The sequence below is a fragment of the Terribacillus sp. FSL K6-0262 genome, from assembly GCF_037977385.1.
In the GTDB taxonomy this organism is placed as follows: Bacteria; Bacillota; Bacilli; order Bacillales; family Amphibacillaceae; genus Terribacillus.
On record NZ_CP150277.1, the window covers coordinates 2,076,184 to 2,133,854 of the forward strand.

The window sequence follows — 57,671 nt, forward strand, 5'->3', positions numbered from 1 at the left end:
GCGCGGCCAAATGGGAAACAAGCTCTTCTTGGATGCCATTCCGTTTCCCTTCGACATCGACAGCATGGATGAGGAATTCATCACAGGATGCTGCCAGTTTCTCCAGATTCCTTGCATTGACCTCGTAGCTGCTGCGCTTGGTCCAGCGATCGGTGGCTACAAACCATTTACCGTCATGATGCGTACAGCTTAGATCGATGACGAGGCGTTCCTTGCCGACAGCTGCAGTGATTTTACGCAGCCGTTCTTCATCGAGCATGCCATCATGGAAGATATAAGAGGTGACGATGACATGGCTGGCGCCGGCATCAAGAAAGTCTGCTGCATTATCAGCATGGATGCCTCCGCCGATTTGCAAGCCTCCGGGATAGGCCTGCAGTGCTTCCTTGGCAGCCTGCTCATTGCCCGGACCGAGCATGATGACATGTCCGCCTGCAATTTGTTTCTGCTTGAAGAGATCAGCATAGTAGGCAGAATCATATGCGGATACGAAATTCTCGATGACATGATCGTTCTCGGCTGTAATCGAAGAGCCGACAATTTGTTTTACCTGACCATTATGTAAATCGATACATGGGCGGAACAGCAAATGAATCCCTTCTTTCTATCTATTGCTCCAAGTATAAAGCAAACGGACTGACGAAGGAAGGGCATAGGTCAAGTTGATGGTACCCGCTCGTTTAGATCTTTTCGGGCACTCGCAAAATTGATATCTGATAATCTGACAAGTGTGAACCGATTTCCTGTAAGCCTGCTCATTCTAAAAAGCAGGGTGACTCTCCCCCAGCCTGGAAAGTCCTGTATCTCAAATGGAACCTGGATGGATGAGTGAATCATCAGCCGGATAAAGGGAATATTCGCATTAGGTACATCTGCTTCTGCGGATGATTACTGAAAGGGTGGATTGGTAAATGGATGTAAAAATACAAGAAATCGAACAGCGTATGTTAGAAAATAAGCAGACGGATACACTTGTTTTCGGAATGGGATGTTTCTGGAGCCCGGAGGCAAATTTTGGTCAGCTGCCAGGTGTCATACGGACCAGGGTAGGCTTTGCGGGCGGGACAAAGACCAATCCGACATATCGGCAGATGGGAGATCATACAGAAACGGTTGAAGTCACCTTTGATCCGGAAGCAATCTCCCTCGAGCAGCTGCTACGCAAATTCTGGAGTGATCATAATCCGAACCGTCCCGTCTACAAGGAAAGGCAGTATATCAGTCTCCTGCTATATCGGAATGCTGAACAGAAAATAATGATGGAAACCGTGAAACGCCAGCTCGAAGGTGAACAAGGTGAGGTGATTCATACCGAAATCTCTCCCTTGCATGATTTCACCGAGGCCGAGCCGCATCATCAGAAGTATTACTTAAAACGTTTCAAAAGGACGACAGAGCAGCTGATGCATCATTTTTCGGATGAAACAGCATTTCACTCCTCCATACTCACAGCACGGCTGAATGGATTCGTCAGGGAATATGGCACATTGGCTTCCATCAAGCAGGAAATAGCTCAATGGAATATTTCTGCAGAAGAGATAACCCGACTGCAGCAGCTGTTGGATGGATTGAAATGGTAGAGGCGCTTACAGGTTTTCGGCGTACGCTGTTTCCGGACCAAGTTCATATCGAGCAAATCGGTGAAGCCTCCGCAAAAGGACTGCGCTGCCTGCTGGAGGATGCGGAACGTGTCATGGGAAATACCTCTTCCGTTCATACTCGAGTGACTCTGTGTCTGGAAGACGAAGGTCATGGCACCCTGCATTGCCTTTTACTCGATTATGAATATGAGTTATTTTCCAGGAAGCATCTCTATGGCAAACAGCTGACAGATGAATAGCAGCTTCCCGAGTGTTATCGTTGGGAAGCTATCGGAATGGGGGAAACAAATGAAGAAAGATTCCTAAAGATCTGGAAATCCTGTATGGCACAGTCGGCAAATCGATCCTCTGCTCGTTCGATAGAGGAACAGCTGCATGATGTGAGAACACTTCTGGGCGAAAGCTGGCGTTTGAACTGCCGAATCGTCTATCAGGGAGAGATGCCGGTTGCCATGACGATCCCTCATCTGGAGCCGGGAAGAGACAAGGAAGGCCGCATCTATTATATCGGCATCCTCCCTTCAGCACAGGGGAAGGGACTGGGGCAAATCGTGCATGCTACCAGTCTTAGGATGCTCAAGGATATGGGCGCAGCTGTATATGAAGGCAGTACCCACGACGATAATGTACCGATGCAGCGCGTATTTACGAAGAATGGCTGTACTTTCCTCGGCAAAATCGCAGCTTATTATAAAGGTTTATAGCACCTAAGCGTGTCTACTTTCGATATACTAAATAGGGGAGAATACATAGCAGCCAACAAATAAAGGGGGATATAGTATGTATAAGCTTGTAGCAATAGATATGGATGGAACATTATTGAATGATCAGCATGAAGTGACGAGGGAGGTGCATGAGGCGCTCCAGGAAGCTAAAAAGCTGGGTGTGAAAATCGTTTTATGTACCGGGAGGCCGATTCATGGCGTATACCGCTATTTAGAAGAATTGATTCTGAATGAAGATGGGGATTTTGTCATTGCCTTCAATGGTGCGCTTGTCCAGGATGCCCATACAAATGAGGTCGTCTCCCAGCTGTCCTTATCTTACGATGATTTCATCGATTTACATCAGCTCAGTCTGAAGCTCGGTACGCCGATGCATTATTTCGACTCTGAAAACCTGTACACTTCGAACCGTGATATCAGCAACTATACAATACTGGAATCATTCATGACGAAGATGCCGCTCCACTACCGGGCTGTCGATGAGATTCCCCGGGATGTACTCGTACCGAAAGTGATGTTCATCGACGAGCCGGAGCGCTTAAGCGAGACGATAGCCAATGTACCGGATGACTGGAAAGCACGTTATACGATGGTCCAAAGCGCGCCGTATTTCTATGAAATTCTACATCCTGAGGCCAGTAAAGGGCGTGCAGTGAAGCAGCTTGCCGAACAGCTCGGGATCAAGCGGGAAGAGGTAATGGCAATCGGGGATAATGGTAACGATTTGTCCATGATTCAATATGCCGGCTGCGGTGTGGCCATGGAAAATGCCATTCCTGCTGTGAAGGAAGCCGCCGATTTCATTACGACATCCAATAATGCACATGGCGTTGCAGAAGCGATTCGGAAGAAGATCCTGAAGGCGGGACAAGCATGATCCGTATCGAAAATGAATCGTTGAGCGTCGAGATTGCGGAAATGGGAGCAGAAGTGAGAAGTGTGCTGCATAAGGGTACCCGGCTCTCCTATATGTGGAGCGGAGATCCTGCTTACTGGGGTCGGGTCTCTCCTGTCCTGTTCCCCATTGTCGGACGTTTGAAGGACGGACGCTATACTGCCGAAGATAAGATATATGAGCTTTCGCAGCATGGGTTCCTGCGGGATGCCGTCTTTGGAGTGAAGGAGGCACAGGATGGTTCTGCAGCATTCTTCTTGGAATCCAACGGCAAGTACCAGGACGTATACCCATATGAATTCCGCGTGGAGATAGGCTACCGTCTGGAAGAGGATCGGCTGTATGTGGATTGGAAGGTGGATAATCTGGAAAAGGACAAGACAATGTACTTCTCCATAGGAGCTCATCCTGCCTTTCGCGTCCCGCTTAAACCAGATGAAGATGCTGCTGATTATAAGCTTCATTTGAAGCCTGTAAAGGATGGGCAAGTCACGTCTTATGAGCTTGTCGATGGATTGATCCGCAAGAAGGGACAGCCTGCTGTACTGCCAGCTGTGCCGATTCAGGCAGCGCTATTCGGGAATGATGCGCTGGTGTACGATGACATAGAGGAGGTACGCCTCCAATCCAGCAAGGGGAATGGTGTGGCGGTTGCATTGCCAGGTTTTCCGTACGTCGGAATCTGGTCCAAGTATGATGCACAGGAGGGGACGATGGCTCCTTTCGTTTGTATCGAACCTTGGTTTGGAATCGCCGATACGACGGATACCACGGGAGTTTTATCCCAAAAGACAGGAATACAGCAGCTTGCGCCGGAAACAGCTTTCAGGGCTTCCTATCAAATGACCTTCTTCTAAAAATAGCAGGGCCGCTCCTTCCAAAGGCAGCGGTCTTTTTAGGTTTGAAAAGGATCGAATCATGGTAAACTAGCTAATATTATAGAAGTTAGGCAGGGCAGGGAACATGAGTTTTTTCACAGTATTGTTCGTTTTATTGTTGGCGGTCATCCTTTCGACCGCAGTAAGTAAGATATTGCCTCTGCCGCTGGCTCTGATTCAGATTGTTCTGGGTTTGGCGGCGTCTTTACTTCCGCTTCACTTGTCCCTTGAATTCGAGCCGGAGTTATTCATGATCTGTGTTATCGCGCCGCTTCTGTTCAGTGAAGGGCAAAAAGCCTCGCGGAAAGAATTGTGGCAGCTGCGGACACCGATTATATTGCTGGCATTTGGACTTGTATTCCTTACAGTCGGAATCGGTGGTTATTTGATCCATTGGCTGATTCCATCCATGCCGCTTGCAGTGGCTTTTGCTCTGGCTGCAACGATTTCACCGACCGATAATGTAGCCGTAAAATCAATAACGCGTGGGTTGAAGCTGCCATCGAATGTAATGCCGATACTGGAAGGGGAGTCACTGCTGAATGATGCAGCTGGTATCGTATCGTTCAAGGTGGCACTTGCCGCTGCGCTGACCGGTGTCTTTTCAATCGGGGGAGCGACTGGTGAATTTCTGTTCGTCTCCATAGGCGGACTGGTCATTGGGGCGGTGGCTGGATATCTGATTGTCACCATCAGGCTGCAATTGATGAAATATGGATTCCAGGACGACTCCATGCTCATTGTCCTCCAGGTGATGACACCATTCTTCCTTTATGTCATTGCAGAAGAAGTGCATGTGTCGGGCATTCTGGCAGTGGTAGCCGCCAGTATCATTCATGGCATCGAGCGTGATCGTCTGCAGCAGACGACGACCAAGCTGCAAATCCTGTCCAATAATACATGGACAATCGTTGAATATGTATTGAATGGACTCGTTTTTGTCCTGTTAGGATTCTTGCTGCCTGAAGTATATCAGGGAATTCAGGATACGGATGAAATTGCCATGAGCCGTTTGCTTGGTGTCATCCTCATCGTTTTCCTTGCTTTATTCTGCATCCGTTTCCTATGGGTGTATAGTTTGTATAAACCTTTTACGACACCTCCGAAGAGCCGGATGGAGCGCTTTGCAATCGGGAACCAAGTTGTACCAAGGGAAGAGGAAAACGAAAATGCAGGACGCGGCTTTTATGCCCTCATCATGGCTACAAGCGGGATTCATGGCACGATAACATTGGCAACGGCTTTGTCCATACCTTTTTATCTCGATGATGGGTCGCTGTTCCCGATGCGGAATACTGTCTTGTTCGTGGCAACAGGAGTTATCCTGCTCAGTTTGATATTCGCAGCTGTTGCGCTGCCGATCATGATTCCGAAACCGGTGAAGGATGATGATGGACTGCTGCCTTTTAAGGAAGCATACCGTCTGATCCTGCAGCAGACGATCAACCAGCTGCAGGCGGAGGCAGTCAGGGAGACACAGCTATCTGTCAACTTGGTCATCCGGGACTTGGAAGAACAGCTTGTGGATTTGGAAAAAGGGATATTGCAGGATCCGAATAAGCAGACGATCGAATCCTTGATCACAGTCGGAAGGGAAGCAGAGCAGGGACGCATGGAGGACATGGCAGCGAAAAATGCCATTTCTGAAGAAGCTTATCAATTGTATCAGGTACTGATCACCCAGCCGGAGCAATACATTGTCAATACTACCTTCAGCAGGATGAAACGAGCATTTCAAATAGCCCGGATCCGCCGTAAGTTCCGTAAGCAATGGAAAGAGAACTGGGATCTGCATGCTGAGCAGCTTCTCAGGGGAAATCCGGATATCAGGAATGAATTGAAATATATGCGGATTTCCGGTGCCCAGGCAGCGATTGATGCTATCCGGGAGAAGACCGATTCCTCAAATCGGCATGAATCCTTGATTGTGACGCAGTTATACAATAAAAAGATCATTGGGCGATATCGTTCTTTCGAATTCGATGAAGCATTCCAGGAGCAGCTATATAAGTTCCGGATGCGTGCAATCCGGATGGAGCGGGATGCCATTCATGAATATGTGCAAGAAGAACGTATATCCATGGCGACAGCTGCTAAACTAAGAGAAGCTGTCACCTATGATGAAATGGTCGTTTTAAGCATGGATTCCTCGCACTGACAGGCAGTCTTGTCCATCCTGGACAAGACTGTAAAATTGGGCATGGTAGTTAGAATATTGCGAATAGATTTATTTTTTATATGGTTCTACGTATTGTTTAATTAATGTGGCATAATAGGACTCGTTGTGAAAAATATGTTTTACTTTGATGACTAACATCGTCGCAGTTTTGGCTATATATGCGAAAGGGGAACAACATGAGTTATATTATCGGCATCATTGGTTTATTCGTATTTCTGGGATTGGCTTGGATTGCCAGCTCCGATAGAAAAAAGATCAAGATTCGTCCGATCATCATCATGATCGTCTTGCAGCTCGTGCTTGGGTACATTTTATTGAGCACCGAAGTGGGTAATATTTTGGTGAAAGGAATTTCAGACGGTTTCAATCTTTTACTTAAATATGCCGCTGAGGGGATCACTTTCGTCTTTGGCGGGTTGGTGAATTTCGAAGGCTCTGTATTCTTCATGAATGTACTGCTGCCGATTGTATTCATTTCAGCTTTGATCGGTATCCTTCAATACTGGAAAATACTCCCGTTCATCATTAAATATATCGGTCTGGCACTGAGCAAGGTGAACGGTTTGGGTAAACTGGAATCCTATAATGCGGTTGCATCTGCGATTCTGGGCCAATCAGAAGTATTCATTTCCTTGAAGAAACAACTGGCATTGCTGCCGCGTCATCGTCTGTATACGCTATGCGCATCTGCAATGTCCACGGTTTCCATGTCCATTGTCGGATCGTATATGACAATGCTCGATCCGCGTTATGTAGTGACAGCACTTGTACTGAATTTGTTTGGCGGATTCATCATTGCTTCCATCATCAATCCTTACGATGTAGATCCGAAAGAAGATATGATCGAGGAAGAAAAAGGCGAGAAGCAGTCCTTCTTCGAAATGCTCGGGGAATATATCTTGGACGGTTTCAAAGTAGCCATTGTCGTTGCTGCGATGCTGATTGGTTTTGTTGCGCTGATTGCTATGATCAACGGTATCTTCTCCGGAATCTTTGGCATCAGCTTCCAAGACCTGCTTGGCTATATATTCTCTCCATTCGCATTCCTGATGGGTGTGCCTTGGACGGAAGCTGTTGATGCAGGAAGCATCATGGCTACAAAGATGGTATCCAATGAGTTCGTTGCGATGCAGACTCTATCTAGCGGAGATTTTGCTTTCAGTGAACGCGTTATTGCCATCGTATCTGTATTCCTTGTATCCTTTGCGAATTTCTCTTCCATCGGGATCATTGCCGGTGCGGTGAAAGGGTTGAACGAAAAACAAGGGAATGTTGTAGCGAAATTCGGTTTGAAGCTGCTTTATGGTGCTACGCTTGTCAGCTTCCTATCTGCAACGATTGTTGGTCTATTGATGCCATAAAACGAAAAGGACATCACGCATTGCGTGGTGTCCTTTTTTGTTACTTGACGTAAATAAATATCTTAAATATACTTGCTTACATAAAGTAAGTGTAGGGGGATCCTGTATGCATTATCAACAACCACCGCTGACTTATATTGGTCAAGTGAAACTCCGTGTAGCAGATCTAGCACAATCTGTTGCGTATTATACAAAAGTTATTGGTTTGAGAATCATAGAAGAGTGGCAAGGGAATGTATCGCTGGGAACGGAAGGCCGAGTCCTGCTTTATCTTGAGGAGGGAAAAGGGCTTAAAAGAAAACCGGATCGTCATGCTGGCTTATATCATTTTGCGCTGCTGCTGCCATCCAGGGCGGATTTAGCTGATCTTGTGAAATATTACGTGCTGAATCGAGTGCCATTCGGCGCATCCGATCATGGCGTCAGTGAAGCGATTTACCTGAATGATCCCGATGGCAATGGTATTGAAATATATGCAGACAAGCCGGACACGAGCTGGAAATGGCATGATGGAGAGATACAGATGACAACTGATCCGCTTGATGGAGATAGTTTATTGAAAGAAGCATCCGAGGAAGAATGGCATGGTCTTCCGGATGGTACCATCATAGGGCATATCCATTTATACATGCGCCATTTAGGTGAAGCAGCTGCTTTTTATAATAATGTACTCGGTTTCGAGACAGTCGTATCCGGATATCCTGGTGCCTTATTTGTATCTACGGGAAACTACCATCATCATATTGGGCTGAATACATGGCATGGATCCAATGCTCCTTCCATCAATCCGGATGAAGCTGGTATGGATTGGTTCAGTATCGTCTTTCCGGATGAAAAGAAACTCCTGGCAGCAGCAGCGAGGGCAGAGGCGGCCGGATTATCGGTTAAAAAAGATAAGAATCTATATACATTGATGGATCCGGTAGGGTCGACTGTGAGATTGGTCCTGCATGGACAGTGACAAAGAGGCATGACAGCAGCAGCTGTTGTGTCTCTTTTCATTTATATGACATAATGATAGAACTCAAGTGAAAAGGGGTTTATGGATGAAGGAATTGATACAGAAACTAAAGGGATTCATTCCTGCTGACGTGCAGTTTTCGGCAGAGGGCAGTTCTCTCCGTCTATTGACAGCCGAAGGGGAGCCTTGCGGAGTGGTGGATATAGATGGCAATGGCGGCCTTATCGGATTTGATTTACAGATGATGCTGCCAGCAGCAGCCGGGATCGATGCACGGAAGATTGCCGAACGATTTGCTGGTGTTTTTTATCCGGAAGCAGCTGATGCAATCCAAGAGGAACAAGCTGAAAATAGCGTAGTGATCCGACTTGCAGAAACGGATCCGATTCACCGCTTGCCGATACCCGGGGCGGGATTATCGGTAGAGGTGCACGATTCGGGATTCGTAACGGCAGCACAGCTTTATCGTATGCCGTATGAGTTGATCGGCGGTGAGGCAGTGATGGATGTTGAGGAAGCGAAAGGGAAATTGCTTGCTGAAGCACCGATCATGCTTGCGGCCGAAGGTGACGAGGCAGTTTATAAGCTGTCGGATCAGGTTATTGGTGTGCATGCAGACGGTACGATACTATATGCTGAATTTCCGCCGATGCTTTCGGATATCGAGATGGAAGCTGAACCGGGGGATTGGGCAAGTTTGATGGGTGTGACGGATGACTTCATCAATTATCATAACGGACATGGTGTACAGCTTTGGGCGGAGAAATCCATTGTGGATCAGCATCCAATCGAGGAAATACCAGACCAGGTTGCCGTCCGGAAGAATCAGGATATATTGTTTTACTCTGGGGCCACACCATGGAGCAGAGACAGGAAATGGACGGAGGAGGAGCTAAGGCAGCAGGCCGTCCGCTTTCTTGCAGCAGTCGCAGACCAGCCTTTGGAAGAGTGGAAACACGCAGGTGCACAGCTGGCCGCGGATACGGCAATCGAGGATGAGCTCGAGCCGGCATACATCTTCCTTTTTGCTTATACGAAGTCTGGTATTCCTGTTGAAGGAGTGGAAGCGAGCATCCATGTTGGTATCCATTCCGGACTGGTCAGGGAATGTATCATCGACAGAGTGCCGGTTGCTATTCAACACGGGGAACCAGTTTCTGATGGACAAGCAAAGGAGCGGATTGCCGATGTACTGGAGCTGCAATTAGCTTGGATCGCATTGCGGGAAGAAAATCGATATGAGCTGGTATACGTACGGAAATAAAAGGGAGATATAGGTTTCCGGCAGCTTGATAACGGTTACTTAATAGATATCTGACGAAAAATCAGGCTATCTTACTTAAAGGGTGATCGCATGTTCAGTATTGGTGAAATCTTTTTTATCTTGCTGTCTTGTGCCTTCTTCATGGCACTGGTTGCAGTCGTATCCTACTATATGACGAAAGGGAATGTCAGCACGGCTGATGAGTACTTCCTTGCCGGGCGCGGCTTGACGGGTGTATTCATTGCCGGGTCTTTGCTGCTGACGAACCTATCGGCCGAGCAGCTGATCGGACTGAACGGACAAAGCTTCACAAACAATATGTCCGGTATGGCATGGGAAGTGACAGCTGGTCTGGCAGCCATCGTCATGGCGATTTTCCTGCTGCCGAAGTTCCTCGGCATCGGGATTTCCACCATCCCGGAATTCCTGAGCAAACGGTATGATGAGACCGTGCGGCGATTGACCGTCATTTTGTTCCTGCTCGGGTATATGTGTGTGACAATCCCTTCCATGCTCTATTCGGGCGGTGTATCCGTCCTCCAATTATTCGATCTTCCGGAGCTTCTGAACATTTCATATACACAAGCATTGTGGCTGACGGTTTGGTTCGTCGGCATCATAGGTGCCATTTATGCGATATTTGGCGGACTGAGGGCGGTGGCGGTATCGGATACGCTGAACGGAATAGGCTTGGTCTTCATTGGCTTTCTTGTCCCGATACTTGGCTTTATCCTGCTTGGAAACGGAAATATGGTGGATGGGATGAAGCATATTGTGCAGAATAGCCCGGAGAAGCTGAATGCCATTGGAAGCAGTACAGACAATGTTCCGTTCTTCTCCATCTTTACGGGTATCCTGTTTGCCAATCTGTTTTATTGGGCGCTGAACCAATACGTCATCCAGCGTACTTTAGGGGCAAAGAATCTGGCGGAAGGACAAAAGGGTGTCCTTTACACAGGTTACCTGAAGCTCTTGGTTCCGATATTCATGCTGATACCTGGAATCATCGCATTCCATTTGTATGGCGATTCCATCCGGAATGGGGATTTGAGCTATCCGACTCTTGTCAGGGATGTATTGCCGGTATGGATGCTGGGCTTTTTCCTCGCTGTATTATTCGGGGCTGTTCTGAGCAGCTTTAACTCCATCCTGAATAGTGTCGCCACTTTACTGGTGCTGGATATCTACCAGCCTGTTTTCGATCCGGATGCTTCAGATGATAAATTGATCAAGGTCAGCAAGATCCTCGGGATCATCATTGCACTTGTTTCCTTCTTTGTGGCGCCATTTCTGATGTATGCACCGGATGGGTTATGGAATCTTATCAGGCAGTTTACAGGTTTCTTCAATATTCCGATTCTGGTCATTGTGCTGATGGGTATGATTTTCAAGCGTGTTCCTTCTTCGGCGGCTAAAGTGGTGATCATCTTCCATGTCGTTGCTTATTATATGATGGTATGGGGATTCCGGCAGATATTTGACTGGGATCCGGGCATCAATTATATCCATGTGTATGGAATCCTGTTGGCGATCGAGGTTGTGTTTATGCTCATCATGGCCAAAGTAAAGCCGCTGGAATCAATCAAACCTATATTCTATGCGGAGAATGGGGAGGATCATCTTGTCCCGTGGAAGCATGCCATACCTGTATCGATCACATTGATTTTTTCCATTGTCATCTTTTATGTCGTCTTCTCCCCGATAGGATTAGCTTACGAGAGTGCAGCTGTATCGAAGTGGTTCTGGCCGGTGATTGCAATACTTGTCGCGGCAAACATCGTACTTTATTTCATTTCCATAAAAGTATGGCATAAAAAATATAGCAAGTATGTGGAAAAACAGACGGAGAGCGCTCGTAAAACGCGCCTCAGCGGAGATTGATGAAAGCAAAAAAGCCACTCGGAAGAGTGGCTTTTTCATTGCTACTGAGCACACAGCAGCAAACAAAACAGAAATATTTTGGGGGTATCCTGTTTGTAAGATATTCTAACAGAAAAGTCGCTGGTATGCAAAATTTTTGTTAAGTTTTCGTTAAGTTATGGCTGTCTCGTTTGCGCATTTGTCCTAGGATGCTATCGATCGTATATAAAGGACGCTTCTTTACTTCAGCAAAAATCGTACCAATATATTCACCGATGATACCGATTGCCATGAGCTGCAATCCCCCGAGCAGCCAAATGGAGATGATCAGGGAAGTCCAGCCCGCATCCGGATTGCCGAATACTTTTTGTATGGCTGCATACCCTGCGGCCATTATGCTGACAAGGAAAAGGAGGAAGCCGACTGCCACAATGAGACGGATAGGAGCGACACTGAATGAAGTGATGCCTTCAAAGGCGAAATTGAGCATTTTCCTCAATGGATATTTCGTTTCTCCGGCAAGCCGGGGCTTTCTCTCATACGTCACGATATCGGAGCGAAACCCGATTTGCGGAATGATTCCCCTGAGGAATATCTTTGATTCGCTGTAACGACTTAATTCTGTAAGGGCCCGTCTGTTGAGCAGCCGATAATCGGCATGATTGGATATCAGCCGGATTCCGAGCATTTCCATCACCCGATAGAAGATTGCAGCGGTATTTCGCTTGAAACCGGTATCGGATGTACGATCATTCCGTACGCCATAAACGATTTCATAGCCTTCGAGGTAGCGGAGCACGAAAGTCCTTATCACCGATATGTCGTCCTGTAAATCAGCATCCAATGTAATGACACAATCGGAGTAATCCTTCGCATGCAGCATGCCAGCAAGCAGGGCTCGCTGATGGCCTGCATTAGCGGCCAATTTGATACCCGTGACAAGCTGATTGGCCAGATGCTCTATCTTGATCAGCTGCCAAGTGTCATCCTTGCTGCCATCATCGACGAACAAAATCGTGCTTGCAGGTGAGATAAGCTGCTCCTGCATCAACGCTGCCAAGGTGGAGGTAAGCTTGGAGCATGTGTCTGTCAGGATTTGTTCTTCGTTATAACAGGGAATGACCAATGTCAGTACAGGTAATGAAGCAGTCATTTGCTCTCTCCTTCCGTACGTACTCGATATAGATGGACAATCCAAGCGGAATCGGGATGATCGAAGCTCCGTTCGTATTGCAGATCATTGGCATCCGCATTGTCGATCAAGACCGATGAGAGCACATAAGATGCGCCTAAATGCCGTAACGCTTCTGCATTCAAATCGAGATCCTTGATTGTGCGATCGGTGTCTTTACGGAAATCATAATGCTTTCCGAGCTCGGCCGAGAAAATGTATAATCGGCTCCCCCACTCATCGAAATAGCGTTTCAGATCCTTGCTTTTTGCCAATTCATCTTCAATGACCTCACGGAAACGGTGCTTGTAGCTCAATGGGATGATGTTGTTGTATGTATCGACAGTGTAAAAACCGTTGTATTGAGCGATGGCGGGATGCAAGCCGATGCTGGCCACCTTATAAGTATGTTGGGGCATCCCGATATACTCGCGGATTTCGCTGAATTGTTCCACAGCATAAAAAGCCCCGACGGAAGGTGTATCCTTATAAAGGCCATACACGATTTCTTCATTGGATAATGCCAATACGATAAGCTGCAAGCATAGGCAAATATAAACAAAAACGCGTATACCCCGCTTACCAAGCTGCCAAAGCAGATAACAAGCCAACCCGAAGCTTGCATAGATGACAAGCGGCCGCAGGAAGTGGAAGCGGGCAAAGTTGAATGCAGAAAGCAAATCGATATGCTCCTTTGGTATTTTCCAAATTTTGTTGAACCAGAGGGCATACCAAAATGATAGGAGTAAATTCAATCCCGTCAGGACGAGATAGATGTTCATGGGCCTTGTCCGTCGCCTGCTAAAGAGAACAGTAAGCAAAGCAATCGCCAGCACCGGCAAAATGATGACGGTGTGGAGGGTCATCACATGATTATGTCCCAGCACGAAGTTTTTCCAGAACAAGCGGAGTGTCTGGTCGAATTCCTGTCTGGAGGACACGAATTCAACCCGATGCATGGTTTCTGAGCCAGCTATCATGGTATAGACTAGCCGGTAATCCGCTGCCAGGAATAAAGCTGTCATCCAGATGATGCTTCCCAAGAAACGCAGATTGAGCCTGCGATAACGAATCAGATCAATCAGCCAAATGATTCCCATGAGCGCAAGGAAAAAAAAGAATCCCAAAACGAAACTGGCGTATAGCGGCAATAAAGAAATCGCAATCCAATGCTTCCAGCTCGCTTTATTTGCGCGTATGGATAGGAAAGCCCATAGCGCCAAGGGATGCCCCATCGTGCTGAGCATCCCGGATGGCCAAAATGGTGTAAGGGCGAATGCGAGGGAAACAAGAGCCGCAATCCAATGTGCTTTGATGTTGCGGATGACATGTGTGCGAAGCAGCAAATACATCCCGGCAAATGCAATCAGCCGGGTGAGCAGCTGACTGATTGCATAAGCGGTCATCGTCGGAAACCAGGCATGGAGCCAAACGATCAGCGTCCATTCCGTTCCCAGTGCATCCCGGGGCAGGCCGCCTATGATTTGGGGGATGACTGCATGGACTCCGCCAAATATTTGTCCGCTTTCAGCGAGTACTTTATACCAAGCGAGGTTGGAGTCGAGATTATCATGCACTCGGATATGGGCGTCGTTTCCAAGAAGGAATAGGGGAGAGGCGAATATCAGTATAGCTGCCACGCAAAGCATGATGGCTTTTTTGTTTGCATATGTCCGCATTATTCCCACATCCTCCCACAGTAATGGTGTTAGTATGCAGCATCGGACAAAGCTCTATTCAAAATACCCGGGATGCCGAGCATCCGCGGGTTATAGGATGATTCAAAATCCGCTTGGAGGAGAGAGGATCTTGTACTTAGTCAGGCCAAAGTCTGCGAAACTCTTGCAGCTGTTTTTCGACAGGTGACTAAAACAGGGCGATGGACGTTTGATCATTATGCTGAATGAACGTTTGATCAATCATGAAGCACTCGACTGTCCGGATGCCAAGAAACCCGGTGTTTGCCTGGTTAGGGCAGTTTTTTTATTTGTGGCTAAAGTAAGGATTACCTTGATTGGACAGGCATGGTAACATAAGTTTATTAAATAAATTCGAATCATGACGCAAAACATTTACTGACTGCAACCTAGGAGGCGATTGTATGTTTCAAACGAAAAAACTGCTGCTGCTCGGATCTGGAGAACTGGGGAAAGAGGTCATAATCGAAGCGCAGCGGCTTGGTGTGGAGACGATCGCAGTAGATCGGTATGACAATGCTCCGGCAATGGCTGTGGCCGATCGCAGCTATGTCATCGATATGCTTGATCAGGAAAAGCTCAGACAGATTGTGGAATGGGAGAAACCGGATTTTCTTGTTCCGGAGATTGAAGCAATTGCTACAGATGCATTGATTGAATTGGAGAAGGAAGGCTATCTCGTCGTACCGACTGCAAAAGCGGCACAGCTGACGATGGATCGTGAAGGCATCCGCCGTTTTGCTGCAGAAACATTGGATATTCCGACTGCAGGCTATCGTTTTGCGGATACATATGAGGCATTTCGGGACGCGGTGGAGGAAATTGGCTTTCCGTGTGTCATCAAACCATTGATGAGTTCATCAGGAAAAGGACAAAGTGTCTGCCGAAGTCAGGAGGATATGGAGAGGAGCTGGCAGCTGGCGATGGAAGGCGGAAGGGTTCAGAAACCGCGTGTCATCGTCGAGGAATTCATTCGGTTCGATGCGGAAATCACATTGCTGACCGTCCGCGCGATAAATGGTACTTTCTTCTGCGAGCCAATTGGGCATGAACAGGAAAATGGCGATTATATCGCGTCATGGCAGCCGCATCAGCTGACAGCATCACAGCTGGAACAAGCGCAGGAAATAGCAGAGCGTATTACAACAGGATTGGGCGGCTACGGTTTATTCGGAGTCGAGCTCTTCCTTGCCGGGGATCAAGTATATTTCAGTGAAGTATCGCCGCGCCCGCATGACACCGGCATGGTGACGATGGTGACACAGCAGCTGTCACAATTCGCCTTGCATGTACGAGCGATACTCGGGCTGCCGATTACAGAAATCAAACTTGTGCAGCCCGGTGCGACCAGTCCATTAAAGGCTGATGCAGCTTACGACTCTTATCATATTTCAGGTATGCGGGAAGCGCTGCAGGAGCCGCAAACGCAGATTCGTGTCTTCCGTAAACCAGTGACGACAGCAGGGCGCAGAGTTGCTGTTGCCTTATCTGCTGCCGATACGGTGAATGAGGCGAGACAGCGTGCGGAACAGGCAAGGAAACGTCTTAAAGTGGAGGGGCAGGATGAATTATCATAACCTGACTTTTCGGGCGGTCACGAATACAGACAATGGTGAAACCACCAGTGATACCATCTTCCATTATCGGCAGGAAGGGAAGATTCTCACCGCAGAATATGCCGGCGGTGCCATTCTGGAAGGAAGGCTGATCGGTTTGGTCGAAGCAGATGGCAAGCTCCGTTTCCGTTATCATCACATCAATGATCATCAGGAGCTGCGGAGCGGGCAATGCGTTTCCGTTCCGGAAATATTGGCAGACGGCCGGATACGGCTGCATGAGCAGTGGCAATGGATGTTCGATGATGATTCCGCTGGACAGTCCATTGTGGAACAGGTGAGGGAGTAGAAGATTTGCATTTCCTGGAGATATTAACTGAGCTGGTGGTGATTCGTATTAAAAGCAACCAAGGAAACGAGTGATGTTCGGATGAAAAACACTTCGATTTTCCTGCTTGGCATCATGCAGTTCGGATAGTGCATCCAAATAGGAATCTGCTGCAAAAGAGGCTAAGGAAGACGGGGAGGGGACGGTGGATATTAGTGCGATATAGGAAGTCAGCACAGAAGCGCCGCTGTCGATGCTTAAAGAACAGAATGGAAGACACGGAAACAATTGTACTGTTTCTGTGTCTTTTTTTGATGTTTCTCAGAGTGCGGCTGCATTCCACATGAAAATAGCGTCCAGCATTATTCTTGATAGGAAGCGGGAATTGATGAACCAGCACCATAATGATTGGTTTTACGTTAATAGATGGCAATCACTTTGTGAGTGGGTAAAATTTCGATGGGTAAATGCACTGTAATTTTTTTGTAAATAACCGTGCAGGTAAAGCGGCATAAGGTATAGTGGAAGAAAAAGGAGGTTTCCCATGGAAAGCAAACGCTTGAAGCAGATTTCCAATCAAAGCAGTGGATTCGGCTTTCTCTTTTCCCTGCCGATTTTGTCATGGGCGTTATATGACTTTGCCAATACGATATTTTCTTCCAATATCACAACTGTCTTTTTTCCATTCTATGTAACGGATACAATCGGTACTACGGCGGAATTGGAACAGCTCGGAAATGCGCTGATATCCTATGCAAATGCGCTGGCCAGCTTCTTTCTCGTCATCTTCTCGCCGTTATTCGGGGTCTGGATCGATCAGACGGGCTATAAGCAGCGTTATGTCATCCGATTCGCTGCCATCTCCATTTTGTGTACGGTTTTAATGGGGCTGTTTGCGGGATGGGATTCAGATGGGATACTATGGGGGCTTCCAGTACCTTTTGTAGCGACTGTCCTGATGTTTGTACTGGCAAAATTTTTCTATAATAGCAGTCTCATATTCTATGATGCGAAAATCAGTGACTTGGTGCCGAGGGATCGTCTGTCGATATTATCGGGGTTCGGCGTGGCTGTGGGCTATATGGGCACTCTGGCCGGTTTGATGGTTTACTTCTTGCTCGATGACGGCTATGAATATGTTTTTTTGGCAACGGCGGCTCTCTATCTGGTATTTACACTTCCGCTGCTATTTTTCTTAAGGGAAGAACGCTCGATGCAGAAGAAATCCGGGAATGGCCTGCTATCGGGATATAAAGAAATCATCGCTACCATCAGGGAGATCCGGAAACATCGGTCGATATTCCGATTCATGATTGGTTATTTCTTCGTCAACGATGCAATCGCAACCACCATTGCTGTCATGAGTGTCTATGCCGTCACAGTAGTAGGATTCAGTTCCGGGCAGTTCATCATCCTCTATCTTGTTTCCACGGTCACGGCAATCATCGGGTCTTTCTGCTTTGGTCAGATAGCCAATAAAATCGGGGCACATCGATCATTTTCCTTGGTTGCGGTAATCATGGTGATTGCTTTGACCATCGGGGTATTGGCTGCTGCCCAATGGATGTTCTGGATAGCCGGCAGTCTTTTCGGAATTGCCCTTGGGTCGATCTGGGTCACATCGCGGATTTTGATTGTGGATTTATCCCCAACTGAAAAGCAGGGGCAGTTCTTTGGGCTGTTTGCGTTCTCTGGAAAGGTGTCATCCATCATTGGTCCGATGATTTATGGGAGTATAACGCTTGCGTTGAAAGATTTTGGGGATTTGGCTAGCAGAGCTGCCTTGACATCGCTCATTTTGCTGACAATCATCGGTCTGCTCGTACATATCGCGAAGACGCCGGATAGGATGGCAGTGCGTTAATGCGCCTGCCATTCATCCAGTGAATCTACGAAGGTGCCGGAGAAGTGCACACTTCTTGCGATATTGAAAAGCTGTACTTTCGCTAAAATGGAAATAGGATTGATGATGACGATGTTACGGAAACCAAGTTCATCATATAACTTAAAAGCATCAGCAATTCGATAGACCAGATCCTGCTTTATCACATTCAAATGGATGAGATCAACGATGAGATCATATTCCGAGGCCTGGATCGACCCGAATGTTTCATAAAGAGTCTCCATGAATGCTGTGGATTCCTTATTCTTAAAGAACCCTTCCGCTGTGATGCGAAGCACCTTCTCTTTGTCATCAACTTCAAATTTGTACATACTGAATTACTCCCCAAACTTCATTCCTTAACGGGCTTAAGCGTACTAGCTTTGCCGAATTATGTCAATTAACCATTTCACTTCTTTACACTTGTAAGGGTTCCATTTTATTGGAATTTATAAGTGTATATTGCACTAGTGTTTTCCCTCTCCTAAAGCAAAGCCCGCTGTCATGCAATTCTTTAAATCGAGCATTCTGGTTCTCTTTTCTTGTTTACCCAGATTATGGGTTAGTCGTTCATGGATATAAAGTTCTTTTATAGCCCATGAACAAAGGATAACCTTCTATATTAAGGTTTTTATTACAATATAAACCAGATTTAGTCTGAGCAATTTGTCCGTTCACCTTCCGGATGTTCTGCTGAGCCTGGTTTGTGATTTCTGCTGCTTATGAGCCATGCATACAGACCTATCGATATAGTTTCATTCCATTACCTCCTGCTCTTCCCGGTATTTGATATACTAGCTAACAATAGAAGCGATTTGGGAGGAAGAGGAATGGCAGATGTGAGCGTATCGATGGAGGCGGAGGAAAAGAGGGATATGACTTTCAGGCAGGGCGTAAAGGATTGCATTCCAACCTTGCTTGGTTATATCAGCATCGGGATTGCTGCCGGCGTGGTCGGTGTTGCGGCCGGAATCAGTGCATTGGAGGTCGTGCTTTTGGCGTTACTGGTATATGCTGGATCAGCACAGTTTATTTTTGCAGCCTTGGTGCTGGATGGGAGTCCGGCAGCTGCAATCATATTGACGACCTTCATTGTGAATCTCCGTCATTTCTTGATGAGTGCGACACTTGCACCGCATTTTACACAGTATTCTGTCTGGCGGAACATCGGAATCGGCATTCTGCTGACAGATGAAACCTTTGGGGTTGCTTCTGGCAGACTTCAGCTAAAGCAGCGGATGAGTGCAAGCTGGATGAACGGACTTAACATCACTGCTTATTTATGCTGGATTGTCTCTTGTGCTGCTGGTGCACTATTTGGGAACTGGCTGTCGGATCCAGAGGCATTCGGGCTGGATTTTGCCCTGACAGCTATGTTCATTGCGCTGCTTGTGCTGCAGCTCGATGCCATTGAATCGGCAAAATTAAAGCATCATCTGCGGCTGATGGGGTGCATTGTCCTCTTGATGGCAGGCTTTTCATTCTTTGTCAGTTCCCATATGGCCGTGCTGCTTGCTACAATCATAGGAGCAACGATTGGAGTGGTGACAGAGAAATGACCACTTCTTTATCTATGCTGCTGCTGATAGCTGCTTGCGCGGCAGTGACAATAGTGCCTCGGGTCCTGCCATTTTTAATAATACGGAATTTGAAATTACCAGTCGTCGTCATGAAATGGCTATCTTATATACCTATATGCATCCTGACTGCGCTTGTCGTCTCTAGTGTGCTGGGGGAGGGCGGGGCGGCATCCTTTGATTGGCAGGCCATCGTGATCATCATTCCAACAGTCTTATTTGCACTTTGGACAAAGAGTCTGTTGTTTACAGTCATAGTTGGCGTTGTGCTGATGGCTGCCTTGCGTTTATTGATTGGATGACAAGAAAGAAATCCCGATGCAGTCTGCATCGGGATTATTGTTTTTAGGTGACAGGTGCGGGATTGAAGAGGGCAAGATCATTATGGGTGCCCCAATGATCGGCCCAGGTCTTTTTTCTGCCGCTTGCTGCATCCAATATGAAATGGAATATCTCCCAGCCAACCTCTTCCAATGTTGCTTCTCCGGTAGCGATCGTTCCGGCATTGATATCGATTAAATCCTTCCATTGCTCCTGCAGGGCGGTGCGGGTCGATATCTTGACAACTGGAGCCATTGCCAGACTGTATGGGGTTCCGCGTCCGGTTGTGAACAGCTGCAGATGAATACCGGAAGCAAGCTGCAGTGTACCGCAGACAAAGTCACTGGCAGGTGTGGCGGCAAATAGCAGGCCTTTTGTCCCGGCTCGTTCTCCTGGAGCAAGGACATCCATGATGGTGCTTTGCCCTGACTTGGCAACAGAGCCCAACGCTTTTTCCACTACATTGGATAAGCCGCCTTTTTTGTTCCCGGGTGATGGATTGGCACTGCGGTCAGCCTGACCGGAAGCTAAATAGCGATCATACCAATCCATTTCTCGTACCAGCTTTTCAGCGACTTCCTTGCTGGCGGCGCGCGGTGTCAGCAAATGGATGGCATCACGGACTTCCGTCACCTCGGAAAACATCACGGTTGCACCAGCACGGACAAGCAAATCGGATGCGTAACCTACGGCAGGGTTTGCGGTAACGCCGGAAAATGCATCGCTTCCGCCGCATTGCGTACCAATGACAAGTTCGGAGACTGGGCAGGTTTCTCGTTTCCGGCTGTTCAGCTTGGCAAGTATTACTTCCGCTTTTTCGATGATTTTATTTACCATTGCATGAAATCCCTGCTGATCCTGGAGCATGATGATATCACTGTCGTCACCGCTTGGATTCACACGTGAGGGAATGAGTTTTTCGCAGCCAAGACCGATGACCAGCGTTTCCCCGCCAAAGTTGGGATGGCGGGCTAAATTTTGGACGGTGCGAATGGGGATGACAGCTTCCGGCGCTTGAATGGCGACTCCGCAGCCGTAGGTATGATGAAGCCCGATGATGTCATCTACATTTGGATAGTTTGGCAGGATTTCCTGTTTCAGCTTTTTGACTGCATGATCCATTACACCGACGACACATTGGACACTGGTGATGATTCCGAGTATGTTTTTGGTACCGACTGAACCATCCGGATTGCGGAAGCCTTCGAATGTATAACCTTCCAATGGCTCCATGGGGGCAGTGGGTTCCGGGGACAGAGAGAGATCGTCAAGCGGAGGAGGAGTCGGCATGAGCAAATGACGCTCCTGGACCCAGCTTCCGGCAGCGATGTCGGTCGTGGCATGGCCGATGACCTCCCCATAACGGATAATGGGTTCTCCGGTCTTGATGGACCGAAGGGAAATTTTGTGACCTTGAGGGATACGTTCTAGCGTGATAATTTCATCATCGTCCAGGATAGTGCCGGCAGCAAGGCCGCCATCGGTGACAGCGATGGCGACATTGTCCTGCGCATGTACTTTGACAAAATAGGGGTTTGTCGCAGCTTTTGATTTCAATGCATATTCCTCCTTTTGTAAACGATTTCATAAAAGGGCATTAAAAAAGAATGGGGCTAATTGTTATTTTGTTTAATTGTATGACTAATAGAAGCGGATGTCAATATCAGCTGGAAAAAGCAACGGAATATCATACCGCTGCTTTTTCCAGCTGCCTTGAATAAATGGCTGTAAGCAAGAAAGCCAAGCCGGTGATGGAGAGTACAATCATTAATCTCCGGAAGCCGGGGAGGGAAAGGTCAGCACCAAAGACAATTGCCAAGACAACGGAAGAAAGAATGGAACCCAGGTATCTGCATGTCTGAAAGAGACCTGAGCTTGTCCCGACGATATTTTCGGGAGAGGCATTCAGCATGGAAGCTTGCAAGGTTACATTTCCGATACCGTAGCTGATACCCAGAAAAATGAGGATGACCCCGATATTTCCGAGTGTGAGCCGTTCTGATAAAACTGCCATACCAGCTGTACCGCCGATCATAAGCACAGCCCCGGCTATCGTAGGGATACTGGTACCGGAGCGGTCGATCCAGCGTCCCATCATGAAGGATATCAATGTACTTGCACCTGAAAGGAAAATCATCATCAGTCCGCTTGTTTTCAAGCTGTAGTGCAAGGCGTCCTGAAAAAAGCTCGGCAGCCCGAAAAAGAGACTGTAGTTAAAGACATTCAATAGGATGAACTGGATGTAGACAAGGGTCAGCCTTCTGTTGCTCTGCAAAAGTCGTACATCGATAAAAGGATGATCTGCATGCAGTTCGCGATAAATGAAAGCTGCCAAAAAGAGGACCCCCGTACCTAGCGGGATATAATGGATACCGTGCTCGAAAGACAAAAGGAAATACAATAGAAAGCTCATGCCAAGAGCAAACAAGATGATGCCGATGCTATCGAGCTGCTTCCAAAATTCGCGCAAGGTATAATGATTGGTTTTTGGATCTTTCGGGACTGCGGACCATGTCAGTAAAAAACTTAGCAGAATGAACGGTGCATTTACGGTAAAAATCGCCGGCCATCCTGCAAAGTCAATCAAAAATCCCCCTGCAGTCGGGCCGAAAGCAGACATGGAGGAAGTGAAAATCGACAGGATGGCAAGTGCCGATGCTTGTTTTTCGTGAATATGCGTCCGCACAAGTGCCATTCCGGCAGGGTAAATGGAACTGCTGCCGATGGCCTGAAAGAGCCTCATTCCCAATAAAATCAAAAACGTGCCTGCAAACGGGGCTCCGATTGCGGATACAGCCACTAGAAGCAGACCGGCCAACAGCATCTTGCGCCGCCCGATCAAATCCCCGACCTTACCTGCAATCGGTACGACGATGGCGCTGGCTAGATAGTAGGTGGAGATAAGCCAGGAAACGGTAGCGAAGGTCAGCGAAAATTCATGCTGGATGGCATGGAGAGCCAATGAAATCATGGAAGAGTTCAACGGGTTCAGCATCGTTCCTGTTGCAATGGCTGTCAGGAATAGACCACGCTGTTTTTTATTCATGCATGTTCACCATACCGAGGGAATCTTTTGTGATGCGGATTCTGTGTTTCAAGGTCGGTCTTGCAGGCAGTCTCATCCGGCATCGTGTCCGTGATGACAAGCTGATCATATCCCCAGCGGCAAGAAGCAGTGCTTTCCTGCTATGATCCTCCGCGGCAATCTGTTTTATGCCAATGAAAGCTCCCACATTCCGCTGCGCCCCCGCAAAATCCGGCTTTCCAGCTTGCAGGCGCTCATCGAGTGCAGACCAAGCTGCAGATCCTTCGCCCGGGAAAGTGACGATCCCTTTCTGTAAATCGATCGGCACCAATATCGTGTTATTAAAATTGCGCATGATTGTTACCTCCAAATTTCTCTCTGTTGTTAATGTGACCATTCCGGTGATTCTTACACATCCCTAATAGGATTCACTTATCCGCTTTATGGGTAAGGTTATAGTGCCTCTTCATTGAATGTGGTGGAATATTTTGCTTCAATAGATAATTGAGCATGCTGAAGGAAGGATACGGCGGCACTGTCCAGTGGCTTGTATCACTTTGAATGACTCGCTGCATTTACGTTTATACTAAGCGATGCCATGTCATTTAATCCTGATTAGTTCACTCAGACTTTTTTCTTTACTTTTGCTGATGTTGGACGTACACTGTTGAAGTTAAAAATTATAGAAAAGTGGGTTTGGTACATGAAGAAAGCACTATTAGGTCTACTATTTATGTCAATATTTGCAATTCTCGCCGCCTGCGGCAACGGAGATGATTCCGCGTCCGATTCAGGTGATAATGGCGGTAATTCCGATCTTTGGCAAGAAGTTCAGGATAAAGGTGTAATTACTGTAGGAACGGAAGGAACTTATGCTCCGTTCACTTTCCATGACGATAATGGGGAGCTTACAGGCTATGATGTAGATGTGATGAAGGAAGTCGGCAAGCATCTGGGCCTTGAAGTGAAATTTGAAGAAACACAGTGGGATTCCATGTTCTCTGGTTTGAACAGCGCGCGTTTCGATGTTATCGCGAACCAAGTGGGTAAAGGGCAGAACGACGAACGTGTCGGACAATATGACTTCTCCGATCCTTATACAAAATCCCAGTCGGTTGTCGTGACAGCTGCGGATAATAACGAAATAAAATCAATCGAGGATGTGGAAGGCAAGACATCCGCACAGTCTTTGACAAGTAACTATAATGCACTTGCCGAAGAAGCAGGAGCGAAAATCGAAGGTGTCGAAGGGCTGGCGCAATCCATTCAGCTGATTGAACAAGGCCGTGTCGATCTTACTTTCAATGACAAACTTGCTGTCCTTGATTATTTGAATAATACCGATGAGGATGCACCAGTGAAAATTGCTTTCGAGACTGGCGAGCCATCCGAGACATACTTCACTTTCCGCAAAGATAGCGGGGAGATCGTGGACCAGTTCAACAAAGCACTTGATGAGATGCGTGAAGATGGTACATTAGCTGAAATCTCAACGAAATGGTTTGGCGAAGATGTTAACAAGTAATATGGTATTCGGCGGGATTGTCATCCCTTGGGAGCTGTTGCAGCAGTCATTCTGGCCGATACTGATCGAGGGGATCAAAGTCACGATCCCCTTGACTCTTATTTCATTCTTTTTTGGTATCATCATCGCACTCATCACGGCACTGGTAAGGATTTCGAAGATCAAGCCATTGCGGTGGATTTTCTCTGTTTACGTATCTGCCATCCGAGGCACACCGCTGCTCGTTCAGTTATTCATCATTTTCTACTTGCTGCCGGAATTGAATATTATGATCGATCCGTATCCGACAGCTATCATAGCCTTTTCCTTGAATGTAGGGGCATATGCATCGGAAATCATCCGGGCATCCATCCTCTCGGTTCCAAAAGGACAATGGGAGGCGGGCTTTACGATTGGGATGACATATCGGAAAACGCTGTTTCGTGTCATTCTTCCGCAGGCATTGCGAGTATCCGTGCCGCCTTTATCCAATAGCTTCATCAGCTTGGTGAAGGAAACATCGCTGGCATCCCAGATTCTCGTAACCGAGCTGTTTCGCAAATCACAGCAAATCGGTGCCACCAACCTGGATCAGATTGTCTATATTTATATCCTGGCTGCCTTCATTTATTGGATCATCTGTTTCGTCCTGTCGCTGGTCCAGCATCAGCTTGAGCGCAGATTAGACCGTTACACAGCAAGGTAAGGAGGGATAGCAATGCTAGCAGTAAAAGGTTTAAAGAAAACTTTCGGTACAAATACAGTGTTGAAATCCATCGATTTGCAAGTGGATAAAGGCAAGGTGATTGCGATCCTCGGACCATCGGGTTCCGGGAAGACAACGCTATTGCGCTGTTTGAATGCACTGGAGATTCCGGATGAAGGAATCGTCGGCTTCGAGGACCATCAAGTGGATTTCAGCCAGAAGGTCAAACAGCAGGAATTGATCAAACTGCGCCGCAAATCAGGCATGGTGTTTCAATCTTATAATCTATTCCCGCATCGTACGGTGCTGGAAAATGTCATGGAAGGACCTGTTCAGGTCCAAAAACGAGACAAACAGACTGTACGGAACGAAGCCATCGAATTGCTTGATAAAGTAGGACTAAAGGATAAAAAAGATCTGTATCCGTACCAGCTTTCGGGCGGACAGCAGCAGCGGGTGGGGATTGCCAGGGCGCTTGCAATCAAACCGGAGCTCATGCTGTTCGATGAACCAACTTCCGCGCTCGATCCGGAACTGATCGGGGAAGTGCTCCGAGTCATGCGCGATTTGGCCAATGAAGGCTGGACGATGGTGGTCGTCACGCATGAGATCAAATTCGCCCAGGAAATCGCCGATGAAATCATCTTTATCGATGGCGGCGTCATTGTCGAAAAAGGATCGCCGGCAGAAGTGCTTTCGAACCCAAAAGAAGATCGTACACAGCGCTTCCTGCACCGGATATTGAATCCGACAGAGTAAAGAGGCTGGGACAATAACTAATTTTCCAGTGCTTAAAACCGAATCTTATTCTTGAGCCCTGCTTCGGCAGGACACTCCGCTTTCCACGGGCCCGGCCTCAGCCTCCTCGTGGAAAGGTCACCACTGCGGGGTCTTCAGCTCGCGCTGTTCCCGCAGGAATCTCCGTGTTCTCCCTACGCTAGGAGATAACTAATCAAAAAACCGAACTTATGCAAATTTTCGTATGAAGATTTGCAATATAGTTCGGTTTTTATTTGGCTAAAACACTTTTATCCCAGCCTCTTTTTGTTTATTTTTTTAAGTGATTCAATTGATAAAGGTAATTTAGTTACCGATAATAAGTATGAAGTACATATTCTGAGAGGGGACTTAAGAGATGGAATTCAAAGACAAAGTGGTACTTATTACTGGGGCGGCAGGCGGAATCGGAATTGCGGCTGCCAAGAAATTCGCTGCTGAAGGGGCGAAGCTGGCTTTGGTGGATCTTTCCAGGGAAACATTGGAAAACGCTGCAGCATCCATCGAGGCAGAGAAATTACTGCTGTCAGCCAATGTTGCGAAGGAAGAGGACGTAGTGAATTACGTACAAAAAACAACAGAGCATTTTGGCCGGATTGATGTATTTGTCAATAACGCTGGTATCAATGGGGAATTCGCGAATATCGTCGATTCTTCTGTGGAGAATCTGGAAAAGGTGCTCGCTGTCAATGTAGTCGGTGCTTTCCTCGGATTGAAGCATGTATTGAAAGTGATGACAGCGCAGAAAAGCGGTGCAGTGGTGAACACAGCTTCCAACGGCGGGTTGCTTGGAGCTCCAGGCATGAGCGCTTATATCGCTTCGAAGCATGCGCTTATCGGCCTTAATAAAACAGCTGCATTGGAAGTGGCTGATTATGGCGTCCGTGTAAATGCTGTTGCACCATCTGGAGTGGATACGGCAATGATGCGTTCCATCGAAACAAATGCGGCAAAAGGACATGAAGAAGAAGCCAGAAAAGGCTTTGAAGCGAGCGTACCGATGAACCGTTATGCTACGGCAGAAGAGATTGCCGATTTGATGCTGTTCCTGGCTTCTGAGAAAGCTTCCTTCATTACAGGCTCTTATTACCGCATCGATGGCGGACAAGGAACAACTTCCGCTTGATTTTGAAACACGCCGGTCAAATGACAGGCGTGTTTTTTATATGCGTGTATAAGTCCGGGGCCGAATGTGCATGTGCCTCTTCCTTGGCGATGATCGTCTCTTCCAGCTCATGTAAAAAGGTCTTGGCTACACGGGAAAGTGTATTGTTTCCGTGATAAACATAGCCAAAAGCGTAAGTTTGATAAAAGGGAGGGGCAAAATGGAGCAGCGTGATGTCTTTGCTTCTCGATAATTCGGCATCGGTCCGGAAGGCATAATCGAATCCGATATTGATTGCAGTCTCATTTTCCACCATATTCCGGATCGTCTGGACATTGTTCGTCGTGAACAGGATGTCGTATTGCAATGACTTGAACTGGCGCATGAAGGCTTGGATATAAGCATCATTATAAAGGACGATCGGCTGTTTGATGAGCATTTCTTCCGTGATGAATTTTTCCTTGGCCAGCGGATGCCGATTATTGACAGCTGTGACCATATGCCCATCCAGCAGTCTTTTAAAGACCAGATTGCGATATTTTTGTACTTCTTTTTCTGTATAGATGACCAGCCCGATATCCACTGCTTCGGCTGCCACTTTCCTCATGATGTGCTGGGAGGTATGCTCGAATAAGGATGCCTTGATATTCGGATGGCGCTTGCGGAATTTAGCGAATAATTCCACGAGAATCTGCATCGGTCCGGGGAAGCTGGCAATTTTGAGCTCTCCATTCAAGGACTCGGTATATGTCTCCGCTTCGTCGGTGAATTCCTGCAGCTTCTCCAGCACAGCCTCCGCATGCCGGACAAGCTTCTTGCCTTCTTCTGTCGGTGTCGTGCCGGTCCGGGAGCGGCTGAATAAGCTGATATTCAGCTCCCTTTCCAGGTTGGTCAATGCCTGGCTCAGAGCAGGCAATGTCACGTGCTGCTCGGCTGCCGCTGCTTTCAGTGAACCTGATCTTGCAATGGCGACGATATATTTCAATTGCTCGATTGTCATGTCCATCCCTCATTTAGTTAAGCAAACGTTTATTTAAGTTAAATGATCCGAAATTTATTATATCATTCAGCAGTATTATACTGAAAATGCAGTCGGAAATGCTGATAAAAGGGGATGTTAGAAATGAAAGCATTACGTTGGCATGACAAGAAAGATGTCAGATTGGAAGAAATCGATGAGCCTGTCATCAAACCGAATCAGGTGAAGATGAAGGTGAAATGGTGCGGCATTTGCGGAAGTGACTTGCACGAATATCTTGGCGGACCGATTTTCATACCCGTCGATGAACCGCATCCGCTGACTGGGGAAGTGGCTCCGGTGACAATGGGGCATGAATTTTCGGGAGAGGTAGTCGAAGTGGGACCTGAAGTGAAAGATTACCAGATTGGCGACCGTGTAGTCGTGGAACCAATCTTTGCAACGCATGGACATCAAGGGGCATATAATTTGGACAAGCAAATGGGCTTCCTGGGTCTTGCCGGCGGTGGCGGCGGCTTGAGTGAATATGTAGCCGTCGACGAAGAGCTCCTGTTCAAGCTCCCGGATTCTTTGAGCTATGAGCAAGGTGCGCTGGTAGAACCGTCTGCCGTAGCTTTATATGCAGTACGTTCCAGTAAAGTGAAAGCCGGGGATAAAGTGGCTGTCTTCGGCTGCGGACCAATCGGCCTGCTTGTCATTGAAGCATTGAAAGCTGCAGGAGCTGCTGAAATCTACGCAGTTGAGCTTTCACCGGAACGCCAGGCGAAAGCGGAAGAGCTGGGTGCCATTGTTGTAGATCCAAGCAAGGTGGATGATACAGTGGAGGAAATCAGGAGATTGACTGATGGCGGTGTGGAAGTTGCTTTTGAGGTGACAGGCGTTCCAGTAGTCTTGCGTCAGGCAATTCAGTCTACTGATATCGGCGGTGAAACGATGATCGTCAGCATCTGGGAGAAACCTGCTGAAATCATGCCGAATGACATCGTTATCCAGGAACGTTCCGTAAAAGGCATCATCGGCTATCGCGATGTTTTCCCTCAGGTGCTATCCTTGATGGAAAAAGGGTATTTCTCTGCTGAAAAGCTGGTAACGAAGAAAATCAAGCTTGATGAAGTGGTGGAAGAAGGCTTCGAAAGCCTGATCAAAGAAAAGAACCAAGTGAAAATACTTGTTCAATCCGAACAAAAATGAAGAAAAAGCGGATGCCCGGGCATCCGCTTCTTCTTATCGGAAAATCTTATCGATAGCTTCGATATCCTCAGCAGTCAATTTGACATCCAATGTCTTCAGGTTATTCAGTACTTGTTCCGGACGTTTTGCTCCAGGGATGATGGCATCGATGCTATCGCGAGTCAGGTACCAAGCGAGCACGACATGAGCAATCTCTGCATCCTTCCTGGAAGCGATGCCCCGCAGCTGATCCACTTTTTGAAGATTCTGTTTGAAGGCTTCTCCTTGGAACAGTGGATCGTTCGCACGCAAATCATCAAACTTCGTATTCTCATCGTATTTACCGCCAAGCAAGCCGGAGGCAAGCGGGAAGTAAGGTACGAAGGAAATATTATTTTCGGCTGTATATGGAAGCAGGTCTTTTTCCGCACCGCGTTTGAAAAGATTATATTCCGATTGCAGCACATCTACATAGCCATCGACATTCGCTTCTTTAAGCTGTTCGATAGAGAAGTTGGAAACACCGATGCTTTTGATTTTACCTTGGTCTTTCAGTTCTTTCAAAGCGCCGACAGCTTCTGCTTTCGGTGTATCTTCATCAGGGAAATGGATATAGAATAAATCGATATAATCCGTCTGCAGACGTTTCAAAGCACTTTCCACCGAATCCTTCAGGAATTTCGGCGAATTATCCATCTTCGTCCCGCCATCGATGATTTTATGGGCAGCCTTGGTTGCGATGACGATATCGTCGCGTTTTCCGCTTTCTTTGATTACTTGCCCGACAAGCTCTTCGGATCGTTCTGGTCCATAAATAAAAGCTGTATCAAAGAAATTCATCCCATTTTCGATCGCTTGGCGGACAACCTCCTTGCCTTGTTCCTCATCCAGATTCGGATAGAGGTTATGGCCTCCGACCGCATTCGTACCGACTCCAATCGGATTAACGTATAATCCTGACTTGCCTAACTGCACGCGTTCTGTCATTTCTTGCTCAGCTCCTTTTCATTAGTCTGTCTTAACTTTAGCAAATGCATGTGCATATATGGAAAGGATTTGCTTGGACAAGAATGGAAGGGGAATAGGGTGAAAGTGATCCTGGTAATGTGATAGAAAGTGTTGTTTGCCTGGACATATGAATTTGGACTTTTGAATAAGGGCCGGAGAGGGATGGTCGTTGTGAATGGAGCAATTGTCTGTTTTCTTATTTTATCCCTTTTTTGATTTTCGCTATGTTCCTATCAAAAAGGAAAGGGGCCTTGCTATGACACAATGCCCGGGAGCGAAAAAGCCCAATCTATGATGAAGTGGCTTTATGCAATTTCATGGGGAAGATTATCCAGGTATCAGCTTTGGTATCCTGCTATGTGCTTTAAGTGCAAAGTTTGATATCGAAGTATCATCGACAATAGGGCTTATTTTACTGTCAGCTCTATGACTGTTTGCATTACGCAAATACAAAAAAACAGATTCAAAAAGAATGGCGTGTGAAATCGTATTTCGATTTCACACGCCGCTCTTAGTCATCATCTTCCCGTGTCAAATCAAGCCTGTGCCTTCTGTTCATTCTGTTCGGATTGCTGTATGCGCTTCCTCCAAGGCCAGAATGCCCATTTGCCAAGAATGGCTGTCATGGCTGGTACGAGGAAAGGACGGACAAGGAAGGTATCCAGAAGTACACCTATTGCCGTGATCGTCCCGAAATGAACAAGAATTTGAATAGGCAGAGTCGTCAAAACGGCAAATGTTGCTGCCAGGATCAAACCTGCAGAGGTGATGACACCGCCGGTATGGGCAACACCGTCTGCAATCGCTTGTTTAAGCGGCATCGTTTTGCTGCGTTTCCAAATGCTTGAGATCATGAAGATATTATAATCTTCCCCAAGCGCAACGATGAATACAAATGCATACAGCGGGATGAATCCTTGGATTGCGTCGACGCCGAATCCATGATGCAGGATAAGCCAGCCGAGTCCCAATGCGCTGAAGAAGGAAAGCAGGACGGTCGCAACGAGATAAATCGTTGCAGTCACGGAGCGTAAATATGTCAGCAGCAGCAAAGTGATGAAGCCGACAACGATGGGGATGATCCATTTTTCGTCATGCTTGGTCACTTGCTGTGTATCATATTGTTCTGCTGTCTGACCGCCGATCCAAACGCTGTCGGCATCACCGGTGACAGCTGCCACGGTTTCTTTGATGTCGGGAACGTGAGCCATTGCTTCGTTTGAATAAGGGTTTTCATTCAATTCAAGCTGGATACGGATCAGTCGATCATTCGATTTTGCTTGCTCGGGATCCACCACAGCCGCCGTATAAGGTAAATCGTACAAAGCAGCATGCACTGCTTCGGGGTCATCTGTTTCCGTGATGACCGATACCGGGGCAAGCTCTCCTGCATTCATATGATCTTCGAGGATTTCAAAGCCCTCCTTTGAAGGCATGCCATCCGGAAAGGAAGACAGCGTATCATACGTATAGGTGATGCGCGAGGAAATTCCGGCCAGCACACCGAGTACAACGATGGTGATGATGGCGATTTTCCAAGGATGTTCCGTGACAAGGCTGCCGACAGCATTACCGATTTTGTTATGGGGCTTCTTGGTATGGACAGGCTTTCCTTTGTCTTGTGCTCTCTCCTTTTGCATCTCCGCTGTTCTGGGAATGAAAGGGAAGAAGGAGACACGGCCGATGATTGCAAGCAGCGCTGGTACAAGTGTCAGGCTCGCAAGCAGCATAATGAAGATGGATATCGCGAAAGGTATCGCGAATCTGTTGATGGATCCGTAGTCTGCAGCGAGCAAGACCAGCATCGCGACGATGACCGTCAGCCCGCTCATGGCAATAGCGCCGCTTGCAGAAGCAAGGGATCGGATAAGTGCTGTTTTCTTGCTTTTTATCTCCCAAAGATTTTCCCGGAAGCGGGTGATCAAGAACAGGCAGTAATCGGTACCTGCCCCGAAGAGCAATACAGTCATGATTGCGAGTCCTTGTGAATCAAATGAGATCGACTCGGCTTCTCCCAATGCACCAAGGATCGGACTGATGACCAAATAAGCAAATCCGACACCGATAAGAGGCACCAATGCCAATATTGGAGAGCGATAGATGACCAATAGGAAAATAAGCACGATCAGTACAGTTGCAAAGAGAAGTGTGGTATCCCCCTGAGAGAAGAGGCTGACAGCATCGGCAGAAATACCAGCTGGACCTGTCGTCCGAACGAGTAAGTTGCCGCTGTCCAATCCTTGTTCGAATGGATTCTGCTCAAAGGCATCATTTGCTGCAGATTGGATCTTTTCAAGCCCTGCTTCCACTGTATCCGCAGCTGTTCCGTCAGCAAACAGAATCGGCATGACGAGTGTGGTCCCATCATCCGAAAGCTGTTCCTTCAAAGCTGGAAGCGGGATATCCTGAAATGGGGGAACTGCGGCAGCTTTTATCTCGGCATCCTGCAAACCTGCGCTGTACTGCTGTATTGCCTGCAGATCTTCATCCGAAAGGCCATCTTCCTGGTACCAGGTCAGCAAAGCAGGCAGACCGCTGTTATCGGAGAATTCTTCTTCGATGATGCGCGCCGCTTCCTCGCTGTTTGTGTCATTCAAGAATGTTTCGGCTTGTTCGTCTTCCTGTGAGTTTGCTTGCGGCAAAGCAAGATTCAATGCAAGTGCAAGGACAATCCAGGCTGCTAAAATGACCCATCGCCCGGATTTACTGCTTATGAATGCACCTATTTTTTGCATGCATATTCCCTCCTAATTAATTTATCGATCGATAAGTTATACCCAAAAAATAAAAGATTATGTGCATAATCTTTTATTTTTTCCGGATTCCATCAAAAAGGATATCTGCGAGCATCTTCGATTTCTTGTCGGCGAACGTTCTTCTTGCTTCCTGTTCCTGCTTGGAAGGAGGGAGGGAAGATTTCATCATTTCGAGGACGAAAAAGCTCAGCTCCATCGGTGATGCAGAAGTCACTGATTTTATCTCCCCTTTGGCCATTCCCTCCGTGACTGTCTGCATCACAGGATTGAAGTAGCTCCTCATCCACCAATCCTGGATGGTTTTCTGATGTTCCTCATCAATTTCATATTGCAGATCATGAAACATCTGCGTCATATCACCTTGATGGTTCATGATCATAAAATAGGCTATTTGTCGTATACGATCCTTACTATCAGCATGATCCTGCAGTACATGTGCCATCGCTTCTTCTGTCTGCACCATGGTGGAACGGACAACCTCCAAATAGATGGCCTGTTTATTAGGGAAATGGTGATATAGAGCAGGCTGTGTAATTCCGCATTCCTCTGCGATGCGGCGGGTGGATATCGCCCTGTAGCCGTGTGTCATGAAAAGCCGTTCAGCTGTCCCGATAATATTCCGCTGCGTCTGTTCAGCGGAAACTTCTTTTTTCCTCGCCATATGTCTAACCTCTTCAATAACTTATCAAATGATAAGTTAACTCATTTTATTTTAAAAAGCAACACTTGATATGCTTATTGTAAAATATAATACAAATAAGGGGGTAGTGATATGGGAAAGAAAGGTATATTACTTTCTGCTGCGGGCCTTTTCGGAGGATATACGCTGCTTGTGACACAGCTCGTCAATAAGGAGCTGCGCCATATGAAAGCCTTCACGGAGGAAGAGACGATCAAACGTGAGGTGGAGGCCGGGCGCTACGACAAAGCAGCTTATGATAGACTGCGTAAGGAAGAGTTCGATGTCCCTTCCAATGAGGGGAAAATATATGGCACGCATTACGTGGGGAATCCAGATTCCAGGCATGTAGCAGTCATCTCGCATGGAGTGGCTGTCACTAAATATAATTCCATCAAATATATGAACATATTCCTGGAGCTGGGCTTTAACGTCGTTTTATACGATCAGCGCAGACACGGACTTTCCGACGGCAGCAGTATTACGTATGGCTACCACGAAAGACATGATCTGGCTCGGGTGATCCAGTGGACGAAGGAACGGTATGATTATGATTTGAAATTGGGTGTGCATGGTGAATCCATGGGAGCAGCAACCGCGCTGCTTTATGCAGGGACAGTGGAGGATGGTGCCGATTTTTATATAGCTGACTGCCCTTACAGTGATTTTGCAGAACAGGTTGCCTATCGGCTGAAAGTTCAATTCCGTTTGCCGCGTCAAGTTTTCTTGCCGGCAGCAGAATTGATTGTCCGGAAAATGGATGGATACCGCTTCCGGGATGTATCCCCGATAAATGCCATAGCCAATATCGAAAAGCCTGTCCTCTTTATCAGCAGTCTGCCAGATTCGTATATTCCAGTGCAAATGACGAGGGACTTGTACGCACGGAAACAGAAGGGGTACAAGCAGCTGCATTTATTCGAAAAGGGCGATCATGCCATGTCCTTGGCCGAGAATAAACAGGAGTACGAACGAGTGGTGAAACGATTCCTGCAGGAGATAGGGATGGAGGCTCAGCCTGTCGGCTGAGCCTTTTTCCATGTCGAAATTTAGCGTACCTTTCTTCCATGCTATCAATTGCTTTCCAAGATAACAAGGTGCTACCATAGCTATTGTAAGCGGTTCCCGAAATCGTCATCTTGCATCACGACGCTTAGACAAAACTAGAATACAATCTGAGGAGGATTTCTATGAGTCAATTAGCAGCAGGTGTGCATGAGAAAGTGGAGCGTTTTTTGAATGGAACGAAGAAATTGTATATCAATGGAGAGTTCACGGCAAGTGCAACGGAGAAGACATTCGAATCATACAACCCAGCTACTGGTGAAGTACTGGCAACTGTCTATGAAGCCGGGGCAGAGGATATCGATCGTGCGGTGAAAGCAGCGCGCCAGGCTTTCGATGAAGGTCCGTGGTCGACGATGACAGCAGCGGAACGAAGCCGTATCATGTACAAGCTGGCCGACTTGATGGAAGAACATGCAGACGCACTTGCCCAGCTCGAAACGCTGGACAATGGGAAACCGATCAGGGAAACGACAAACGCGGATATTCCGCTGGCTATTGAACATATGCGCTATTACGCAGGCTGGTCGACAAAAATCGTCGGACAGACAATACCTGTGAACGGCCCATATTTCAATTACACAAGACATGAAGCGCTTGGTGTGGTAGGACAGATCATTCCGTGGAACTTCCCGCTCCTGATGGCGATGTGGAAGCTCGGTGCGGCACTGGCCACTGGCTGTACGGTGGTACTGAAGCCAGCGGAGCAGACACCGCTGTCCGCATTATACCTAGCAGAACTGGCAGAGGAAGCAGGATTCCCGGCTGGCGTTCTCAATATCGTGCCTGGATTCGGCGAAACAGCGGGCCAGCCGCTTGTCGATCATCCGCTCGTGGATAAGATTGCTTTCACCGGCTCCACCAGCGTCGGGAAGCAGATCATGGCCAATGCATCGAAAACATTGAAGCGAGTGACGTTGGAGCTTGGCGGCAAGTCCCCGAATATCGTTTTGCCGGATGCGGATCTGACCAAGGCAATCCCTGGTACGCTGAACGGTGTCATGTTCAATCAAGGACAGGTATGCTGCGCTGGATCACGTGTCTTCATCCAGAAAAAGCAATTTGATAATGTGATTGCCGATATGGCTTCCCACGCAGAAAAAATCAAACAGGGCGCTGGCATTCATGCAGATACCGAGATTGGTCCGCTCGTATCATTGGAGCAGCAGGAACGAGTGCTTGGCTATATCGAGAAGGGAAGAAGTGAAGGGGCGGAGCTCGTCACTGGCGGGGGCAAACCGCAGGAGCAGGGCTATTTCGTCTCGCCGACGATCTTTGCCGATGTACGGGATGAAATGACGATTGCCAAGGAGGAAATCTTCGGCCCGGTCATTTCGGCAATGCCTTACGATGACCTCGATGAACTGATTCGCCGGGCGAATGACAGCGAATACGGCCTGGCTGCCGGCGTCTGGACACAGGATGTCACAAAAGCACATTATATCGCCAACCGCCTCCGTGCCGGTACAGTGTGGGTCAACTGCTATAATGCCTTCGATGCGGCATCGCCATTCGGAGGATATAAACAATCCGGTATCGGCCGGGAAATGGGTTCGTATGCTTTGGATAACTATACCGAAGTGAAAAGTGTTTGGATCGGAATGGAATGAACAAAGCCTGCGCATCCCATGCGCAGGCTTTGTTTCCTTTATAGTAGGCAAACCATTGAAGCAGGTTCAATGCGGTGTACGTCTTTGCTGCACGTATACTTTGACAATCCAAGTCAATCGACTGATGAATATCGCCATCCCCAGCAGAAGATAAAGAAGTGATCTGTCCAGTTCATTCCATCCTATCAAGGATGAATAGATGATTCCTATGGAGAATAATATTAGGAGGCTATTAAAGGTTATGGTGAATGTCTTATATGATCTGTTCAATTTTAGTCCCTTCCTCTGCATAAACGAAGTAGCATGTACAAGACAGCTCTATATTTAAATAATTTCTTTCATTTCAGTTAAATTATACCACAAAATAAACTGGTATGCCCTGCTGAACAAAGGAAGGGGAAGAGTCGTGTGGGTTCCATTGCGAGATATTCTGCCAAGAGAAAAAGCCGAACATGGGCAAATTTCTCATGTTTCGGCATTTTGTGTAATCAGAATGCTTGGTTCCAGGCGCTCAGAAGTGTTTACGATACCACTCCGCTGCTGCTTGGACTTCTGTATGGGTGAGGCTGTGTCCATTGCTCTCCCAGTGAATGGATGGTTCAGCGCCAGCATCGCGAAGCATTTGCTCAAGCTCGATTGCCTCGGATCTCGGGCAAATGGGATCATTGTCGCCTGCCGTGATGAAGACAGGCGTTCCTTGCTGCTTGGCGAGTTCGATATGTCGTCTAGGCACCATCGGATGATGCAGGATCGCTCCTTTTAGCGAATCGCTGAAATGGTAGAGGAGGCTTGCTGCAATATTGGCACCGTTGGAGTAGCCGACTGCGATTATCTGATCCCGGTCGAATCCGTATTTTTCAGCTGCTTCATCAAGGAAATCACGCAGCTCCCCGGTACGGAAAATCAAATCCTCTTCATCGAAGACCCCTTCTGCAAGACGTTTGAAGAAGCGGGGCATACCATGTTCGGAGACATTTCCCCGTACGCTCAAAACCGCTGCGTCAGGATCGATCATATCAGCCAGCGGCAACAGATCTTTTTCGGTACCGCCCGTACCGTGCAGCAATAGAAAGGTCGGTTTGTTTGCTTGTTTGGCTGCTTTGAAAACATGAATCATCTTTATTCCTCCTTTTATTTATTGATGGAAGCACCCTCGGCATATAATCCCAGTGTTTTGATATGCTCGATGACTTGCGCTTTTTCATCATCGTCAAGACCTGCCAGAATGCTGTGGATCGCTTGTTCATGTTTAGGGAAGTAGTCCTCCATGAATGCGCGGCCCTTATCTGTCAAAGTGGCAAAGGTAATGCGCCGATCCTCCGGGCAGGGACGTCTTCTGATCATCTCTTTCTGGACCAGGCGATCCACTACATACGAGATGCTGCTGCTGGATAATAAAACTTTACTGCCGATTTTCTGGATTGGCTGGTCTCCTTTATGAAATAACAGTTCCAGCACAGCGAATTCCGTTAAATTGATTCCTTGCTTCTTGATATCCTCCTCGACCCGCTTTTTGATGGATTGGAGAGCCCTTGTCAATACAATGAATAGCTTTAACGATAAGCCTACGTTATCTGCCGCCATAGTCGTTCACGCTTCCTTTTATCTCGAATTCGAGATAATTATATGCAATTATGGTCAGGTTGTCAACAAGGAAGGAGCCGGGGGTTCCGGCTCTGTGTTTATTTGGCTTGTTCCTCGAACAGTTTTGCGATTTCGATGATGACTTTTGTAGCTTTTTCCATATTATCGACAGAAATGTATTCGAATTTTCCGTGATAGTTCTCGCCGCCGGTGAAGACGTTCGGGGTCGGCAAGCCCATATAAGAAATCTGTGAGCCGTCCGTTGCACCGCGGATTGGTTTGATCACTGGCTCTATATCCAGGCGTTTCATGGCATCGGATGCAATGTCGACGATTTCCATGACAGGCTCTATTTTTTCACGCATGTTGTAGTATTGGTCACGCATATGCAGCTCGATGCTCTTGTCACCATATTCAGCTCGGAGCTCTGCGGCGATTTCTTCGAATAAAGCCTTTTTCGCCTCGAATTTGTCCCGATCATGATCACGAAGGATATATTGGAGTTTTGTCTGTTCCACATCTCCTTGGAAAGAAAGCAGGTGGAAGAAGCCTTCGCGGCCTTCCGTATATTCCGGAGCTTCATCCTCAGGGAGCTTGGCATGGAATTCCATGGCTATTTTCATACTGTTTACCATTTTGTTCTTTGCTGTTCCTGGATGCACATTGTTGCCGTTGAACGTGATTTTCGCCTGGGCGCCGTTGAAGTTTTCATACTCCAGTTCGCCTAGCGGACCGCCATCCATAGTGTAAGCGTATGCTGCACCGAAAGCCTCCACATCGAATTTATGGGGACCGCGGCCGATTTCTTCATCGGGCGTGAAAGCGACGCGGATTTTGCCATGCTTGATTTCCGGATGCTGGATCAAGTATTCCATCGCGGTCATGATTTCGGCGATGCCGGCTTTATTATCGGCACCGAGAAGTGTTGTGCCGTCTGTCGTCATCAAAGTATGTCCCTTGTAGCCAGGCAATTCAGGAAATTCGGCTGCGGACAGAACTACATCAAGCTCTTCATTGAGGGTGATATCATTTCCGTCGAAGTTCTCGATCACCTGCGGATTGACATTCTTTCCGGTGAAATCCGTCGCGGTATCGACGTGGGCCATGAAACCGATCACAGGTACATCTTTGTCGGTGGTAGCCGGCAGTGTCGCCATTACATAGCCATTGTCATCGATCGTCACTTCTTCCATGCCGATCTGTTTCAGCTCATCGACTAGCATATTGGCGAGCTCAAGCTGCCCTGGGGTGGAAGGAGTCGTTTCGATGTCTTCATTGGATTGTGTATCCACTTTTGCATATGTAGTAAGACGGTCGATCAATGTTTGTTTCATCATCTTCATCTCCTTGAAGTTTATGCTTCTAGTGTAGCACGAAAGGTATATCCTGAAACAGCTGCAGCATCTGTGTATAATAGGGAGAAAAAGAAACTGGGGGAAGTACTATGCATATTGCAGTTGTCGGCGGAGGTATTGCCGGAGCGAGCACAGCCTATCATCTGGCAAAGGCCGGGAAGAAAGTGACGATCATCGATTCGAAAGCGAAAGGGCAGGCCACAGCAGCTGGAGCTGGCATCATTTCCCCGTGGCTGTCCAAACGTGTCCGGATCAAGCCTTATTTTACCCTGGCTAAAGCGGGTGCGCTTTATTATCCGAGCCTGCTGGAGCTGCTGAAGGAGGATGGCCAGGCAAATGTCAGCTACAAGCAAGTAGGGGCATTATATGTCAGTGCCAGTAAGAAGCGGTTGGATGAGCTGGAGAAGCTCGCCTATAAACAGAGGATTGACACACCGGAAATCGGGGAAATCAAGAGGTTGAGTGCAGAAGAAGCCAGAGGGAAATTCCCGCCGCTGCGCGAGGATATGACGGCTCTCTATCTGGAAGGTGCGGCGCGTGTGGATGGACGGCAGCTGCTGCAGGCTTTGCTTGAGGCAGGAGAAAAGCACGGCGTTCGGTATAAGCAGGGGGAAGCTGTCTTGCTCCATGAAGGAAACAACAAAGTCCTTGGAGTACGTGTCGGTGAGGAGATGATCGAGGCAGATGCAGTCGTGGCAGCGGCAGGAGCTTGGATCAACAATCTGCTGGAACCAATCGGCCTAAAGCTGCCAGTCGAACCGCAGAAGGGTCAGATCATGCATATGCGTGTGGATGCAGATACAAGTGATTGGCCGGTCATTCTGCCGAAAAGCAGCCACTATTTGCTTGGCTTCGACGACGGAAAAGTCGTGGCAGGAGCCACGAGGGAAGTAGGCTCAGGCTATGATACGAAACTGACAGCCGCGGGTATGCAGGAAGTGGTGCGGGAGGCACTGAAGGTCGCGCCGGGTCTCGCGGATGAGGAAGTGGAAGAATTCCGCATCGGTCTGCGTCCTGCAGGTCCGAACCCTTATCCGATCCTTGGTCCGGTCCAGGCTGTGGACGGACTTCACCTGGCAGCCGGATTCGGCCCTGCTGGTTTGAATCTTGCTCCATACTCAGGGAAACTGGTAGCAGAGGCAATACTTGGACGGACGGAAGGCATGGATATTACACCTTATTTGTTATAAGCTAATAAGAAGCAGCGTATGAGCGTACAGAGAGGAGGAAAGAGATAGCATGTTGCGGAGAAAAAGGGTATGGATTCCGGGAGTCATCATTTTGGCGAGTGGTGTCCTGCTCCTCATCGGCAGTCTCTTTTCTCCTGAGATTAGAGCTTTTATGGCAATCGATCAAAGCGATGGACAACCGGATATGCCTTATCCGGATAATGTCGCAGCAGTGAAGGATATTGCCTATCCAACTGAAAATTATGATGGCAGATTGGATTTCTATTATCCGGAGGATGCCCAAGGAGCACTTCCAATCGTCATCTATATTCATGGCGGCGGATGGGTCGGCGGCGACAAAGAAGCTCAGAATCCATTCACTATGTGGATAGCTTCCGAAGGTTACTTGGTTGTGAATGTGAATTATGGGCTGGCGCCGGAATATACTTTTCCTTCCCAGCTCTATCAATTGAATGATGCAATCAGTTTTGCATTGCGGGAAGCCCCCCGTTATGATGGCGATACAGAACGGGTCTTCGTCGGCGGAGGCTCAGCGGGTGCAAATCTTGCCGGCATGGTCGCGGCAATGGCAACCAATCCGACAACGGAATCCGTCATTGGTGAGAATTCGGCGCTCCAGCCGGACCAGCTTAAGGGGGCATTGCTGTATAATGGTGTCCTGAATCTGGAACAGGCACAGCAGACGGGCTTCAATAATATGACGACATTTCTTTGGTCTTATACTGGTAATAAAGACTTCATCGATGATCCGCGTCTGCGGGATATGTCACCGGTGTTCCAGATTACCCCGGATTATCCCCCGACATTCATTTCATCCGGTGAAACCGATAAACTGCATTCGCAAAGTGTGGAGATGGCAGATGAATTGGATGCGGCCGGGGTAGAGGTGGAAAGGATGTTCTTCGACGCTTCCCATCCAGCAGCCGGGCATGAATATCAGCGAAAATTATATTTGGAGGAAGCGCAATACAGCTTCGATCATATGATCGATTTCCTTCGAACGCATTCGGAATGACCACAAGGGAAAATCCTTGTGGTCATTTTTTATTTTCATACCCTATGGAATTTACTGTAAAATATCTATATAATTAGAAAATACAGAAAAGGGGGGGATACGATGCGGTTTCGGGATTTTCATCCAAATATAAAGATAAGGCTTGTGGAATCCTTCGTTTCCAGTTTGATCGGCAGTATGGTGACACCATTCATGACCATCTATCTGGCAATGCATTTCGGAGCGAAAGTAGCTGGACTGCTGCTGCTCGTCAATGTATTCGTCGGAATCGGGATGTCATTGATTGGCGGTTACTTCAGTGATTTATTCGGGCGGCGCAAGATAATGCTGCTGGCTGAAACACTTAGGCTGGTGGCATTTTTCATGATGATGGTAAGCAATTCACCGTGGTTCGAATCACCTGAGATTACATATGGCATGATCATGCTGAACAGTGTTTGCTGGGGACTGGCAGGGCCGGCCAATGATGCGATGCTGATTGACGTCAGTACACCAGATCAGCGGCGGCTGATTTATTCCATCGGCTATTGGGCGAGTAACTTGTCCATTGCTTTAGGCGGAATCGCCGGTGCGTTCATGTTTGAGAACTATTTATTTGAATTATTCCTGGCGCTGACAATCACGGCAGCGGCAACATTGTTCGTGGTCTACTTTTTTATCGCGGAGACACATTTTCCGCAGAAAGTGGAAGTCAAGCCATTCCAGCACATCACCCAAATCTTTGGCACTTATCAGTCCGTCATGCGCGACCGGCTGTTTGTCTGGTTCATCGCAGGGGGGATCTTGGTTTTGAGTATGGAATTCCAGCTGACTAGTTATATTGGTATCCGGCTGGCAGAGGAAATGCCAACACAGCAATTTCTCTTCTGGGAAGTGGATGGCGTGAAAATGATGGGGCTTTTGCGGAGTGAAAATACGATCCTGGTTGCTTTGCTGGCCTTATTTGCTGCCAAACTCATTGCCGGGATGAAGGATAGAGTGGTACTTGTCGCCAGCTGTCTCATCTTTACGATGGGTTATGCTGCGCTGACATTCTCAAATGATATTTGGGTGCTGTTCATCATGATGGCAGTACTCACCGTCGGGGAAGTGTTCCGGGTGCCTGTGGAACAATCCTATATGGCGGCGATCCCTCCAGATGATAAACGCAGTGCGTATATGGCTTTCGGGGGACTTCAATATAATCTATCCATGCTGATTGTCTCGTTGACAGTCACGCTCAGCGGATTCGTGTCATCCATCGCGATGGGCATCTTGCTTACCCTGATCGGTCTGGCAGGGACTTTCATCATGTATATGATCACTCCGCAGCTGGATATCCGGAAACTTGAAGCAGAACAAAAGGCAGTATGATTACGACAAGTGCGGACACAATCGGACAGAAAAGTACATGCATAGTATGAAAATAGGAAGGAGCAGGGCGCGCAGAGAGGGGTAGGAGAGCTTGGAGCCCGCAAAGAACAGTGATTACATCTCGCGTACAGAGCTCTTGGAAATGCAGCTTAAGCTTCGGGAGGAATTTCAACGGGATATCGATGGCATCAGGGAAGATTTGGTCAGCATCAATAAGAAACTGCTGCCTTTGGGAAAGTGGCTTGAAAACATTGACAGTCACACAGCAAGAATGGCTGTTACACTGGAAAAGCAAATGGATGCACAGAATCAGATCATGGAGAAGCTGTATGAACAGGAAAGGAAAATACAGGAACTCGAATCGAATGCCACTTTCAAAAAGGAGAAGCTGCGAGTCAAAGGTGCTATCTTAATCAGTATCATTTCTCTGCTTGGTGCTGGTTCCGGCGTTGTCATGATATTTGGAAAGCGCTTGGCGGAACTGTTATTCGGCAGCTAGTTTTTTAATCATATCCAGATTCAAGTTCTGCTCCTTCCGCATAAAAAAGACGAGGATCATTCCTCGTCTTTTTCAGTGCGCATGGATATGTGTATGGGAATCGGCATCGTGCTGGCACATGAGGGATTCTTCATGAGTATGGGCAGCTGTTTCCATCTGGATGGTCACATGACCGATTCCAAGGTGCTCCAGATCATGCTCGATTTTCCGCAGCATGACCTGACTCTGCTCGACCAGCAAGTCACCTTGTACGACTGCGTGACAGGAAAGGGCATTCTGTCCGCTGGTGATGCTCCATACATGTAAATCATGAATGGAGATGATACCTGGTGCCTTTTCGATACAATCAATGATTTTTTGCATCTCTACATTGCGAGGTGTACCTTCCATCAGCACATGGATGGCATCCTTCGTCACCCGCCAGCCGCTCAGGATCACCAGGGCGGCAACGATGACGCTTGCAGCTGGATCGGCCCAATTCCAGCCGAACAGAAGTACGAGCAATGCAGCAGCAATCGCACCGACTGACCCAAGCAAATCGCCGATAACATGCAGGAAAGCTGCGCGCACATTCAGATTCTCACTTGTATCACCGCGCATCAGGATCCAGGCAACCAGAACGTTGACAAGGAATCCGATAATGGCAATGATCAGCATACCGCCTGATGCTATTTCTGCAGGCTCGCGGAAACGCTGGATTGCCTCATAAAAGATATAAAGGGAAACAAGGATCAAGGTGACGCCATTGAATAGCGCAGCAAGTATTTCAAACCGTTTATAGCCGTAGGTCTTGCTGTAATTGGCTACGCGCTCACCCAGAATGAAGGCAAACAGACCGACGCCAAGTGATACCGCATCACTCAGCATATGCCCGGCGTCCGAGAGCAGGGCGAGGCTGTTGGTCAGGAAGCCTCCGACAGCTTCCAGCAGCATGAATCCTGCCGTCAGGATGAAACTGATCAGTAAGGCTTTTTTATTCGCATTGTGTCCGTGATGATGGTGATGACCATGTCCATGATCACGTGCATGTCCGTGTCCCATACATATTCCTCCGATAGATTAATTATGGCAGGCGTGGCTGATGGCTTCTGTCAGTAAATCGATGACGTGTTTGTCATCGTGTGAATAATAAATTGTCGTACCTTCCCGTCTCGATTTGACCAGCCGGATCTTTTTCATCGAGCTCAGCTGATGAGACACGGTGGATTGATGCAGCTGAAGCTTCTCTGCTATCTGATTGACACTGCATTCCTGATCGAGCAGCAGGTGCAGGATCCGTATGCGTGTCGGATCACCGAGGGCTTTGAAGATTTGCGAAACGTGTGTCAGCCTCTCTTCTGTCAGTTCCGAATGTGTATCATGCTTCATATGCAGACGCTCCTCTTATTTGCTTATATGCATATATTAGCATATATAAATACTCTAAGCAAATTCTAATCTTACTTTCATATATAAGAATCCTATCAATCAAAAGAGGAAAATGGCATGATGGCTGGCTGTAAGCCATGCGATAAGTAACAGGCAGAAAGAGTCAGGAAGAAAGTATCTCCCCGATAAGGAGCTTACAAATATTTTACAAAGAGACCCCCATACGGCGATGTTTACCAGGATCTTATGCATCCGGCTCTATAGAGGCAGGAGGATAGTTAGGATTAAGAAACTAAACAAAGTAAATATCCTTTTATGAGAATGGCAAGATTTATAGCCTATGGGTACGATATACAAATTTCGGTTTTTGTCGAATACTTATACCCAACGAATTTGCGGAAGGGAGGTCGCAGCGGGGAGCTTCTTGCAATGTATGCAATTAAGAAAAACAAGGTGACAACAAAAAGGGAGGTAGTGATGAAATGAAAAGACTTGGAAGATACAGCGGCTATGATTTGCAGGCGCTGCGCCGGGATATCATTGCGGGCATCATTGTCGGTATCGTCGCCATTCCGCTTGGCATGTCCTTTGCTATTGCGTCGGGGGTCAATCCTGAATATGGACTGTATACAGTCATCATCGGCGGTCTGCTTATTTCATTGCTTGGCGGATCGAGATTCCAAATTGGAGGACCGACTGGAGCGTTTGTTCCGATTCTGTTAGGCATTGTCATTCAATTTGGTTATCAGGATCTCCTGCTGGCCGGGATGATGGCGGGGATATTGCTTGTCATATTCGGGCTGCTCAAGCTCGGCAGCTTGATAAAATTCATCCCGCGTCCAGTAGTGGTCGGGTTTACGGCCGGCATCGCCGTGATCATCTTCACCGGACAAATAGGGAATTTCACAGGTATTCAAGCGGAGCAAGAAGAAGGATTCCTTCAAAAAATGCAGGCATTGCTTGCGGCCGCGGATACAATCAATATCTACAGTCTGATTATCGCGGCCGTATCCCTTGCTGCCATCCTCCTTACGCCGAAAATCCTGCCGAAAGTACCGGGAGCGCTAGTGGGGCTGATTTTATCGACGATTGTGGCTGTGCTCTTTTTCCAGGGACAGGTAGCAACCATCGGCAGTGTATATGGCGATATACCGAGCAAGCTGCCGCAGCTTCAGTTACCTGAGGTTACATTGGACAAGATCATTTACCTGCTGCCCTCTGCGATCGCTATTGCCTTATTGGGAGGAGTGGAGTCGCTTTTGTCAGCGACAGTCGCTGATAATATGGCCAAAACCAAGCACCACAGCAACCGCGAGCTAGTCGGGCAGGGAATAGCGAATATTGCCGTTCCCCTCTTTGGTGGCATTCCAGCAACAGGCGCGATTGCCAGGACCGCAACGAATATAAGGAACAACGCCTACTCGCCTGTCTCCGGAGTGGTGCATTGCATTTTTGTCCTGGTCATCCTGCTTCTGTTTGCGCCGTATGCTTCGGCAATCCCGCTTGCCAGCATGGCCCCGATTCTTATGGTTGTTGCCTGGAATATGAGCGAGCGCAAGGAGGTCGCCCATATCATCCGGATGCGTACATTTGATTCATTCATCCTGATTGTGACCTTTGCGCTGACAGTGCTTGCCGATCTGACAGTAGGTGTCGGCTGCGGCTTGCTGCTTGCCTTTGTCGTTTTCGTCAAACGGATGAGCACAGTGCTCTTTGTGAAAGATGAACAAATCCATGTCCAGGAAACCGACGGTGTGCGGATGTGGAAATTCGAAGGACCTTTATTTTTCGGATCCACGGATATCCTGGAGGAAGTGGTGGAAAAGACAATGGAGGAGGAACCAGACTCCCTCATCCTTGATTTACAGAAGGTTTCCTATATGGATACATCAGCTGAAGCGGCTTTGCATAAGCTCGTTGATCATTATGAAACCGCCGATAAGCAACTGCTCTTTCTCGGTGTGCATGGCCAGCCGGAACGATTGCTTCATAAAACCGGCCTGCTTGCCAAGGTTGGGGAAGAGTATACTGTGAGCAAACGGGAGGAAGCGGTCCGAATATGTACCTCCTAAAAATCGCAAAAAGAGCGGAAAGCAAGCGGCTCCCATCCTTCCTGTGGGGCTGCTTGCTTATTTTTGTTCCCTTACCGGAAGAAGCAGGGTGCCGGAATAGATGCATAAGCTGTTAGTTTGGGGATTGGTCGATGTATACCGATTCCTTTATGTTTTAGGATTCTTACCGATATAAAAGATAAGAGTCTACCTAGTGAGAGGGATATTGCAGATGAAGAAGCTATTCTTGAAGCAAAGTGTATGTGCTTTGCTGTTGGCAGGTTTGATTTCCCAGATTCCAATTGGGAATGCGTATGCAGAAGAAGAACAGCAAATGGTCGTCGTTTATGAAAACGAACAAGGTGAAAAAGCCATTCAGGACAGCGGTGCTGCAGTGGAGGAGCAATATGGCCACTTATCAGCTGCTGCAATATCTGCAGATACAGAAACAATCGATGAATTGAAGAAAGACCCTGATATCAAGTATGTGGAACCAGATAGTAAAATCCGTATTGCGGATAATGGCGAAAGCCAGCCTTCGCAGGCAGCGGCCCTGGAACAGTGGAATCTTGCATCCATACATGCTCCTATGGCTTGGGAAGATGGGCTGACGGGCAATGGGGTGAAGATAGCCATCATGGACAGCGGTATTTATCCGCATGACGATTTAGAAATTGCCGGAGGTTTTTCGGCTGTCGATTATACAACATCTTATGAAGATGATGAGGGCCATGGAACCCATATAGCCGGCATCATCGGAGCAAAGCATGATGGACAAGGCATAGACGGCATAGCACCCGATGCGGATCTTTATGCGGTCAAGGTGCTGGACCAGAACGGTGAAGGATATCTTTCCGATCTTTTGGAAGGAATAGACTGGGCTATTGCGCAAAACATGGACATCATTAATTTGAGCATGGGAACGGCGGATAAAAGTGACGCACTGGAGGATGCCGTAGACAAAGCTTATCGAGCCGGTATTTTGTTGGTGGCAGCAAGCGGAAATGAAGGAGCGGGACATCCAGTTGATTATCCTGCAGCTTATGAGCCTGTCATTGCGGTATCCGCTACCGATCCAAACAACGATATCACGTCGTTTTCATCGGTCGGGGATGAAGTGGAGTTTGCAGCTCCGGGAGCAGATATCTCAAGTACATTACCAGGCTCCGATTACGGAATGATGAGCGGGACCTCGCAGGCAACTTCCCATGTCACCGCCATGCTTGCCATTTTGAAGCAGCAGTTTCCGGCTGATACTAATGCACAATTGCGGCAGCTCCTTCAGCAATATAGCATGGATCTTGGTCAGGAGGGCCGCGATGGACTGTATGGTTATGGGATGATTCAATACCCTGCACCAGAAAGTGATGACGGAATTGTACCAGGAGGGACGGAAGGAAACAGCTCCCAAGATGATGTGAAAGAAAATGTTCCGACTGAGGATTTACAGGCACTTGCTGATGAAGTTGGCATGACATTGGAAGAATTGGAAGATTTGTTTGCGGCGAACGGCTTGGATTTATATAGCTACCAAAACATGGGCGAAATCTATCACGTCATGTATCAAGACGTTAATCAAGTTTCTGTCTATCTTCTATTGGAGAAAATCGGATTGAAGCGAGAGGAGCTTGATCGGCTGCTTGCTGCTGATAGTGTGACGCTGGCCGACTTTGCAAGTTTGGAAGAACTCGCGGACTATGTCTCCGTTACAGGCAGCAAGGACTTTGACGCGTTTTGGGAGGAGGCATCCTCTGCTTTCCAAGAGATAGGCATGAGTGAAGAGGAGGGCAGAAATCTATATGATCATCTGGAGTCCGTGCTGGGCAGCGTTTCGGATGACACTATCGCGGGGATCGAGTCACTGCGTGATCGTGCAAAGGGTATAGGTGATTTGGGCAGCCTCGATGATCTGGAGGATGGACAGAGAAGTGAACTGGTATCTTTGTGGCATGACTTCCTTGCACTATTCCAACTCAAAGCAAAGTTCCATCTTATTGAAGGTGATAAGGAGACGGAAGTGACGGCCGAGGAGCTTTCCCGGCTGGCCGATATTGGTGAACAGACCCTGCGAGTGGAATTGTATGATACTAAAGATGGATTTCTGTTGGATCTTTCCTTCGATGGCAGGCAATTGGAACACGTATCGGCAGGCTCTCCCGAGGAAGCAAAACCTGACGTGGTGCCTGCTCAAAAGGGCGAGGAACCAGAAAGGGACGCCGGAGAAATCAAGCTTACATATAAGACGGCAGAAAGTGCGGGGCAAGGGTCGGAGAAAAATCAAGCTCATCAAGATCCCGAAGGACAACGCCTGCCAGATACAGCTTCTCTGATCGGTAATCTAGTGACAGCAGGTCTGACCTTGACTGCAGCTGGTTTCATTCTGTATGCACGGAACCGATATACGAAATAGCGTAACAGGAACGACAAAGCTGACAATCCGCCGGCAGTGCGATCTTGAGTGGATTTCTCAGGATCAAAGGATAACCTGGATAGCAAATTGACAGCTTCTGAAACAATAATCAGTTTTAAAAAGGCATTCCGCTATGGAATGCCTTCTTTCATAGTTCAACTGCTGCTTCGCCGATTCGCTTTACGCCTCGAATACAGGAAATATCCTCTGCCAGCCGCAGTGCTGCCTTGTCCTTCTGTTTTGCTTCAATCATGAAATCCAAGGATTGGCCGATATCCTTCAGATGCTTGATCAGCGGCATCAGAAATTCCGCATCTACATAATCAGCGTGACTGCGATATGCGTTCTCTGATTTAGGGGAAGAAACATGGATTTTCGGCACATGCTTGCGGTTTTGCCATGTAGCCATGAAGCGCGGGAGGATTTCCTCCAGGGGCTCCCTTTCTGTGTGATTTGCCATGTAGTGGTGAAAATCGAACATCATTGGTATCCGATGCCTTTCACACACTTCCAGCGTTTCGGCTGCTGTGTAGGTTTTATCATCATTTTCCAATGTCATTTGCGCTTTGATCGGTTCAGGAAGCTGCTTGATGTTTTCCTGGAATCGTTCCAACGCCAGCTCTTTGTTTCCGTACGCGCCTCCGATATGGATATTGATATATGCTTCCTCTTCTAATCCCATTGCAGTCAGCATATTGTAATGGTATTGCATATCTTTGATGGCATTTACCGTGATATGCGGTTTATCGCTTGTAAAAAGGGTAAACTGATTCGGGTGAAAGCTCACTCGGATGCCGTGATCCCGTACCAGCCGTCCGATTTCTCCGTACAAGTCGGTAAAGGGTGAAATATAATCCCACCCTGCTTCTTCATGGGTGGCCAGCGGAGCAAGCGAAGAAGAAAAACGGTAGAGGTTGATCTGATGGGCGATATTATAATGAAGGATCCGGGTTGTACGTTCCAGGTTTTCCTTTGTCAGTGCGTGCAGTTTGGCTTTCCGCTCATCGTTTCCGAGTCTGGACCACCTGGCGAATGTCATGGTCTTCGCCGGGGATGCTTCATATAAATTCAAGGCAGTTGCTGCATAGCCGAAGCGGATGATCATACAATCATCTCCTTTGTGACGATCTAAAGCTATGTTCCCCTTCTTTTGACATCGATAATCCTGTTTTGGAATAGTAAGTCCATGCATGTCCGGCTGTACACCTGTATAATTAGAAACAAGCAGGAAAAAAGTTTGGAACCTTTTGAATCCCTGCCCGTATAAGAAGGTACAAGATAAGAGGATGGTGAAAGGTTTTGGGTATTCTTTCCCGTATATTCAAGAAAAAAGCTCCTGAGCGTCCTGCTGTGAGGGAACGTAATGCACTTTCCATCCAAGTGGGGGACATTGTCGAATATGACTTGGTCACGTATGAAGTAGTCGGCAAAATCACATCCCGCCAAGGGAACTATGAATGGTTTGACTATCAGCTGGTGGAAGGGGATACAACATTGTGGCTCTCCGCGGAAATGGATGATGAATTGGAGCTGGGTATATATAAAAAAATCCCGCTTTCGGTGTCAAAACCATATCCGAAGCAGTTATCGTACGAGGGCCGGACTTACTACCTTGATGAGCAAGGTGAAGCGCGAGTCGTCGGGGAAGGAAGAAGTCGTAATGTGAATGGCTCCATCGTTCATTTTGCAGATTATTATGATGAAGATGAAGAGCATTTCCTTGGTCTTGAGGGCTGGGGAAGTGAAATAGAGGTCAGCTACGGCTATGAAATCAAACCGCGTGAAATCAAAATAATTGCGGGTTCAAATTAAAAGATCAAAGGAGAGAATGAATAGTATGTTCAAATTTTTTAATCGTGTGAAGACAGTCGTAAGCTCTGAATTGAATGCAATGCTGGATAAAGCCGAAGATCCGGTGAAAATGCTGGATCAGTTCATGCGTGATATGGAAGCGGATATCAGGGAAGCGGAAACTGCCGTTGCAAAACAGATAGCCAATGAAAAGATGCTTAAACGCAAGTATGATGATGCCAAGGCGATGGCTGATAAGCGTCAGAAGCAAGCAGAAACAGCTGTCGAAGCAGGTAATGATGATTTGGCTCGCCGTGCCCTGGAGGATAAGCAGACACATCAGCAGACGGCTGATACACTTTATGCATCCTGGGAGCGTGCATCCAGCGATGCAGCTGCCATCCGTCAGAAACTGGATGAAATGAAAAAAGAATACGCAGAAATGAAACTGAAAAAGGATTCCTTGAAAGCACGTGCTGAATCTGCCAAAACACGCACGAAGATGAACCGCACCATGTCCAGTATCGGCAGTGATGAGTCACGCAGCGGCTTCGAGCGTATGGAAGAAAAGGTGCTGCAGTATGAGGCAGAGGCGGAAACCAGCGAGGACCTTTCCAAATCGAATCGCTCCCTCGATGATGAATTCGCTGCTTTGGAGAAAAATGGCGTCGACGATGAGTTAGCTGCCCTTAAAAAGAAAATGGGCAAAGAGTAAGCAGCCAAAGCCATCGGCAGGCTGACCCTTGCGTGAAGCAAGGGTTTTCGTCTGTCTGCTGTACATAAGAAAAAGGGAGAAGGGAGGAGCTTTCATGAAATATTGGCTGGCGGGTATCTGCCTGTGTTTTGTCCTCATCCTGGCTGGCTGCGGTAGTTCCGGTGATCAGTCTGCTTCTGTCAGCGATATACCTGATGAACCGGATAAGGAAACAGTCACCTCAGAATTTGAAAATAGTGCAGGGGAATCGATCGAGACATTGATAGACAATAACTTCTATTTGCTCGATGTTGTTTCAGGAGATAGAAGCACCAGCGCAAATGTCTATGCAACGCGCCTTTATTCAGTGGACGAATTAGAAGAGCTGTTTAAGCAAACAGAAGGTCCTGATGAGATCAGCGATAAGAAAAACGGACAGCAAATCATGGTTTATGATGATGTCTTCATCACGCTGAAACCTAGTGAAGAAGACGATGATGTCACCTTGATCGAAGTCGCGGACCGCAACTTTGTGCGCGAAAACTACTCACCGAACTATTTAAATACATTCTTTACATTTGCGCTGTTGAACTCCCTTTTTGGCAGCAATTGGAGCCAGACCAGAATGGATACTTGCCAGAACGGCGGGTGCTACGGAGGCTATACGTCGACATATCGGTCGGATGATGGCAGCGGCGGCACAGGAAGCACTGTACGACGCGGTACATCCGGCTATCGCGGCGGAGGGCCGGATGCAGGTAAATAAAGATAAACCATAAATAAGGAGGCATAGATTCATGAATCCATTTCTATCAACGTTTTTGTATTTTGCCATTGCGGTTGTAATCGTCATCATTGGTCTTATCATCTTTGAGCTGATCACGCATAAGTACCGGGACTGGGAGGAAATAGAAAAGGGCAACACAGCGGTGGCGTTGTCGATTGGCGGTAAGGTCATCGGGATCTGTCTTGTATTATCATTCTCCATTTATCACAGCAGCGAGCTTTGGGAAACGCTTATCTGGGGGGCTTATGGTGTCGTTCTGCAGATGGTAGCCTACTTCGTATTCGAAGGGGTGACGAGGCGTTTCTCTGTCCAATCCAAGCTGAAAGAAAACAATATCGCTGTCGGAATCATTTCCTTGGCAGTTTCAGTCGGACTTGGATTCGTCATCGGTGCATCCATTACGTAAGTTAAAAGCGGTTCGGAGATGAAAGAGATGCAAGAGAAAGTATCGAATAAAACGTCATTCATATATTGGGCTTCAGGTATCGTTTCGATTTGCGGTATCATTTTCGAAGTCTTATTCGGGGCCCTAGGGTCCTATATTCTCGGAGATGGTGTGAAGCAATATACACTTACCATCTCTTTGTTTTTGACTGGTATGGGGATCGGTGCCAGCGTCAGCGAACGGGTGACGAAGCGGCTGATCCTGGCATTCATTTATATCGAATTCTTCGTGGCCTTGATCGGGGGATTCTCCAGTTTTACCATGTTCGGAATCACGGCCTATACTCCTGATGGAACAGATGCATTCTATCTATATTTCGTGACGCTTATCGTCGGGGCGCTCACTGGGGTGGAGCTGCCGATCCTCATCCGTAAAGCGAATGAGATCGGAGAGACGCTCGGCCGAAGTACGGCACGCGTCCTATTCAGTGATTATGCGGGGGGACTGATCGGCGGGCTGCTTTTTGCCTTCCTGCTGCGCCCGCAATTCGGTATCGTCAAATCGGCATTTTTAGTCGGACTTGTCAATTTGGCAGTGGCGCTCATCGTTCTCTGGCTGTTTCGCGCGGAAGTGAAGCGCGTTGCCTTGCATGCCGCCGTCGGGATCGTCATTGGAATCATGCTCATCCTTGGTGTCTTTTTCGGGGAGGAGACTGCATTTTCCTTCGAGCAGAAGCTGTACGAGGATCCGATCATTCATATGGAACAAAGCCAGTATCAAAATATCATCCTTACCCAGGATGGAGATGATCTGCGGCTGTATTTGAATGGCGGCTTGCAGTTCAGCTCGTTCGATCAGCATCGGTACCATGATGCACTCGTCCATCCGGTCATGTCCCAAGCCAAGCAGCATGATCATGTGCTGATTCTTGGCGGAGGGGATGGTTTGGCTGCGAATGAAATCTTGAAGTACGATGACGTCCAGGATATCACGTTGGTCGATCTCGACCCTGCAGTGACCGAATTGGCGAAGACGGAGCCGAGACTGCTAGATCTGAATAATAGATCTTTATTAAATGATAAAGTGACCATCCATAATCAGGATGCCTTCAACTACTTGAAGGAGACAGATCGGATGTATGATGTCATCATCGTGGATTTGCCCGATCCGAATGATGAGAGCTTGAACAAGCTTTATACCGAAGAATTCTACTCATTGGTACGCAATCATATGAATCCCGAGGGAGCGATGATCGTCCAAGCGACCAGCCCGGTGTTTGCGACCGAGTCTTACTGGACGATAGACGAAACCATTCGTGCAACAGGACTGGAAACGGAAAATCTGCATTTGGATGTGCCGAGCTTCGGTAATTGGGGCTTTGTCATGGCCAGCAGAAACCCGATCGATCCGGATGAACTGGAAGTCACGGTACCCACGGAATATTTGAAAACGTCCATGATTCCAGGCATGACTGAATTCGGCAAGGATGAAGATAGGGAAATCACCAATTCAGATGGGGAAACCGTGTCACTGCGGCCGAATACATTGGTCGATCCGCACTTGATCGAGATTTACCAGCAGGAATGGAAGCATTACTGATCATCTCTTGGCAGGAGGGCTCGATAAGCCACCGGAGAGGTCAGTACTGTGGATGTATTGAAAGCACCATATGGAATCAGCCGGTCGATTAATTCACGCATGCCGTTCATGTCGGGGACGGCTGCTTTCAATAAATAATTGATCGGCCCGGTCACCCGATGGCATTCGAGCACTGCTTCTTCTTTGGCAATCAAATTTTCAAACTCCAAGTGGGAAATCTTCAATTCACTGACCTGGATGAACAGCAGGATATCCAGGCCCACCTTCGCATGCGCGACACGGGCAGTATAATGCTCGATGACACCGCGTTCCTCGAGCCTAGCCATCCTCTCTGAAACACTCGGTCTGCTCAGGGCCAGCTTTTTGGATAACTCGCTGATTGTGATACGGCCATCGTGCTGCAGCAATTCCAGTAAAGCGCGGTCAATGTGGTCCATGATTCGCCTTCCTTTCACATTGCAGGTAATCCCTGCATATAATTTTCATTATGAATCTCAATATGAAGTATTGCCTGCAAAAATCTATTCATTTCTCATGTTATTTATTCTAACATAGAAAGTGAATTAACAGGATGTCGTGATTTATGACCGCCCATATCACGATCGTGGGCTTGTTTCAACATGGATTCTGACTCGGAGAGGAGCAAATCATTTGCTGCAAAAGTATTTGAAAATCGTCCTTGGCTGCTTCCTGGCAAGCCTAGGCTTGTATATGCTGAAAAACGCAGAGCTGGTGACAGGAGGAACGGCAGGACTTTCATTGGGATTATCCTATCTGCTGGCCTTGCCCTTTGGTGTCGTATTCTTTATCGTCAATATTCCATTCTACATCTTTTCATTCATCAATATGGGGTGGCGCTTTACGGTGACTACAATCGTATCCGTATCGATCCTGACCTTGTTCTCGTTCCTTCATCCGTTATATCCCGCTATCGAACTTCCAGGCATTGTCGCAGCTGTCGGGGGCGGCTTGATCGTAGGATTCGGCTTGATTATTTTATTCATGAATCAAGCATCGCTGGGAGGAGCGAATATCCTCGCCTTGTTCCTGCAAAAGCGTTTCGGAACAAACCCAGGAACAATCAACTTCATTTTTGATTTTTGCGTCGTGATGGTAAGCCTTTATTCGGTAGGTCTTGTCAAAGGCATCTATTCCGTTGCTTCCATTGCGGTGACATCATTTGTCATCAGCTACTTCAAGGAAAAGTTTGCAAAGCCTTTGCCAAAGCCAAATACAGCGCCAGTTGCCCAAGCAGCCGAATGAACGAAGGAGAAATCCTTCGTTTTTTGAATTGGCCGGGGAGGGGGCGAATGGATGGAGAATGCTTGAAAGCATCCGCAGCTTGTATTTCTGCTTCGCTGATTATTCGAATCTACGAGCAACCTTATAGGAATGCGAGCAGTTATTTTCTGGAATTCATCATAAATAGACTTCTTACTGATTGTTGTTGAGGTGCTTTTGTTATATGATATTCCGGAAAGTCTGTTTTAAAGAATCTATGATAAAGAGTGATGATGAATGGAACAACATTTGACATATACGATGCCTCCGGAATGGGAGAAGCATGAGCGTACACTGATTAGCTGGCCGGTAAAAGATTCCATGGTGTACCCGGAGGATTGGGAAGCTGTTTGTAAAGGTTATGCGGAACTGATCCTGGCTATCGCGGAATTCGAACCGATTACGGTATTGGTGAACGCAGAGGATCAAGATGCAGCGTCTTCTTATGTGGGACAAGCTGAGAATGTGACATTGCTTGAAGTCTCCCATAATGATGCATGGCTGCGTGATAATGGTCCGACATTCGTCCGGGACGAAGCGGGCAAGCTGGCAGGTGTGAACTGGCGTTTCAATGCATGGGGAGAGAAGTATTTCCCATGGGATCTGGATGATGCGGTGGCTCCTGCGGTCTTGAGCCACTTAGGCATTCAACAATTGGATGCTCCATTGGTATTGGAGGGCGGATCCATTCATGTGGACGGGGAAGGCACCCTGATCACTACCGAGGAATGCCTTTTGAACCCGAACCGCAATCCTGATCTGTCCAAAGAGGATATCGAGGCTTATCTCCGTCGATATCTTGGTATTGAAAAAGTGATTTGGCTTAAACGCGGTGTTGCTGGAGATGAAACAGACGGACATGTCGATAATATCGCTTGCTTCGCGGCACCTGGTAAGCTGCTGCTGCAGGTGACAGATGATCCAGACGATGAAAATTATGAGATTACGCAGGAAAACCTGCGGATCCTTGATGAGACGAAGGATGCCAAAGGCCGTCAAATCGAAGTCATCGCAGTCCAGCAGCCGCCGAAGGCCACTTGGAATGACACGCGTTTGACATTGAGCTATATCAATTTCTATTTTGTGAATGGCGGCATCATCCTTCCTGTGTTCGGCAATACTGCCGCAGGAACAGATGAACGGGCGATCAAATTGCTTCAGGAGCAATTCCCGGATCGCCGGATCCGTACGATTGATGGACTGGCTATCATCAAAGAGGGCGGAAATGTGCATTGTACGACACAGCAAATGCCCGCAATAAAGGAGTGAATCGATTGAGAAAAGTAACCGTGGCTGCCACACAGATGGCTTGTTCTGGTGCAGTGGAAGAGAATATCGCCAATGCCGAGAAGCTTGTCCGCCAAGCTGCTGCAAAAGGCGCGAATGTCATTTTGCTGCAGGAGTTGTTCGAGACACCTTACTTCTGCCAGAAGGAAAAGCCTGCTTATTATGCGTATGCAACAGAGCTGGACCAGAACAAAGCGGTGCAGCATTTCAAACAGGTGGCAAAAGAGCTTGGTGTGGTACTCCCGATCAGCTTTTATGAGAAAAAGAATAATGCAAACTATAATACAGTCGCTATGATCGATGCAGACGGATCTGTACTTGGCATCTACCGGAAAACACATATTCCCGATGGACCAGGCTATGAGGAGAAATATTATTTTTC

54 protein-coding genes (2 of these 54 only partly in view) are annotated in these 57,671 nt (G+C 47.6%); 36 read left to right on the top strand and 18 right to left on the bottom strand.

Going from position 1 to position 57,671, the window contains the following annotated elements:
• On the bottom strand, positions 1-589 hold the 5' portion of the coding sequence (gene hisA / locus MHI54_RS10730) for a phosphoribosylformimino-5-aminoimidazole carboxamide ribotide isomerase (protein ID WP_095214416.1). The gene continues 167 nt to the left of window position 1, outside the view; 589 of the gene's 756 nt are visible here — the first part of the coding sequence; it begins with the start codon at positions 587-589; its stop codon lies off the left edge, out of view.
• A 322-nt stretch (positions 590-911) separates the two neighbouring features.
• Between hisA and MHI54_RS10735 the strand changes: the two genes are divergently transcribed.
• From MHI54_RS10735 to MHI54_RS10780, 10 genes are all read left to right on the top strand, one after another.
• Entirely contained in the window at positions 912-1,580 is a 669-nt protein-coding gene (locus MHI54_RS10735) for a peptide-methionine (S)-S-oxide reductase (RefSeq protein WP_095214415.1), read from the top strand.
• On the top strand, positions 1,574-1,840 hold the full coding sequence (locus MHI54_RS10740; protein WP_095214414.1) for a hypothetical protein: 267 nt from the start codon (positions 1,574-1,576) through the stop codon (positions 1,838-1,840). The genes MHI54_RS10735 and MHI54_RS10740 overlap by 7 nt, the downstream gene beginning before the upstream one ends.
• A 36-nt stretch (positions 1,841-1,876) precedes the next feature.
• Positions 1,877-2,305, top strand: coding sequence for a GNAT family N-acetyltransferase (locus MHI54_RS10745; protein WP_095214413.1), 429 nt, complete (start codon positions 1,877-1,879; stop codon positions 2,303-2,305).
• Between the two features lie 76 nt (positions 2,306-2,381).
• Positions 2,382-3,203 (top strand): sugar-phosphatase, encoded by an 822-nt coding sequence (yidA, locus tag MHI54_RS10750; protein WP_095214412.1) that lies wholly within the window; start codon positions 2,382-2,384, stop codon positions 3,201-3,203.
• Positions 3,200-4,078 carry an aldose 1-epimerase family protein gene (locus tag MHI54_RS10755; protein ID WP_095214411.1) on the top strand — a complete coding sequence of 293 codons (879 nt, stop codon included), beginning with the start codon at positions 3,200-3,202 and terminating at the stop codon, positions 4,076-4,078. The genes yidA and MHI54_RS10755 overlap by 4 nt, the downstream gene beginning before the upstream one ends.
• Positions 4,079-4,184: 106 nt before the next feature.
• Positions 4,185-6,257 (top strand): Na+/H+ antiporter, encoded by a 2,073-nt coding sequence (locus MHI54_RS10760; protein ID WP_340081457.1) that lies wholly within the window; start codon positions 4,185-4,187, stop codon positions 6,255-6,257.
• 197 nt (positions 6,258-6,454) lie between these two features.
• Positions 6,455-7,639, top strand: a complete 1,185-nt coding sequence (locus MHI54_RS10765) for a NupC/NupG family nucleoside CNT transporter (protein WP_095214409.1) — start codon at positions 6,455-6,457, stop codon at positions 7,637-7,639.
• Between the two features lie 106 nt (positions 7,640-7,745).
• On the top strand, positions 7,746-8,600 hold the full coding sequence (locus MHI54_RS10770) for a VOC family protein (protein WP_095214408.1): 855 nt from the start codon (positions 7,746-7,748) through the stop codon (positions 8,598-8,600).
• An 85-nt stretch (positions 8,601-8,685) separates the two neighbouring features.
• Positions 8,686-9,864: a hypothetical protein gene (locus MHI54_RS10775; protein WP_095214407.1), complete on the top strand. Its 1,179-nt coding sequence runs from the start codon at positions 8,686-8,688 to the stop codon at positions 9,862-9,864.
• Between the two features lie 90 nt (positions 9,865-9,954).
• The gene (locus tag MHI54_RS10780; RefSeq protein ID WP_095214406.1) at positions 9,955-11,745 is read left to right on the top strand and encodes a solute:sodium symporter family transporter; all 1,791 of its coding nucleotides are present in this window, start codon (positions 9,955-9,957) and stop codon (positions 11,743-11,745) included.
• A 139-nt stretch (positions 11,746-11,884) separates the two neighbouring features.
• Here MHI54_RS10780 and MHI54_RS10785 read toward each other — a convergent pair whose 3' ends face one another.
• Positions 11,885-12,877, bottom strand: a complete 993-nt coding sequence (locus tag MHI54_RS10785; RefSeq protein WP_095214405.1) for a glycosyltransferase family 2 protein — start codon at positions 12,875-12,877, stop codon at positions 11,885-11,887.
• Positions 12,874-14,574 carry a DUF6044 family protein gene (locus MHI54_RS10790; RefSeq protein ID WP_095214404.1) on the bottom strand — a complete coding sequence of 567 codons (1,701 nt, stop codon included), beginning with the start codon at positions 14,572-14,574 and terminating at the stop codon, positions 12,874-12,876. Before MHI54_RS10790 ends, MHI54_RS10785 begins: the two co-directional genes overlap by 4 nt.
• Before the next feature lie 422 nt (positions 14,575-14,996).
• Between MHI54_RS10790 and purT the strand changes: the two genes are divergently transcribed.
• The 3 genes from purT (at position 14,997) to MHI54_RS10805 (ending at position 18,340) form a co-directional block, all read left to right on the top strand.
• Positions 14,997-16,169, top strand: a complete 1,173-nt coding sequence (gene purT, locus MHI54_RS10795) for a phosphoribosylglycinamide formyltransferase 2 (RefSeq protein WP_095214403.1) — start codon at positions 14,997-14,999, stop codon at positions 16,167-16,169.
• Entirely contained in the window at positions 16,156-16,497 is a 342-nt protein-coding gene (locus MHI54_RS10800; RefSeq protein ID WP_095214402.1) for a n-acetylglutamate synthase, read from the top strand. Before purT ends, MHI54_RS10800 begins: the two co-directional genes overlap by 14 nt.
• A 523-nt stretch (positions 16,498-17,020) precedes the next feature.
• Complete coding sequence (locus tag MHI54_RS10805; protein WP_095214400.1) at positions 17,021-18,340, top strand: MFS transporter; 1,320 nt, start codon at positions 17,021-17,023, stop codon at positions 18,338-18,340.
• Here the strand turns inward: MHI54_RS10805 and MHI54_RS10810 are convergent.
• Positions 18,337-18,690 carry a hypothetical protein gene (locus MHI54_RS10810; protein WP_095214399.1) on the bottom strand — a complete coding sequence of 118 codons (354 nt, stop codon included), beginning with the start codon at positions 18,688-18,690 and terminating at the stop codon, positions 18,337-18,339. The genes MHI54_RS10805 and MHI54_RS10810 overlap by 4 nt on opposite strands.
• Before the next feature lie 498 nt (positions 18,691-19,188).
• On the opposite strand from MHI54_RS10810, the gene MHI54_RS10815 reads away from it, so the two are divergent.
• Together MHI54_RS10815 and MHI54_RS10820 are read left to right on the top strand one after the other, a co-directional pair.
• On the top strand, positions 19,189-19,917 hold the full coding sequence (locus MHI54_RS10815) for an AzlC family ABC transporter permease (protein ID WP_340081458.1): 729 nt from the start codon (positions 19,189-19,191) through the stop codon (positions 19,915-19,917).
• Complete coding sequence (locus MHI54_RS10820; RefSeq protein ID WP_095214398.1) at positions 19,914-20,237, top strand: AzlD domain-containing protein; 324 nt, start codon at positions 19,914-19,916, stop codon at positions 20,235-20,237. Before MHI54_RS10815 ends, MHI54_RS10820 begins: the two co-directional genes overlap by 4 nt.
• Before the next feature lie 43 nt (positions 20,238-20,280).
• Here MHI54_RS10820 and garD read toward each other — a convergent pair whose 3' ends face one another.
• From garD to MHI54_RS10835, 3 genes are all read right to left on the bottom strand, one after another.
• On the bottom strand, positions 20,281-21,813 hold the full coding sequence (gene garD, locus MHI54_RS10825) for a galactarate dehydratase (protein ID WP_340081459.1): 1,533 nt from the start codon (positions 21,811-21,813) through the stop codon (positions 20,281-20,283).
• A 130-nt stretch (positions 21,814-21,943) separates the two neighbouring features.
• Positions 21,944-23,302: an MFS transporter gene (locus tag MHI54_RS10830; protein WP_095214396.1), complete on the bottom strand. Its 1,359-nt coding sequence runs from the start codon at positions 23,300-23,302 to the stop codon at positions 21,944-21,946.
• Complete coding sequence (locus MHI54_RS10835) at positions 23,295-23,636, bottom strand: hypothetical protein (RefSeq protein WP_095214395.1); 342 nt, start codon at positions 23,634-23,636, stop codon at positions 23,295-23,297. Before MHI54_RS10835 ends, MHI54_RS10830 begins: the two co-directional genes overlap by 8 nt.
• Positions 23,637-23,984: 348 nt before the next feature.
• Between MHI54_RS10835 and MHI54_RS10840 the strand changes: the two genes are divergently transcribed.
• The 4 genes from MHI54_RS10840 (at position 23,985) to MHI54_RS10855 (ending at position 27,394) form a co-directional block, all read left to right on the top strand.
• Positions 23,985-24,806, top strand: a complete 822-nt coding sequence (locus MHI54_RS10840; protein ID WP_340081461.1) for an amino acid ABC transporter substrate-binding protein — start codon at positions 23,985-23,987, stop codon at positions 24,804-24,806.
• On the top strand, positions 24,793-25,491 hold the full coding sequence (locus MHI54_RS10845) for an amino acid ABC transporter permease (protein ID WP_095214393.1): 699 nt from the start codon (positions 24,793-24,795) through the stop codon (positions 25,489-25,491). Before MHI54_RS10840 ends, MHI54_RS10845 begins: the two co-directional genes overlap by 14 nt.
• Before the next feature lie 12 nt (positions 25,492-25,503).
• The gene (locus MHI54_RS10850; protein ID WP_095214392.1) at positions 25,504-26,250 is read left to right on the top strand and encodes an amino acid ABC transporter ATP-binding protein; all 747 of its coding nucleotides are present in this window, start codon (positions 25,504-25,506) and stop codon (positions 26,248-26,250) included.
• Positions 26,251-26,626: 376 nt separating this feature from the next.
• On the top strand, positions 26,627-27,394 hold the full coding sequence (locus MHI54_RS10855) for a glucose 1-dehydrogenase (RefSeq protein ID WP_340081463.1): 768 nt from the start codon (positions 26,627-26,629) through the stop codon (positions 27,392-27,394).
• 16 nt (positions 27,395-27,410) lie between these two features.
• Here the strand turns inward: MHI54_RS10855 and MHI54_RS10860 are convergent, their stop codons facing one another.
• The gene (locus MHI54_RS10860) at positions 27,411-28,373 is read right to left on the bottom strand and encodes a LysR family transcriptional regulator (RefSeq protein ID WP_158221448.1); all 963 of its coding nucleotides are present in this window, start codon (positions 28,371-28,373) and stop codon (positions 27,411-27,413) included.
• Positions 28,374-28,496: 123 nt separating this feature from the next.
• Between MHI54_RS10860 and MHI54_RS10865 the strand changes: the two genes are divergently transcribed.
• Positions 28,497-29,543 (top strand): 2,3-butanediol dehydrogenase, encoded by a 1,047-nt coding sequence (locus MHI54_RS10865; RefSeq protein WP_095214389.1) that lies wholly within the window; start codon positions 28,497-28,499, stop codon positions 29,541-29,543.
• Between the two features lie 33 nt (positions 29,544-29,576).
• On the opposite strand, the gene MHI54_RS10870 is transcribed toward MHI54_RS10865, so the two are convergent.
• From MHI54_RS10870 to MHI54_RS10880, 3 genes are all read right to left on the bottom strand, one after another.
• A complete protein-coding gene (locus tag MHI54_RS10870) occupies positions 29,577-30,509 on the bottom strand; it encodes an aldo/keto reductase (protein ID WP_095214388.1) in 933 nt (310 codons plus the stop codon).
• A gap of 557 nt (positions 30,510-31,066) precedes the next feature.
• Positions 31,067-33,265 carry an MMPL family transporter gene (locus MHI54_RS10875; protein ID WP_340081464.1) on the bottom strand — a complete coding sequence of 733 codons (2,199 nt, stop codon included), beginning with the start codon at positions 33,263-33,265 and terminating at the stop codon, positions 31,067-31,069.
• 73 nt (positions 33,266-33,338) lie between these two features.
• On the bottom strand, positions 33,339-33,947 hold the full coding sequence (locus MHI54_RS10880) for a TetR/AcrR family transcriptional regulator (RefSeq protein WP_095214386.1): 609 nt from the start codon (positions 33,945-33,947) through the stop codon (positions 33,339-33,341).
• A gap of 111 nt (positions 33,948-34,058) precedes the next feature.
• On the opposite strand from MHI54_RS10880, the gene MHI54_RS10885 reads away from it, so the two are divergent.
• The gene (locus MHI54_RS10885) at positions 34,059-34,994 is read left to right on the top strand and encodes an alpha/beta hydrolase (RefSeq protein WP_095214385.1); all 936 of its coding nucleotides are present in this window, start codon (positions 34,059-34,061) and stop codon (positions 34,992-34,994) included.
• Positions 34,995-35,155: 161 nt separating this feature from the next.
• A complete protein-coding gene (locus tag MHI54_RS10890) occupies positions 35,156-36,640 on the top strand; it encodes an aldehyde dehydrogenase family protein (RefSeq protein WP_095214384.1) in 1,485 nt (494 codons plus the stop codon).
• A gap of 511 nt (positions 36,641-37,151) precedes the next feature.
• Here the strand turns inward: MHI54_RS10890 and MHI54_RS10895 are convergent.
• The 3 genes from MHI54_RS10895 to pepT all read right to left on the bottom strand — a co-directional run bounded on the left by MHI54_RS10895 (position 37,152) and on the right by pepT (position 39,558).
• Positions 37,152-37,757, bottom strand: coding sequence for an alpha/beta hydrolase (locus tag MHI54_RS10895; RefSeq protein ID WP_340081465.1), 606 nt, complete (start codon positions 37,755-37,757; stop codon positions 37,152-37,154).
• Between the two features lie 14 nt (positions 37,758-37,771).
• The gene (locus tag MHI54_RS10900; RefSeq protein WP_095214382.1) at positions 37,772-38,224 is read right to left on the bottom strand and encodes a MarR family transcriptional regulator; all 453 of its coding nucleotides are present in this window, start codon (positions 38,222-38,224) and stop codon (positions 37,772-37,774) included.
• Between the two features lie 98 nt (positions 38,225-38,322).
• On the bottom strand, positions 38,323-39,558 hold the full coding sequence (gene pepT / locus MHI54_RS10905) for a peptidase T (RefSeq protein ID WP_095214381.1): 1,236 nt from the start codon (positions 39,556-39,558) through the stop codon (positions 38,323-38,325).
• Between the two features lie 110 nt (positions 39,559-39,668).
• On the opposite strand from pepT, the gene MHI54_RS10910 reads away from it, so the two are divergent.
• From MHI54_RS10910 to MHI54_RS10925, 4 genes are all read left to right on the top strand, one after another.
• The gene (locus tag MHI54_RS10910; protein WP_095214380.1) at positions 39,669-40,769 is read left to right on the top strand and encodes an FAD-binding oxidoreductase; all 1,101 of its coding nucleotides are present in this window, start codon (positions 39,669-39,671) and stop codon (positions 40,767-40,769) included.
• A gap of 49 nt (positions 40,770-40,818) precedes the next feature.
• Positions 40,819-41,784 (top strand): alpha/beta hydrolase, encoded by a 966-nt coding sequence (locus MHI54_RS10915; RefSeq protein ID WP_095214379.1) that lies wholly within the window; start codon positions 40,819-40,821, stop codon positions 41,782-41,784.
• 102 nt (positions 41,785-41,886) lie between these two features.
• Entirely contained in the window at positions 41,887-43,137 is a 1,251-nt protein-coding gene (locus MHI54_RS10920; RefSeq protein WP_095214378.1) for an MFS transporter, read from the top strand.
• 91 nt (positions 43,138-43,228) lie between these two features.
• Positions 43,229-43,636 carry a hypothetical protein gene (locus MHI54_RS10925; RefSeq protein WP_095214377.1) on the top strand — a complete coding sequence of 136 codons (408 nt, stop codon included), beginning with the start codon at positions 43,229-43,231 and terminating at the stop codon, positions 43,634-43,636.
• 72 nt (positions 43,637-43,708) lie between these two features.
• On the opposite strand, the gene MHI54_RS10930 is transcribed toward MHI54_RS10925, so the two are convergent.
• Positions 43,709-44,677: a cation diffusion facilitator family transporter gene (locus MHI54_RS10930; RefSeq protein WP_340081466.1), complete on the bottom strand. Its 969-nt coding sequence runs from the start codon at positions 44,675-44,677 to the stop codon at positions 43,709-43,711.
• 18 nt (positions 44,678-44,695) lie between these two features.
• Positions 44,696-45,004: a metalloregulator ArsR/SmtB family transcription factor gene (locus MHI54_RS10935; protein WP_095214375.1), complete on the bottom strand. Its 309-nt coding sequence runs from the start codon at positions 45,002-45,004 to the stop codon at positions 44,696-44,698.
• A gap of 482 nt (positions 45,005-45,486) precedes the next feature.
• On the opposite strand from MHI54_RS10935, the gene MHI54_RS10940 reads away from it, so the two are divergent.
• Together MHI54_RS10940 and MHI54_RS10945 are read left to right on the top strand one after the other, a co-directional pair.
• Positions 45,487-47,076 carry a SulP family inorganic anion transporter gene (locus tag MHI54_RS10940; RefSeq protein ID WP_340081467.1) on the top strand — a complete coding sequence of 530 codons (1,590 nt, stop codon included), beginning with the start codon at positions 45,487-45,489 and terminating at the stop codon, positions 47,074-47,076.
• A gap of 211 nt (positions 47,077-47,287) precedes the next feature.
• On the top strand, positions 47,288-49,465 hold the full coding sequence (locus tag MHI54_RS10945) for a processed acidic surface protein (protein ID WP_340081468.1): 2,178 nt from the start codon (positions 47,288-47,290) through the stop codon (positions 49,463-49,465).
• Between the two features lie 148 nt (positions 49,466-49,613).
• On the opposite strand, the gene uvsE is transcribed toward MHI54_RS10945, so the two are convergent.
• Positions 49,614-50,570: a UV DNA damage repair endonuclease UvsE gene (uvsE, locus tag MHI54_RS10950; RefSeq protein ID WP_340081469.1), complete on the bottom strand. Its 957-nt coding sequence runs from the start codon at positions 50,568-50,570 to the stop codon at positions 49,614-49,616.
• Positions 50,571-50,764: 194 nt separating this feature from the next.
• Here uvsE and MHI54_RS10955 point away from each other — a divergent pair, with 194 nt between their 5' ends.
• The 5 genes from MHI54_RS10955 to MHI54_RS10975 all read left to right on the top strand — a co-directional run bounded on the left by MHI54_RS10955 (position 50,765) and on the right by MHI54_RS10975 (position 54,721).
• On the top strand, positions 50,765-51,277 hold the full coding sequence (locus tag MHI54_RS10955) for a DUF4178 domain-containing protein (protein WP_095214365.1): 513 nt from the start codon (positions 50,765-50,767) through the stop codon (positions 51,275-51,277).
• Positions 51,278-51,302: 25 nt separating this feature from the next.
• Positions 51,303-51,971, top strand: a complete 669-nt coding sequence (locus MHI54_RS10960) for a PspA/IM30 family protein (RefSeq protein WP_095214364.1) — start codon at positions 51,303-51,305, stop codon at positions 51,969-51,971.
• 94 nt (positions 51,972-52,065) lie between these two features.
• Positions 52,066-52,716, top strand: a complete 651-nt coding sequence (locus MHI54_RS10965; protein ID WP_340081470.1) for a DUF4247 domain-containing protein — start codon at positions 52,066-52,068, stop codon at positions 52,714-52,716.
• Between the two features lie 31 nt (positions 52,717-52,747).
• Positions 52,748-53,143, top strand: coding sequence for a DUF350 domain-containing protein (locus MHI54_RS10970; protein ID WP_095214362.1), 396 nt, complete (start codon positions 52,748-52,750; stop codon positions 53,141-53,143).
• A gap of 27 nt (positions 53,144-53,170) precedes the next feature.
• The gene (locus MHI54_RS10975) at positions 53,171-54,721 is read left to right on the top strand and encodes a polyamine aminopropyltransferase (protein WP_233134757.1); all 1,551 of its coding nucleotides are present in this window, start codon (positions 53,171-53,173) and stop codon (positions 54,719-54,721) included.
• On the opposite strand, the gene MHI54_RS10980 is transcribed toward MHI54_RS10975, so the two are convergent.
• A complete protein-coding gene (locus MHI54_RS10980) occupies positions 54,715-55,158 on the bottom strand; it encodes an Lrp/AsnC family transcriptional regulator (protein WP_095214360.1) in 444 nt (147 codons plus the stop codon). The genes MHI54_RS10975 and MHI54_RS10980 overlap by 7 nt on opposite strands.
• A gap of 214 nt (positions 55,159-55,372) precedes the next feature.
• On the opposite strand from MHI54_RS10980, the gene MHI54_RS10985 reads away from it, so the two are divergent.
• The 3 genes from MHI54_RS10985 to aguB all read left to right on the top strand — a co-directional run.
• Positions 55,373-55,984, top strand: coding sequence for a YitT family protein (locus MHI54_RS10985; protein ID WP_233134755.1), 612 nt, complete (start codon positions 55,373-55,375; stop codon positions 55,982-55,984).
• A 255-nt stretch (positions 55,985-56,239) separates the two neighbouring features.
• Complete coding sequence (locus MHI54_RS10990; protein WP_095214359.1) at positions 56,240-57,271, top strand: agmatine deiminase family protein; 1,032 nt, start codon at positions 56,240-56,242, stop codon at positions 57,269-57,271.
• 5 nt (positions 57,272-57,276) lie between these two features.
• Positions 57,277-57,671, top strand: the 5' end (the start) of a protein-coding gene (gene aguB / locus MHI54_RS10995) for an N-carbamoylputrescine amidase (RefSeq protein ID WP_095214358.1). 481 nt of this gene lie beyond the right edge of the window; the window shows 395 of its 876 coding nt (coding positions 1-395); it begins with the start codon at positions 57,277-57,279; the stop codon falls past the right edge of the window.

Coding starts and splice junctions, on each gene's coding strand:
- MHI54_RS10850 (WP_095214392.1), top strand. CDS start 25,504: ATGCTAGCAGTAAAAGGTTTAAAGAAAACTTTCGGTACAAATACAGTG.
- pepT (WP_095214381.1), bottom strand. CDS start 39,558: ATGAAACAAACATTGATCGACCGTCTTACTACATATGCAAAAGTGGAT.
- MHI54_RS10975 (WP_233134757.1), top strand. CDS start 53,171: ATGCAAGAGAAAGTATCGAATAAAACGTCATTCATATATTGGGCTTCA.
- MHI54_RS10920 (WP_095214378.1), top strand. CDS start 41,887: ATGCGGTTTCGGGATTTTCATCCAAATATAAAGATAAGGCTTGTGGAA.
- MHI54_RS10770 (WP_095214408.1), top strand. CDS start 7,746: ATGCATTATCAACAACCACCGCTGACTTATATTGGTCAAGTGAAACTC.
- MHI54_RS10760 (WP_340081457.1), top strand. CDS start 4,185: ATGAGTTTTTTCACAGTATTGTTCGTTTTATTGTTGGCGGTCATCCTT.
- MHI54_RS10790 (WP_095214404.1), bottom strand. CDS start 14,574: ATGCGGACATATGCAAACAAAAAAGCCATCATGCTTTGCGTGGCAGCT.
- MHI54_RS10800 (WP_095214402.1), top strand. CDS start 16,156: ATGAATTATCATAACCTGACTTTTCGGGCGGTCACGAATACAGACAAT.
- MHI54_RS10815 (WP_340081458.1), top strand. CDS start 19,189: ATGGCAGATGTGAGCGTATCGATGGAGGCGGAGGAAAAGAGGGATATG.
- MHI54_RS10810 (WP_095214399.1), bottom strand. CDS start 18,690: ATGTACAAATTTGAAGTTGATGACAAAGAGAAGGTGCTTCGCATCACA.
- MHI54_RS10775 (WP_095214407.1), top strand. CDS start 8,686: ATGAAGGAATTGATACAGAAACTAAAGGGATTCATTCCTGCTGACGTG.
- MHI54_RS10740 (WP_095214414.1), top strand. CDS start 1,574: ATGGTAGAGGCGCTTACAGGTTTTCGGCGTACGCTGTTTCCGGACCAA.
- MHI54_RS10860 (WP_158221448.1), bottom strand. CDS start 28,373: ATGACAATCGAGCAATTGAAATATATCGTCGCCATTGCAAGATCAGGT.
- MHI54_RS10960 (WP_095214364.1), top strand. CDS start 51,303: ATGTTCAAATTTTTTAATCGTGTGAAGACAGTCGTAAGCTCTGAATTG.
- MHI54_RS10935 (WP_095214375.1), bottom strand. CDS start 45,004: ATGAAGCATGATACACATTCGGAACTGACAGAAGAGAGGCTGACACAC.
- MHI54_RS10830 (WP_095214396.1), bottom strand. CDS start 23,302: ATGAATAAAAAACAGCGTGGTCTATTCCTGACAGCCATTGCAACAGGA.
- yidA (WP_095214412.1), top strand. CDS start 2,382: ATGTATAAGCTTGTAGCAATAGATATGGATGGAACATTATTGAATGAT.
- MHI54_RS10745 (WP_095214413.1), top strand. CDS start 1,877: ATGGGGGAAACAAATGAAGAAAGATTCCTAAAGATCTGGAAATCCTGT.
- MHI54_RS10890 (WP_095214384.1), top strand. CDS start 35,156: ATGAGTCAATTAGCAGCAGGTGTGCATGAGAAAGTGGAGCGTTTTTTG.
- MHI54_RS10875 (WP_340081464.1), bottom strand. CDS start 33,265: ATGCAAAAAATAGGTGCATTCATAAGCAGTAAATCCGGGCGATGGGTC.
- MHI54_RS10970 (WP_095214362.1), top strand. CDS start 52,748: ATGAATCCATTTCTATCAACGTTTTTGTATTTTGCCATTGCGGTTGTA.
- MHI54_RS10910 (WP_095214380.1), top strand. CDS start 39,669: ATGCATATTGCAGTTGTCGGCGGAGGTATTGCCGGAGCGAGCACAGCC.
- MHI54_RS10755 (WP_095214411.1), top strand. CDS start 3,200: ATGATCCGTATCGAAAATGAATCGTTGAGCGTCGAGATTGCGGAAATG.
- MHI54_RS10900 (WP_095214382.1), bottom strand. CDS start 38,224: ATGGCGGCAGATAACGTAGGCTTATCGTTAAAGCTATTCATTGTATTG.
- MHI54_RS10865 (WP_095214389.1), top strand. CDS start 28,497: ATGAAAGCATTACGTTGGCATGACAAGAAAGATGTCAGATTGGAAGAA.
- MHI54_RS10965 (WP_340081470.1), top strand. CDS start 52,066: ATGAAATATTGGCTGGCGGGTATCTGCCTGTGTTTTGTCCTCATCCTG.
- uvsE (WP_340081469.1), bottom strand. CDS start 50,570: ATGATCATCCGCTTCGGCTATGCAGCAACTGCCTTGAATTTATATGAA.
- MHI54_RS10870 (WP_095214388.1), bottom strand. CDS start 30,509: ATGACAGAACGCGTGCAGTTAGGCAAGTCAGGATTATACGTTAATCCG.
- MHI54_RS10915 (WP_095214379.1), top strand. CDS start 40,819: ATGTTGCGGAGAAAAAGGGTATGGATTCCGGGAGTCATCATTTTGGCG.
- MHI54_RS10880 (WP_095214386.1), bottom strand. CDS start 33,947: ATGGCGAGGAAAAAAGAAGTTTCCGCTGAACAGACGCAGCGGAATATT.
- MHI54_RS10930 (WP_340081466.1), bottom strand. CDS start 44,677: ATGGGACACGGACATGCACGTGATCATGGACATGGTCATCACCATCAT.
- MHI54_RS10765 (WP_095214409.1), top strand. CDS start 6,455: ATGAGTTATATTATCGGCATCATTGGTTTATTCGTATTTCTGGGATTG.
- MHI54_RS10940 (WP_340081467.1), top strand. CDS start 45,487: ATGAAAAGACTTGGAAGATACAGCGGCTATGATTTGCAGGCGCTGCGC.
- MHI54_RS10785 (WP_095214405.1), bottom strand. CDS start 12,877: ATGACTGCTTCATTACCTGTACTGACATTGGTCATTCCCTGTTATAAC.
- MHI54_RS10895 (WP_340081465.1), bottom strand. CDS start 37,757: ATGATTCATGTTTTCAAAGCAGCCAAACAAGCAAACAAACCGACCTTT.
- MHI54_RS10805 (WP_095214400.1), top strand. CDS start 17,021: ATGGAAAGCAAACGCTTGAAGCAGATTTCCAATCAAAGCAGTGGATTC.
- MHI54_RS10845 (WP_095214393.1), top strand. CDS start 24,793: ATGTTAACAAGTAATATGGTATTCGGCGGGATTGTCATCCCTTGGGAG.
- MHI54_RS10780 (WP_095214406.1), top strand. CDS start 9,955: ATGTTCAGTATTGGTGAAATCTTTTTTATCTTGCTGTCTTGTGCCTTC.
- MHI54_RS10855 (WP_340081463.1), top strand. CDS start 26,627: ATGGAATTCAAAGACAAAGTGGTACTTATTACTGGGGCGGCAGGCGGA.
- MHI54_RS10945 (WP_340081468.1), top strand. CDS start 47,288: ATGAAGAAGCTATTCTTGAAGCAAAGTGTATGTGCTTTGCTGTTGGCA.
- MHI54_RS10735 (WP_095214415.1), top strand. CDS start 912: ATGGATGTAAAAATACAAGAAATCGAACAGCGTATGTTAGAAAATAAG.
- MHI54_RS10990 (WP_095214359.1), top strand. CDS start 56,240: ATGGAACAACATTTGACATATACGATGCCTCCGGAATGGGAGAAGCAT.
- MHI54_RS10835 (WP_095214395.1), bottom strand. CDS start 23,636: ATGCGCAATTTTAATAACACGATATTGGTGCCGATCGATTTACAGAAA.
- MHI54_RS10980 (WP_095214360.1), bottom strand. CDS start 55,158: ATGGACCACATTGACCGCGCTTTACTGGAATTGCTGCAGCACGATGGC.
- purT (WP_095214403.1), top strand. CDS start 14,997: ATGTTTCAAACGAAAAAACTGCTGCTGCTCGGATCTGGAGAACTGGGG.
- MHI54_RS10840 (WP_340081461.1), top strand. CDS start 23,985: ATGAAGAAAGCACTATTAGGTCTACTATTTATGTCAATATTTGCAATT.
- MHI54_RS10885 (WP_095214385.1), top strand. CDS start 34,059: ATGGGAAAGAAAGGTATATTACTTTCTGCTGCGGGCCTTTTCGGAGGA.
- MHI54_RS10820 (WP_095214398.1), top strand. CDS start 19,914: ATGACCACTTCTTTATCTATGCTGCTGCTGATAGCTGCTTGCGCGGCA.